Source organism: Anaerolineae bacterium, from assembly GCA_025062375.1.
Taxonomy (GTDB): domain Bacteria; phylum Chloroflexota; class Anaerolineae; order SpSt-600; family SpSt-600; genus SpSt-600.
The window spans coordinates 113,868-171,538 of the sequence record JANXAG010000001.1; the positions used below are offsets into that span (position 1 = coordinate 113,868).

Annotated in this window: 48 protein-coding genes and 1 pseudogene (2 of these 49 cut by a window edge); 26 read left to right on the forward strand and 23 right to left on the reverse strand. The window is 54.8% G+C overall.

All coding sequences use genetic code 11. The features are described 5' to 3' along the window. The 23 genes and pseudogenes from atpF to NZ653_00690 form a co-directional block, all read left to right on the forward strand. Positions 1 to 302, forward strand: partial view of a F0F1 ATP synthase subunit B gene (gene atpF / locus NZ653_00580; protein MCS7285625.1) — the 3' portion only. It extends 193 nt beyond the left edge of the window; only the last 302 of its 495 coding nucleotides appear in the window; the start codon falls outside the window, past its left edge; it ends in the stop codon at positions 300 to 302. A gap of 17 nt (positions 303 to 319) precedes the next feature. Further along, positions 320 to 856, forward strand: a complete 537-nt coding sequence (atpH, locus tag NZ653_00585) for an ATP synthase F1 subunit delta (protein MCS7285626.1) — start codon at positions 320 to 322, stop codon at positions 854 to 856. Positions 857 to 869: 13 nt separating this feature from the next. Then, positions 870 to 2,378: a F0F1 ATP synthase subunit alpha gene (gene atpA, locus NZ653_00590; protein MCS7285627.1), complete on the forward strand. Its 1,509-nt coding sequence runs from the start codon at positions 870 to 872 to the stop codon at positions 2,376 to 2,378. After that, positions 2,378 to 3,271 carry an ATP synthase F1 subunit gamma gene (gene atpG / locus NZ653_00595; GenBank protein MCS7285628.1) on the forward strand — a complete coding sequence of 298 codons (894 nt, stop codon included), beginning with the start codon at positions 2,378 to 2,380 and terminating at the stop codon, positions 3,269 to 3,271. Before atpA ends, atpG begins: the two co-directional genes overlap by 1 nt. Before the next feature lie 22 nt (positions 3,272 to 3,293). After that, the gene (gene atpD, locus NZ653_00600) at positions 3,294 to 4,694 is read left to right on the forward strand and encodes a F0F1 ATP synthase subunit beta (GenBank protein ID MCS7285629.1); all 1,401 of its coding nucleotides are present in this window, start codon (positions 3,294 to 3,296) and stop codon (positions 4,692 to 4,694) included. A 9-nt stretch (positions 4,695 to 4,703) separates the two neighbouring features. Continuing rightward, complete coding sequence (locus NZ653_00605) at positions 4,704 to 5,153, forward strand: F0F1 ATP synthase subunit epsilon (protein MCS7285630.1); 450 nt, start codon at positions 4,704 to 4,706, stop codon at positions 5,151 to 5,153. Continuing rightward, on the forward strand, positions 5,146 to 6,150 hold the full coding sequence (locus NZ653_00610) for a rod shape-determining protein (protein MCS7285631.1): 1,005 nt from the start codon (positions 5,146 to 5,148) through the stop codon (positions 6,148 to 6,150). Before NZ653_00605 ends, NZ653_00610 begins: the two co-directional genes overlap by 8 nt. A 21-nt stretch (positions 6,151 to 6,171) precedes the next feature. Continuing rightward, positions 6,172 to 6,591, forward strand: coding sequence for a hydrogenase iron-sulfur subunit (locus NZ653_00615; protein MCS7285632.1), 420 nt, complete (start codon positions 6,172 to 6,174; stop codon positions 6,589 to 6,591). A gap of 26 nt (positions 6,592 to 6,617) precedes the next feature. Further along, positions 6,618 to 11,084: an FAD-dependent oxidoreductase gene (locus NZ653_00620; protein MCS7285633.1), complete on the forward strand. Its 4,467-nt coding sequence runs from the start codon at positions 6,618 to 6,620 to the stop codon at positions 11,082 to 11,084. Between the two features lie 9 nt (positions 11,085 to 11,093). Next, the gene (locus tag NZ653_00625) at positions 11,094 to 11,516 is read left to right on the forward strand and encodes a hydrogenase iron-sulfur subunit (protein MCS7285634.1); all 423 of its coding nucleotides are present in this window, start codon (positions 11,094 to 11,096) and stop codon (positions 11,514 to 11,516) included. After that, positions 11,513 to 12,196 (forward strand): methylenetetrahydrofolate reductase C-terminal domain-containing protein, encoded by a 684-nt coding sequence (locus NZ653_00630; GenBank protein MCS7285635.1) that lies wholly within the window; start codon positions 11,513 to 11,515, stop codon positions 12,194 to 12,196. The genes NZ653_00625 and NZ653_00630 overlap by 4 nt, the downstream gene beginning before the upstream one ends. A gap of 206 nt (positions 12,197 to 12,402) precedes the next feature. Beyond that, positions 12,403 to 13,338, forward strand: a complete 936-nt coding sequence (locus NZ653_00635; protein ID MCS7285636.1) for a methylenetetrahydrofolate reductase — start codon at positions 12,403 to 12,405, stop codon at positions 13,336 to 13,338. A gap of 32 nt (positions 13,339 to 13,370) precedes the next feature. Next, the gene (locus tag NZ653_00640; protein ID MCS7285637.1) at positions 13,371 to 14,753 is read left to right on the forward strand and encodes a heterodisulfide reductase-related iron-sulfur binding cluster; all 1,383 of its coding nucleotides are present in this window, start codon (positions 13,371 to 13,373) and stop codon (positions 14,751 to 14,753) included. Further along, a complete protein-coding gene (locus NZ653_00645) occupies positions 14,753 to 15,148 on the forward strand; it encodes a HEPN domain-containing protein (GenBank protein ID MCS7285638.1) in 396 nt (131 codons plus the stop codon). Before NZ653_00640 ends, NZ653_00645 begins: the two co-directional genes overlap by 1 nt. Next, positions 15,096 to 15,374: pseudogene (locus tag NZ653_00650) on the forward strand (nucleotidyltransferase domain-containing protein). Before NZ653_00645 ends, NZ653_00650 begins: the two are co-directional and overlap by 53 nt. Before the next feature lie 78 nt (positions 15,375 to 15,452). Beyond that, a complete protein-coding gene (locus tag NZ653_00655; GenBank protein MCS7285639.1) occupies positions 15,453 to 16,076 on the forward strand; it encodes a cyclodeaminase/cyclohydrolase family protein in 624 nt (207 codons plus the stop codon). A gap of 11 nt (positions 16,077 to 16,087) precedes the next feature. Then, positions 16,088 to 16,966 (forward strand): bifunctional 5,10-methylenetetrahydrofolate dehydrogenase/5,10-methenyltetrahydrofolate cyclohydrolase, encoded by an 879-nt coding sequence (locus NZ653_00660; protein ID MCS7285640.1) that lies wholly within the window; start codon positions 16,088 to 16,090, stop codon positions 16,964 to 16,966. A gap of 11 nt (positions 16,967 to 16,977) precedes the next feature. Further along, positions 16,978 to 17,562: a biotin transporter BioY gene (locus tag NZ653_00665; protein ID MCS7285641.1), complete on the forward strand. Its 585-nt coding sequence runs from the start codon at positions 16,978 to 16,980 to the stop codon at positions 17,560 to 17,562. 331 nt (positions 17,563 to 17,893) lie between these two features. Beyond that, positions 17,894 to 19,675 carry a formate--tetrahydrofolate ligase gene (locus tag NZ653_00670; GenBank protein MCS7285642.1) on the forward strand — a complete coding sequence of 594 codons (1,782 nt, stop codon included), beginning with the start codon at positions 17,894 to 17,896 and terminating at the stop codon, positions 19,673 to 19,675. A gap of 98 nt (positions 19,676 to 19,773) precedes the next feature. Then, entirely contained in the window at positions 19,774 to 20,106 is a 333-nt protein-coding gene (locus NZ653_00675) for a heavy-metal-associated domain-containing protein (GenBank protein MCS7285643.1), read from the forward strand. A 24-nt stretch (positions 20,107 to 20,130) separates the two neighbouring features. After that, complete coding sequence (cooS, locus tag NZ653_00680) at positions 20,131 to 22,119, forward strand: anaerobic carbon-monoxide dehydrogenase catalytic subunit (GenBank protein ID MCS7285644.1); 1,989 nt, start codon at positions 20,131 to 20,133, stop codon at positions 22,117 to 22,119. A 110-nt stretch (positions 22,120 to 22,229) separates the two neighbouring features. Continuing rightward, positions 22,230 to 24,515, forward strand: coding sequence for an acetyl-CoA decarbonylase/synthase complex subunit alpha/beta (acsB, locus tag NZ653_00685; GenBank protein ID MCS7285645.1), 2,286 nt, complete (start codon positions 22,230 to 22,232; stop codon positions 24,513 to 24,515). Positions 24,516 to 24,613: 98 nt separating this feature from the next. After that, complete coding sequence (locus NZ653_00690; protein ID MCS7285646.1) at positions 24,614 to 25,021, forward strand: CBS domain-containing protein; 408 nt, start codon at positions 24,614 to 24,616, stop codon at positions 25,019 to 25,021. A gap of 80 nt (positions 25,022 to 25,101) precedes the next feature. Here NZ653_00690 and NZ653_00695 read toward each other — a convergent pair whose 3' ends face one another. Genes NZ653_00695 through NZ653_00710 form a run of 4 tightly spaced genes read right to left on the reverse strand, consistent with a single transcriptional unit; the run spans position 25,102 to position 30,667 of the window. After that, the gene (locus NZ653_00695) at positions 25,102 to 26,433 is read right to left on the reverse strand and encodes a hypothetical protein (protein MCS7285647.1); all 1,332 of its coding nucleotides are present in this window, start codon (positions 26,431 to 26,433) and stop codon (positions 25,102 to 25,104) included. 11 nt (positions 26,434 to 26,444) lie between these two features. Then, a complete protein-coding gene (locus tag NZ653_00700) occupies positions 26,445 to 27,848 on the reverse strand; it encodes a C69 family dipeptidase (GenBank protein ID MCS7285648.1) in 1,404 nt (467 codons plus the stop codon). A 19-nt stretch (positions 27,849 to 27,867) separates the two neighbouring features. Then, positions 27,868 to 29,295, reverse strand: a complete 1,428-nt coding sequence (locus NZ653_00705) for an aspartate aminotransferase family protein (protein MCS7285649.1) — start codon at positions 29,293 to 29,295, stop codon at positions 27,868 to 27,870. A 16-nt stretch (positions 29,296 to 29,311) separates the two neighbouring features. Then, complete coding sequence (locus NZ653_00710) at positions 29,312 to 30,667, reverse strand: MFS transporter (protein MCS7285650.1); 1,356 nt, start codon at positions 30,665 to 30,667, stop codon at positions 29,312 to 29,314. A gap of 566 nt (positions 30,668 to 31,233) precedes the next feature. On the opposite strand from NZ653_00710, the gene NZ653_00715 reads away from it, so the two are divergent. Continuing rightward, entirely contained in the window at positions 31,234 to 32,700 is a 1,467-nt protein-coding gene (locus tag NZ653_00715) for a DUF4388 domain-containing protein (protein MCS7285651.1), read from the forward strand. A gap of 2 nt (positions 32,701 to 32,702) precedes the next feature. Here the strand turns inward: NZ653_00715 and NZ653_00720 are convergent, their stop codons facing one another. The 19 genes from NZ653_00720 to NZ653_00810 all read right to left on the reverse strand — a co-directional run bounded on the left by NZ653_00720 (position 32,703) and on the right by NZ653_00810 (position 55,902). Continuing rightward, entirely contained in the window at positions 32,703 to 33,479 is a 777-nt protein-coding gene (locus tag NZ653_00720) for a 3-oxoacid CoA-transferase (GenBank protein MCS7285652.1), read from the reverse strand. Positions 33,480 to 33,482: 3 nt separating this feature from the next. Beyond that, entirely contained in the window at positions 33,483 to 34,466 is a 984-nt protein-coding gene (locus NZ653_00725; GenBank protein MCS7285653.1) for a CoA transferase subunit A, read from the reverse strand. Next, the gene (locus tag NZ653_00730) at positions 34,453 to 34,947 is read right to left on the reverse strand and encodes a Zn-ribbon domain-containing OB-fold protein (GenBank protein ID MCS7285654.1); all 495 of its coding nucleotides are present in this window, start codon (positions 34,945 to 34,947) and stop codon (positions 34,453 to 34,455) included. Before NZ653_00730 ends, NZ653_00725 begins: the two co-directional genes overlap by 14 nt. Positions 34,948 to 34,962: 15 nt before the next feature. Then, positions 34,963 to 35,475 carry a Zn-ribbon domain-containing OB-fold protein gene (locus NZ653_00735; protein ID MCS7285655.1) on the reverse strand — a complete coding sequence of 171 codons (513 nt, stop codon included), beginning with the start codon at positions 35,473 to 35,475 and terminating at the stop codon, positions 34,963 to 34,965. Further along, positions 35,472 to 35,945, reverse strand: coding sequence for a phosphate-starvation-inducible PsiE family protein (locus tag NZ653_00740; protein ID MCS7285656.1), 474 nt, complete (start codon positions 35,943 to 35,945; stop codon positions 35,472 to 35,474). Before NZ653_00740 ends, NZ653_00735 begins: the two co-directional genes overlap by 4 nt. Beyond that, the gene (locus NZ653_00745; protein ID MCS7285657.1) at positions 35,942 to 36,793 is read right to left on the reverse strand and encodes an isoaspartyl peptidase/L-asparaginase; all 852 of its coding nucleotides are present in this window, start codon (positions 36,791 to 36,793) and stop codon (positions 35,942 to 35,944) included. The genes NZ653_00740 and NZ653_00745 overlap by 4 nt, the downstream gene beginning before the upstream one ends. Next, positions 36,790 to 37,965 (reverse strand): thiolase domain-containing protein, encoded by a 1,176-nt coding sequence (locus tag NZ653_00750; GenBank protein MCS7285658.1) that lies wholly within the window; start codon positions 37,963 to 37,965, stop codon positions 36,790 to 36,792. The genes NZ653_00745 and NZ653_00750 overlap by 4 nt, the downstream gene beginning before the upstream one ends. Positions 37,966 to 37,979: 14 nt before the next feature. Further along, entirely contained in the window at positions 37,980 to 39,131 is a 1,152-nt protein-coding gene (locus tag NZ653_00755; GenBank protein MCS7285659.1) for an acetyl-CoA acetyltransferase, read from the reverse strand. 124 nt (positions 39,132 to 39,255) lie between these two features. Next, a complete protein-coding gene (locus NZ653_00760; protein ID MCS7285660.1) occupies positions 39,256 to 39,948 on the reverse strand; it encodes an ABC transporter ATP-binding protein in 693 nt (230 codons plus the stop codon). 29 nt (positions 39,949 to 39,977) lie between these two features. Continuing rightward, positions 39,978 to 41,084: an efflux RND transporter periplasmic adaptor subunit gene (locus NZ653_00765; GenBank protein ID MCS7285661.1), complete on the reverse strand. Its 1,107-nt coding sequence runs from the start codon at positions 41,082 to 41,084 to the stop codon at positions 39,978 to 39,980. 27 nt (positions 41,085 to 41,111) lie between these two features. Continuing rightward, positions 41,112 to 43,346: an ABC transporter permease gene (locus NZ653_00770; protein ID MCS7285662.1), complete on the reverse strand. Its 2,235-nt coding sequence runs from the start codon at positions 43,344 to 43,346 to the stop codon at positions 41,112 to 41,114. A 90-nt stretch (positions 43,347 to 43,436) separates the two neighbouring features. Further along, complete coding sequence (locus tag NZ653_00775) at positions 43,437 to 47,210, reverse strand: FGGY family carbohydrate kinase (protein ID MCS7285663.1); 3,774 nt, start codon at positions 47,208 to 47,210, stop codon at positions 43,437 to 43,439. An 11-nt stretch (positions 47,211 to 47,221) separates the two neighbouring features. Further along, positions 47,222 to 48,211, reverse strand: a complete 990-nt coding sequence (locus NZ653_00780; GenBank protein MCS7285664.1) for an NAD-dependent epimerase/dehydratase family protein — start codon at positions 48,209 to 48,211, stop codon at positions 47,222 to 47,224. Then, positions 48,208 to 49,443, reverse strand: coding sequence for a M28 family metallopeptidase (locus NZ653_00785; protein ID MCS7285665.1), 1,236 nt, complete (start codon positions 49,441 to 49,443; stop codon positions 48,208 to 48,210). Before NZ653_00785 ends, NZ653_00780 begins: the two co-directional genes overlap by 4 nt. Beyond that, the gene (locus tag NZ653_00790; GenBank protein ID MCS7285666.1) at positions 49,398 to 50,777 is read right to left on the reverse strand and encodes an aspartate aminotransferase family protein; all 1,380 of its coding nucleotides are present in this window, start codon (positions 50,775 to 50,777) and stop codon (positions 49,398 to 49,400) included. The genes NZ653_00785 and NZ653_00790 overlap by 46 nt, the downstream gene beginning before the upstream one ends. A 2-nt stretch (positions 50,778 to 50,779) precedes the next feature. Next, positions 50,780 to 52,738: an aldehyde ferredoxin oxidoreductase family protein gene (locus tag NZ653_00795; protein ID MCS7285667.1), complete on the reverse strand. Its 1,959-nt coding sequence runs from the start codon at positions 52,736 to 52,738 to the stop codon at positions 50,780 to 50,782. 15 nt (positions 52,739 to 52,753) lie between these two features. Continuing rightward, the gene (locus tag NZ653_00800) at positions 52,754 to 53,515 is read right to left on the reverse strand and encodes a GntR family transcriptional regulator (GenBank protein ID MCS7285668.1); all 762 of its coding nucleotides are present in this window, start codon (positions 53,513 to 53,515) and stop codon (positions 52,754 to 52,756) included. A 176-nt stretch (positions 53,516 to 53,691) separates the two neighbouring features. After that, positions 53,692 to 54,912 carry a bifunctional phosphopantothenoylcysteine decarboxylase/phosphopantothenate--cysteine ligase CoaBC gene (coaBC, locus tag NZ653_00805; GenBank protein MCS7285669.1) on the reverse strand — a complete coding sequence of 407 codons (1,221 nt, stop codon included), beginning with the start codon at positions 54,910 to 54,912 and terminating at the stop codon, positions 53,692 to 53,694. A 15-nt stretch (positions 54,913 to 54,927) separates the two neighbouring features. Further along, a complete protein-coding gene (locus NZ653_00810; GenBank protein MCS7285670.1) occupies positions 54,928 to 55,902 on the reverse strand; it encodes a P1 family peptidase in 975 nt (324 codons plus the stop codon). Between the two features lie 349 nt (positions 55,903 to 56,251). Between NZ653_00810 and NZ653_00815 the strand changes: the two genes are divergently transcribed. Beyond that, entirely contained in the window at positions 56,252 to 57,559 is a 1,308-nt protein-coding gene (locus tag NZ653_00815) for a B12-binding domain-containing radical SAM protein (protein ID MCS7285671.1), read from the forward strand. Between the two features lie 12 nt (positions 57,560 to 57,571). Next, positions 57,572 to 57,671 carry the 5' end (the start) of a hypothetical protein gene (locus tag NZ653_00820; protein MCS7285672.1) on the forward strand. It continues 506 nt past the right edge of the window, so only the first 100 of its 606 coding nucleotides appear in the window; the start codon lies at positions 57,572 to 57,574; its stop codon lies off the right edge, out of view.

The following is a 57,671-nucleotide window of genomic DNA, read 5'->3' on the forward strand; positions in this document are numbered from 1 at the left end:
CTGAGCGTATCCTGGCGGAGGCAAGGGCTAAAGCTCAGGAAATTCTTGCCCAGGCTTCTTACGAGGGAAACAGGCTAAAGGAAGAGATAGTGGCCCAGGCCAGAGCAGAGGCCAGTCGTATACTGGAAAGGGCCAGACTGGAAGCAGAAAGAGAAAAGGCCATTGCTATGGCTGAAATTCGCCACCAGGCTATAGATCTGGCTATTCTCACCGCTCGCAAGATTGTGGGTCAGGCTCTGGATGAAAAGGCCCAGCATCGGATCATAAGCGATTTCCTTTCCACCCTTGAGCAGGCTGATTAGCTTCGGGAGGAGGAAAGTTGGAGAAAATCTTTCAGAGAAGGGAGAAAGCCGACCTCTACGCTAAGGCTTTCTACGAGGCAGCTCTGGAAGGATGGATTAAGAAGCTGGCCCGAGTGTGGGGAGATATTGCCCAGAACGGCCTTTTGGAAAAGCTGGATGCCCCCCACATTCCCTTTCAGGAGAAGCAGGAGCTTATAAACAAGCTGGTGGGGGATGAAACACCGCCCGAAATCCGCAACTTTATCTCACTCCTAGCCTCTAAAGGCCATCTCCATTACCTTCCGGATATTCTGGACGAACTGGGTAGATTGTCCAGAGGAGGCGCCGCCCGCCGGGTGGTTAATATCACTACGGCAGTGCCCCTTACTGAGGATGAAAAAATGGCTCTCCAGGCTCGCTTGATGGCTCGCTTCGGTTCCGACCTGGATTTCCGCTATAATGTTGACCCTGAAATTCTGGGGGGAGTTATCGTAAAAATTGGGGATACGGTTATAGATGGAAGCATTGCCGGAAGGCTTGAAAGTTTGAGGGAAAGGTTGAAGCGGGAAATATAAGGGGAGGAGGGACATGGCCCTAAGGGTTGTGGATGTAGCTCAGGAGATTAAGAAGCAGATAGAGGCCTTTGAAGCCCCTATAGAAGCCGTTGAAGTCGGAACAGTCATAGAAGTAGGGGACGGTGTGGCGCGGGTCAGGGGATTGAGCGGAGTGATGGCCTCGGAACTGGTGGAGTTCCCCCGAGGATTGTATGGTATGGCTTTGAATCTGGAAAGGGATAACGTGGGAGTTATCCTCCTTGGGGATTACAGTTACCTTCAAGAGGGGGATATAGCCCGCTCCACTGGAAGGATTATTTCCGTCCCGGTAGGAGAGGAGCTTCTGGGCAGGGTGGTGAACGCCCTCGGCCAGCCCATTGATGGCAAAGGGCCCATAAGGGCCACGAAATACCGCCCCATAGAGCGCATCGCCCCCAATGTGGTGACTCGTCTCCCCGTTAACACCCCGGTGCAGACGGGGATAAAAGCCATTGACTCCATGATCCCGATAGGAAGAGGGCAGCGAGAGCTAATAATTGGCGACAGGCAAACAGGGAAAACAGCTATCGCTATTGATACTATCATAAACCAGAAAGGGAAAGACCTCTACTGCATCTATGTAGCCATTGGCCAGAAGATGTCGCAGGTGGCGAGGGTGGTGGCTACTTTGGAGAAATACGGGGCCATGGAGCACACCATCGTAGTGGTGGCCTCAGCGGCGGAGCCAGCAGCAATGCAATACATTGCCCCTTATGCTGGATGTGCTATGGGTGAAGAATTTATGGAATCCGGTAAAGATGCCCTTATTGTCTACGATGATCTCACCAAGCACGCTTGGGCTTACCGCCAGATTTCCCTGGTCCTCAGGCGACCGCCCGGCCGCGAGGCTTATCCTGGCGACATTTTTTACCTTCACTCGCGCCTTCTGGAGAGGGCTGCTCGTCTCGCTCCCGAGTATGGAGGCGGTTCCCTCACCGCTCTCCCGATAATTGAAACCCAGCTTGGCGATATTACCACCTACATACCCACCAATGTTATTTCCATAACCGATGGGCAGATATACCTGGAGCCTGAGCTTTTCAACGCCGGAATCCGTCCGGCCATCAACGTGGGCCTCTCGGTTTCCAGAGTAGGTGGGAATGCCCAGATAAGGGCTATGCGGAAAGTGGCTGGGAAGCTGCGCCTGGAATTGGCCCAGTTCCGGGAACTGGCGGCTTTCGTCCAGTTTGCTTCAGAACTTGACCCTGCTACCCGCAAGGTTATAGAGAGGGGGCAGAGGCTTCAGGAAATTCTCAAGCAACCCCAGTATGAGCCCATGCCAGTGGAGCATCAGGTTATGATCATTTTTGCCGGAACCCAGGGCTACCTGGACGATGTCCCTGTCCACAAAATCCAGAGATGGGAGAGGGAGTTCCACCGCTGGATGGACATTCACCACCCTGAAATAGGCAATCGCATTGCTGAAACCAAGGATCTGGATGAGGAGACCGAAAGGGCTCTCAGGGCAGCCATTGAAGAATTCAAGAGGACTGTGGTGATTTAATGGAGACCCTCAGGGAAATCCGCCGACATATCCGAAGTGTCCGCAACATATCCCAGATTACCAGAGCCATGGAGATGGTTGCTGCGTCCAAGATGCTCAGGGCACAGCAGCAGGCTATGGCCTCCAGAGCTTATGCTCAGAAGGCCTGGGAGGTCCTGACCTACCTTGCCGGACAGCCCGAGAAAATCGACCATCCCCTTTACGAAGTCCGGCCTGTGAAAGCCGTTGGGATAATCCTCATTACCAGCGACCGGGGCCTGTGTGGCCCTTACAACCACAACATTCTCCGGCTGACTACCCAGTTTATGCTTGAATGTATGGACAGGGGGGTTGAGCTCCGATTGATAACGGTGGGGAGGAAAGGGCGGGATTTCATGCTCCGTTACGGCCATAACATTATAGCCGAATTTACCAGGGTGCGAGACCGCCCCACCCTTATGGAGATAGCTCCGATAGCCCGGGTAGCCATGGATGAGTTTATAGCAGGCCAGGTGGATGAAGTTTACATAGCTTACACCCGTTTCATTTCCACCATAACCCAGACTCCGACGATAAAAAAGCTTCTGCCTATAGAGAGGCCTAAACCTGAAGAGAGGCTTGCCGCCCTTTACATTTTTGAGCCTGACCCCCAGACGGTTCTGGGAGAAGTTCTCCCCCGTTTCACTGAGCTTCAAGTTTACCAGGCTATTCTGGAAGCTCAGGCCAGCGAACATTCCGCCAGGATGGTGGCAATGCGTAATGCCACCGAAAACGCTCAGGAGCTCATAAACGAGCTCACCATTCGCTTTAACAAAGTAAGGCAGTGGAACATAACCCGCGAGATGATGGACATAGCTGGAGGAGCTGAGGCCCTTCGTAAAGCTAAAGCTATGAAAGCAGGAATTGTATGGTAAGATTACAAAGGGGGTGGAAGAGATGGCAAAGGGGAGCAAAGGCCGAGTGGTCCAGATAATGGGGCCAGTAGTAGATGTGGAATTTCCGGAAGGGGTTGAGTTGCCAGAAATCTACAACGCCATTGAGATACCCCTTGGGGATGGGAGGCGCCTTGTAGTGGAGGTGGAGCAGCACCTGGGTAACAACTGGGTCCGCTGCGTTGCCATGGACACCACCGACGGTTTGCGCCGGGGTATGGATGCTTACGATACCGGTGCCCCAATCATGGTGCCAGTAGGAAGAGGAACCCTGGGCAGAATCTTCAACGTCCTTGGGGAGCCAATAGACGGCCTTGGCCCTGTCCAGGCCGATGAATACCGTCCCATCCACCAGCCTCCCCCGCCCTTTGAGGAACAGGTCACAGAAGTAGAGGTGTTTGAGACCGGCCTCAAGATCATAGACCTGGTGGCTCCCTTCACTAAAGGAGGGAAAACAGGAGTTTTCGGCGGGGCTGGAGTCGGCAAAACCTTCATCATAATGGAACTGATCCGCAACATTGCCATTGAGCACGGAGGAGTCTCGGTTTTCGCCGGAGTTGGAGAGAGAAGCCGCGAGGGGAACGAGCTCTGGCTGGAGATGAAAAGGGCTGGAGTTCTGGATAAAACCGTCATGGTCTTCGGCCAGATGAATGAGCCGCCCGGGGTAAGGTTGAGGGTAGGGCTCACGGCTCTTACTATGGCGGAATGGTTCAGAGACCAGGGCATGGATGTCTTGGTCTTCATAGACAATATCTTCCGGTTCGTGATGTCGGGTTCGGAAGTTTCGGCCCTGCTGGGGAGGATGCCCAGCGCTGTGGGTTACCAGCCGACCCTCGCCACCGAAATGGGCGAGCTCCAGGAGCGCATCACTTCCACCCGCAAGGGTTCCATCACCAGCTTCCAGGCCATTTACGTCCCCGCTGATGACTACTCTGACCCCGCGCCCGTTTCGGTTTTCGCCCACCTGGATGCCACCATTGCTCTGGAACGTTCCCTGGCCGAGCAGGGCCTCTATCCGGCCGTTGACCCCCTGGCTTCCACTTCCAGGATTCTGGACCCCAGAATCGTAGGAGAAGAGCATTATTATGTGGCCAGGGAGGTACAGCGAGTCCTCCAGCGTTACAAGGATTTGCAGGATATAATCGCCATCCTGGGGATTGAGGAGCTTTCGGAAGAGGACAAACTTATCGTGGCCAGGGCCCGCAAGCTCCAGCGCTTCCTGACCCAGCCCATGTTCGTGGCCGAGGCTTTCACAGGAAGGCCCGGGGTATACGTTCCGATAAAGGAAACGGTTAGAGGGTGCAAGGAGATCCTGGAAGGTAAGCACGATGACCTTCCGGAGCAGGCCTTTTACATGATCGGAACCATAGACGAGGCGGTAGAAAAGGCCAAAACTTTGAGGTAAGGAGGGGTTATGCCCCTGCGTCTGGAGATAGTGACTGGAGAGAGGATGGTTTTTTCCGATGAGGTGGATATGGTCATAGCGCCGGGGGTTGACGGGCAAATTGGGATTTTGCCGAAGCATGCTCCCCTTCTCACAGCCCTCAGCATTGGAGAGCTCAGAGCTCGGAAAGGAGAGGAGGAGTTTTCCTTCGCTATAGGCGGTGGTTTTATGGAGGTATACAGGGACAGGGTTATAGTCCTGGCCGATACTGCTGAAAGAGCGGAGGAGATTGATATCGCCCGGGCCGAGGAAGCTCGTCGCAGGGCTATGGAGCTCCTCAAGGAAAGAGGCCGGTTGAGTCGGGAGGAGTTCGCTCAAGCGGAGGCGAGGCTCCGCAAGGCCATGACCAGGATAAAGATCGCGCAGCGCTACCGCTGCCTCCAGATACCCAGGATTGAAGAGGAAAGGGAAAATGTTTGAGAAGCTGATAGGTATAGACTTGGGCACCTATAACGTCATAATCTACGTAAAAGGGAAAGGCATCGTGATCCAAGAACCCTCCATCGTGGCTATATCCAAGAAGGAAAAAAGGATTGTGGCTATAGGCAAAGAGGCCATGACGATGCAGGGGCGGACTCCGGAAAGCATCGATGTGATGCGCCCCCTTAAGGATGGAGTTATTGCCGATTACCTGGTGACGGAGGCCATGCTCCGGTATTTTCTGGAAAAAGTATGTGGTCGCTTTAACCTTTTCAAACCCAGGGTTATGATAAGTGCTCCGGTGGGCATAACCAGCGTGGAGACCAGGGCTGTCCACGATGCGGGAATTCAAGCTGGTGGAAAGGAAGTTTACCTCATTCCCGAACCCCTGGCCGCTGCCCTGGGCGCGGGGATGCCCATCCACACTCCCACTGGGAACATGGTGGTAGACATAGGAGGAGGAATTAGTGAAGCGGCTATAATCTCCATGAACGAAATCGTGGTAGCGGATGCTGTCAGGGTTGGAGGGCTGAAAATTGACGAGGCCATTGCCTCTTACATTCGTAAGAAATACAATCTCCAGATAGGCGAGGGGACTGCTGAGTCTGTCAAGATAGAGATAGGCAGTGCTCTTCCCCTTCCAGAGAAGCTTAAGACGGAAGTCAAGGGCAGGGATTTGGTGACGGGTTTGCCTAAAACCGTCGTGGTCAATTCCGATGAGGTAACCGAGGCTATAACTGAGCCCCTTAAAGCCATCGTTAATATGGTGAAGAGGGTGCTGGAGAAGGCGCCGCCGGAGCTGGCTTCGGATATAATTGACCGGGGGATGCTCCTTACAGGTGGGGGAGCACTTCTCAGAAACATGGATCGGCTTCTCACCAAAGAGACGGGCGTCCCTTGCTACGTGGCCGACAATCCTATGGCTTGCGTGGCTATAGGAGCAGGGAAAGCGTTGGAGGACTTTGACAGATTAAAGAGGAGTCTTATAACATTTTAAAGGGATGAGCGGAGGTGAAAGGTGGAATTTCAGCCGGAAATCACCCTTTTTACCTGTATTTATTGCGGATACATGGCTGCTGACACGGCGGGAGCTCTGCGGATTCAATACCCTCCCTGTACGAAATTAATTCGCTTCCCGTGCACCGGGAAACTGGATGTGCGTTACATCCTTGAAGCCTTTGAAAAAGGAGCTGATGGAGTAATAGTGGTAGCCTGTCCCATAGGTAACTGCCACCATTTCCACGGCAACATTCAGGCCGCAAGGCGGGTTGGATATGCTAAAAAACTCCTGGGCGAGATCGGCCTCGGAAGCGAGCGCCTGGAGATTTTCTACATGTCTGGAGGGCAGGGAGGGACTTTTGCCAATGCTGTTAATACCATGGTGGAAAGGCTCAGGAAATTGGGGCCCAACCCTCTAAAGAACGGCCATAAGGGATAGGCTGCCTTTAACAGGAGGAGGCAACGATGCCTGAGGTGAAGGGTTCTGTTCTGGTGGTAGGAGGGGGTGTAGCTGGCATTCGGGCAGCTTCAGACCTGACCGCTGCTGGATTTAAAGTTTACCTTCTGGACAAAGACAGCGCTATCGGCGGGAAGATGGCCCAGCTTGATAAGACTTTCCCCACCAATGACTGCGCTATGTGCATACTCTCCCCTTGGCTAGTAGATATAGGACGAAACCTCAACATAGAAATAATCACTAACGCTGATCTTTTGAGTTTGGAAGGAAAGCCAGGCCGCTTTATAGCGACGATTCGCCGTAGACCTCGCTACGTGGACGAGGCAAAGTGCACAGCCTGTGGCGATTGCACCAAAGTATGTCCTATTACTGTGCCCGATGAATACAATGCTGGGTTCGCTCAACGCCGGGCCATCTATAAACTCTATCCTCAGGCTGTTCCCAATGCTTTTGCTGTATCCAAGCTTGGAATTTCCCCCTGCAAGAACGCCTGTCCTGCTGAGACGAGCGCTCAGGGCTATATAGCTCTAATTACTCAGCGCCGCTACAAAGAAGCTCTGGAAGTGATCAAGCAGTATAATCCGTTTCCTGCCACTGTGGGGCGAGTGTGCACTCATCCGTGTGAGGATGCCTGCAACCGCGGCAAAGTGGATGAACCCATAGCTATTTGTGCTCTCAAACGTTTTGTTGCTGACTACGTTTATGAGCATTTCGGTGATGAACCTGTTTCTAAGATTGAAATTCCTCCTGATGCTCCCAAAGTGGCAGTGGTCGGATCGGGCCCTGCAGGGCTTTCATGCGCTCACCAATTAGTGAGGATGGGGTATCGGGTGACGGTTTTTGAGGCTCTACCTGTGCCTGGCGGGATGATGCGGGTAGGTATACCCCCTTTCCGTCTGCCCAGGGAAATACTGGAGAGAGAAATCAACAACATTATCGCTCAAGGTGTGGAGCTTAAGCTAAACCATCCTGTCCGTGACATCAATTCCCTTTTTGAGCAGGGCTACAAAGCAGTTTTCCTGGCAATTGGTGCTCACGAGCCTCAGGAGTTAGGGATTCCCGGCGAAGACGCTGCGGGCGTTTACCATGGTGTTCCGCTTCTCCGGGCCATAAACCTTGATGAAAAAATTGAGCTGGGGCACCGTGCCGTGGTGATTGGAGGCGGAAATACCGCCTTAGACGTGTCTCGGACTCTTCGTCGTCTGGGTGTGGAAGAAGTTATCGTCGTCTATCGCCGTTCCCGTGAGGAGATGCCCGCTAACCCTGAAGAGGTACGCCAGGCTGAAGAAGAAGGAGTTAAATTCCTGTTTTTAGCTTCACCGCTGGAAGTAATCACCAATGCCGGCCGAGTTAAAGGGGTGAGGTTTATCCGTAACCGATTGGGCAAACCGGATGCTTCTGGCAGGCGGCAGCCTGAACCCATACCAGGCTCGGAGTTCGTCATAGACTGCGATATGATGGTGGCAGCGGTAGCTCTCGCTCCAGAAATATCTTTCCTGAGCCCTGATCACGGTCTGGTTATAACTCCCAGGGGCACTATCATGGTTGACCCCGATACACTGGCAACAAACCGCCCGGGCATATTTGCTGGTGGTGATGCCGTCTGGGGGCCCAGAGCTGTTATCCACGCTATCGCTGACGGTCGCCGGGCTGCCATTTCTATTGACCGTTATCTTCGCGGCTTACCGCTTAAGACCCCACGACAGGAAGCTCCCCCTCCAGTGGTAGAGCTCCCCGAGGAAGAATTGCGGGAACGGGTCTTGCGTAAAGAGATAAAACCTGCCAAGCGAGTTACCATACCCACCCTCAGCTTTGAAAAGCGCCTTAAAAGCTTTGAAGAGGTAGAGCTTACTCTTGACGAGGAAGCAGCGGTAGCTGAAGCTCTGCGCTGTCTGGCCTGTGCTATCTGTTCCGAGTGCTACCAGTGCGTGGAGGCCTGTCAGGCAAAAGCGGTAACACTGGAAACCCATCAAGCAGTAGACCGGATAGAAAAACTGGAAGTAGGAGCTGTGGTCCTGGCCCCTGGTTACAAACCCTTTGACCCCTCCGTTCTGGAAGAATACGGCTTTGGCCGTTTCCCCAACGTGGTAACTTCCATCCAGTTTGAGAGGCTTCTTTCTGCCTCCGGCCCCACTGAAGGCCACGTGGTTCGCCCTTCCGACGGCAGGAAAGCTAAGCGCATCGCCTGGCTCCAGTGCATCGGCTCCAGGGACCAGGAGCATGACTACTGTTCCTCAGCCTGCTGCATGTATGCCACTAAGCAGGCTATAATGGCCAAGGAACATGAGCCCGATACTTTCTGCCAGATTTTCCTGATGGATATGCGGGCCTTCGGTAAGGGTTACATGGCCTATTTCAACAGGGCCAAAAGCGAATACGGCATCGTTTACACCCGCAGCCGTATCTCAGCTCTGTTTGAGGATCCTCACACCAGGGATATCCTGATCCGCTATCAAGAAAACGGTAACTTCAGGGAAGAGCGCTTTGACCTTGTAGTGCTTTCGGTAGGGATGGAGATACCGGAAGATGTTAAGGAGCTGGCTCAAAGGCTCGGGATAAAGGTTAATGAATACGGCTTTGTGGAGAATTCCCTCTTTGATCCCCTCGGGACCGGAAGGGAAGGGATTTTCGCTTCGGGGGTCTTCTCCGGCCCTAAAGATATACCTTCATCGGTTGTAGATGGAAGCGCTGCGGCTGGGGCCATAGGTGAACTTCTGGCTTCGGCCAGGGGCACAGAGGTAGCTGTTCCTGTTTATCCTCCTGAGATTGATGTAAGTGGCCAGGAGCCCCGCATTGGAGTTTTTGTGTGCCACTGTGGCTCCAACATCGCCGGCTTCCTGGATGTGGAAGCGGTTACCGAATACGCTCGCACCCTTCCGGGGGTGGTATATGCCACCCACAACCTCTACACCTGTTCCCAGGATACCCAGGAGCTCATTAAGCAGGCCATCAAAGAGCACAACCTGAATCGGGTGGTGGTGGCTTCGTGCACCCCTCGCACTCACGAACCCCTATTCCAGGATACCATCCGCCAGGCGGGCCTTAACCCCTTCCTCTTTGAGATGGCCAACATCCGCGACCAGTGCTCGTGGGTTCACTCCCACCAATGGGAAGACGCCACTGAGAAGGCCAAGGACCTGGTAAGGATGTCTGTGGCAAGGGCTGCCAGGCTCGAGCCCCTCCACACTATAGACGTCCCGGTCCGCAAATCAGCTTTGGTCATAGGTGGCGGGGTGGCCGGTATGACGGCAGCTCTCTCCCTTGCGCGGCAGGGCTTCCCGGTTCACCTGGTGGAGAGGGAGAAAGAGCTGGGTGGCAACCTCCGCCGCATCCACTACATCCTTGAAGGTGAAGACCCCCAGGCTTTCCTGGAAAAACTTGTGGCTGAAGTAACTTCCAATCCCCTCATAACGGTACACCTCAACACCAGAGTGGTAGAACATTCGGGGTTTGTCGGAAACTTCTTTGCTGTGCTGGAGGGCCCGGATGGGCAACGCTTCCACCTTGAGCATGGAGTCACAATTGTGGCCACGGGTGGTGTGGAGAACAAGCCCCAATCTTATTTTTACGGGCAGCATCCATCTGTCCTTACCCAGCAGGAACTGGAGGAGAAGCTCGCCCGGGGAGAAATCCCTTATGGGCCTGTGGTGATGGTTCAGTGCGCTGATGACCTGGCCGAGAAATATTGCTCGGGCATATGCTGCACTCAGGCCCTTAAGAATGCCCTCAAGCTCAAAGAACTTCAGTTTGATATCCCCATCTACATCCTCCACAGGGATATAAGGGTCTATGGCTTGAGGGAGCGCTATTACACCCTGGCCCGCAGGAAAGGGGTTCTCTTTATCCGTTACGATGAAGCTTTGAAGCCTCAGGTGGAGCCCGATGGAGATGGAACTCTGAGAGTTCGCGTGAGGGATGCAGAAATTGGGGAAGAAATGGAGCTCAGGGCAAACCCGCTGGTCCTGAGCACCGGGGTTGTGCCTTCGGAGGGAGTGGAAGAGCTGGGCAAAATCCTTAAAGTTCCCCTCATGCCCGAGGGTTTCTTCTGGGAGGCTCACATAAAGCTTCGCCCTGTGGATTTTGCCTCGGATGGGATTTTCATGGCCGGGGTTGCCCACTGGCCCAAGCATCTGGATGAAACCATAGTTCAGGCCAAAGCTGCAGCGGCTCGCGCTGCCACCATCCTGGCTCAGGATACGCTAAAGGTGGGTGGCATCGTAGCGGTGGTGAGCCCTGAGAAATGCACGGCTTGCCTCACCTGTGTCCGGGTTTGCCCATACAATGTCCCGCGGATTGAGCCCGCGCTTGTGGGGGCTGGTGGTATAAAGGGTGCGGCTTACATTGAGCCAGCCCAGTGCCATGGCTGTGGCATCTGTGTCGCTGAATGCCCGGCCAAAGCAATACAGCTTATGCATTACAGGGATGACCAGATTGAGGCCAAAGTGGAGGCCCTATTTGAAGTCACATTGCAGTGAGGTAAAGCTATGCCCGATTTTGAGCCCATAATTGTGACTTTTGCCTGCCACTATTGCGCCTACGGTGCTGCTGACCTGGCAGGGGTGATGCGGCTTCAATACCCTGCTTCCATCCGCATCGTGAAAGTCCCCTGCACCGGCAGAGTGGATGTCCACCACATCCTCACGGCCTTTGAGAAAGGGGCCGATGGGGTGATAGTGGCGGGATGCAGGATAGGGGACTGCCACTTCCAGGATGGGAATGTAAAGGCCACGAGAAGAGTTCAATACGCCAAAAAGCTCTTGAAAGAAATAGGCCTTGACGAAGAGCGCCTTGATATGTATTATATGTCTTCGGCCGAAGGGGCCCGTTTTGCGGAAGTAGCGGCCGAGATGACGGAGAAGATAAAGAACCTCGGGCCCAATCCATTGCGCAAGGAGGCCAGGAAATGATAATTGCTGACCGCAAGCCTTTTGAGGAAATAAAAGCAATGGTAGCCCCCTTTAACCGCATTTTGGTCCTGGGCTGTGGGACATGCGTAACGGTGGATTTTTCGGGAGGAGAGAAGCAGGTGGGCATCCTGGCTGCCGAACTGAGGATGGCCCGCCAGTTGGAAGGGAAACCGCTGGAAACAGTGGAATATACTGTTCAGCGCCAATGCGAATGGGAATTCATAGACCCTATTGCTGAGATGGTGCGCGGGGTGGATGCGGTGCTCTCCATGGCCTGTGGGGTTGGCGTCCAGGCCATGGCCGAGCGCTACCCCGATAAGATAATCCTGCCGGCCCTCAATACCGTGATGATGGGAATGCCCATAGAGGCCGGGGTTTTCGTGGAGCGGTGTGCCGGATGCGGCAATTGCGTCCTGGCTATCACCGGAGGCATATGCCCCATCGCCCGCTGCTCCAAAAACCTCCTCAACGGCCCGTGTGGTGGTTCCCAGAACGGCAAATGCGAAGTCAACCCTGAGATAGAATGCGCCTGGCAGTTGATTTATGAAAAGCTCAAATCTATGGGCCGACTGGATGTTCTGCTGGAGATTGTGGAGCCAAAGGACTGGCGCCCTGCCGGCGGTGGTGGTCCAAGGAAAATCCTTAGGGAAGAGGTTATGATTGAAAAGGTAGAGGTGTGAGAGGAAAGGGGGTCTGGTGAAGCCTGAATTCGCGCAGGGTATGATAGACCACCTGAGGGAGAATGTGAGTAAGCTTGGGGCTTACATTGACCTCTTAGGATGAGTTTCTGATGTTAAGGCTGTGAAACAGAGTCTCAGAAGAACGCGGAAGATTTTGAGCGCTTTGCGGGCTACATCTTTAGAGCCTTTAAGGAGGAGCTGACAAAATGAGCGAACGTGCTCCCGTTAGCCGGCTTGAGAAAATTCTGACCAAAGGAATTTTTGCGGTTACAGGCGAATTGGGGCCACCTAAAGGTGCTGATCGCTCCGTTATTGAACACAAAGCCCAGTACCTCAAAGGCGTGGTGGACGCTGTCAACATAACCGACTGCCAGACGGCAGTAGTGCGGATGTGTTCTATGGCTGTGGCCAAGATCCTCCTGGAGCTCGGCATAGAGCCCACCATGCAGATGACCTGCCGTGACCGCAACCGTATTGCTATCCAGAGCGACCTTCTCGGAGCCTATGCTCTGGGCATCCGGAACATCCTGGCCCTTACCGGTGACCACCAGAGCTTCGGCAACCACCCCGAAGCCAAAGGGGTATTTGACCTGGATTCTATCCAGCTCCTTCAGGTCATCCACAAGATGGGGGAAGAAGGCGTTTTTGCCAATGGGGAGGAAATAGAAGGGGGGCCGGTTCGTTTCTTCCTGGGGGCGGCCGAGAACCCCTTTGCCGATCCCTTTGATTTCCGCCCTTACCGGCTGGCCAAAAAGGTCAAAGCCGGAGCTCGCTTCATCCAGACCCAGATGATCTACAATGTCCCCAAGTTCGCCCAGTTCATGCAAAGGGTTAGAAATCTCGGCCTTGACGATAAAGTTTACATCCTGGCTGGTGTTGGGCCGATAAAAAGCTACGGTGCAGCCAAATACATGGCCACTAAAGTGCCAGGGATGGATGTCCCGGAGGAAATTCTGGAAAGATTGCGCAAAACCCCGAAAGATCAGCAGAAAGAAGAGGGGATAAAAATCTGCGTGGAAATAATCCAGCAGGTGAAAGAAATTCCGGGTGTGGCTGGGGTGCACATAATGGCTATAGAGTGGGAAGAAGCTGTGCCGCAAATAGCGGAGATGGCTGGCCTCCTTCCCAGGCCAGAAGTTTGAGATAAGGACCACATTCCCGAGGAGGCTCTGCAATGGGAGAACTCGCACGGTTGATCAACAAAGAGCTTGGAACCAACGTTTTCCTCTGCTATCAATGCAAGAAATGCACCAATGGCTGTCCGCTGGCTGATAAATTTGACCTCACCCCTCATCAGCTCATGCGTTACCTTCAGCTGGGGCGCGATGATGTGGTTCTTCGCTCCCGCACCGCCTGGCTTTGTGCTACGTGCTACACCTGTAGCACCCGCTGTCCCCAGGATCTGGATATCGCCCGGATAATGGACGTGGTCAAGGTGGAAGCGCAGAAGCGGGGCATCCCATCACCATTGCCACAAATCTATGCTTTTGCCAAGGCTGGTGTGAACAACATCCGCCTCTTTGGCCGGATGTATGAGCTGGGGATGATGGCCGAAATGTACCTGCGTATGCTTCTCAGCAGAAGCCTGGACTTTAAAGGTGTCCTCCAGCGGGATGTCCCGATGGGTATAAAGATGTTTCTCAAAGGCAAGTTGAGGCTCTTGCCGGCGCGCCCTGGTAGACCGGAAGGAAAGGCTCCCGAAGGCGTTCTGGGATATTATCCCGGCTGTTCCCTCCACTCCACCTCGGCCGAATACGATATGTCTGTTAGGGCAGTATTCCAGCACCTGGATGTGCCTCTTTATGAACCTGAGGGCTGGATATGCTGTGGCACTTCTCCTGCTCACTCTACCGATCATGTTCTGGCTGCGGCCCTGCCCATGCAAAACATGGCCATCTTTGAAAAGGCCGGCCTGAACAGAGTGATGATGCCCTGTTCTGCCTGTTACTCTCGCTTTAAAGCGGCCGTTTACGATATCCAGCGCAATGAAAAACTGGCGGAAGCTGTGAAAGAACAGACAGGCTACGAATACAGAGGAGGCATCCAGGTCCTTCACCTTCTGGAAGCTCTTGAGGATGTGGGGTTCGGTAAAATTTCAGAAAAAGTAACCCATCCTCTCAGCGGCCTCAAAGTTGTCAGCTATTACGGTTGCCTTATCACGCGGCCGCCTAAGATTGTGCAGGCTCCTCATTACGAATACCCAGTGATAATGGACAGGCTTGTAGAAGCCACCGGAGCCCGAAGCTTGGACTGGTCGTACAAGACTTATTGCTGCGGTGGGTCTGTAACCCTGAGCAAGACTGACGCTGTGCTGGACATGATCCGCCGCATCATTGAAGATGCCCACAACGTCGGAGCCGATGCCATCGTGGTGGCCTGCCCCCTCTGCCAGATAAACCTGGATACCCGTCAGGACCTATTGGGGCTGGATTACCGCATGCCTGTGATTTACATAACCCAGCTTCTGGGCCTGGCTTTCGGCTTGAAACCTGCGGAGCTGGGCTTCCAGAAGCACTTTATAGACGTAAGCCCGGTTCTGAAAGTGGTAACAGCTTAATGGAACGGAGCAAAGATTGGATGGAACAGGCCGAATGGGATCTTGAGCACGCCCTGCACGACCTGGAGCATGGTTTTTACGACTGGGCATGCTTTTCTGCCCAGCAGGCGGCTGAAAAAGCCACCAAGGCGGTTTTCCAGAAACAGGGCGCTGTTGCGTGGGGGCATTCGGTGGCGGAGCTTCTCCGCGAATTGCAGAGGCATTTTGATATACCTCAAAGCCTGATAGAAGCGGCTATGGAGCTTGACCAGGCTTATGTGCCAAGTCTTTACCCTAATGTTTTGCCTGCTGGAGCCCCGAAAGGGGCCTTCACAGAAGGACAAGCCAAGCGGTTGATAAATTATGCAGGCGAAATCCTCAGGGTCTGTAAGGATATTCTATCCGGAATGGACTAAGGAAGAACTGGTGCAAAAGTTAAGGGAGGGCGCGGCGAGGCTGAGCCTGTTCCTTCCTGTCAAGGAGGTTATACTCTTTGGTTCGTGGGCGCGTGGCACTTACACTGTCGCCAGTGATGTGGATTTGCTGGTGATCTATGAGGGAGCAAAGAGGGAAGATGCTTTCTCCCTTGTGAAGAAGACAGTTAACGTCCCCCGTTTAGAACCGCATGTTTATACGGAAGAGGAGTTTGACGCGCTGGGGCCTGGCTTTAAAGCCGCAGCGCGCCAGGGGTTGCTAATCTATAAAAAAATGGAGGTCCCTATGCTTGCCGAAAAACCCCTAAACCAATTTATGGATGAACTTGCCAGCTCAGCTCCTGCTCCCGGAGGCGGAAGCGTGGCTGCTTTGGCCGGAGCCATGGGCGCTGCCCTGGTGAGCATGGTCTGCAACCTCACTATCGGCAAGAAGAAGTATGCTGATGTGGAGGAAGAGATAAAGGCCATCCTGGAACAATCGGAAGCTCTGCGCCGGGAGTTTCTGAACCTCCTGGAAGCCGATGTGGCGGCTTATACCAGGGTATCGGAAGCTATGAAAATGCCCAGGGAAACCGAAGAACAGAAAGCCATCCGGGAGGAAGCTCTTGATAAGGCCCTCAAGGAGGCTACGGAGGTCCCTCTGCGGGTGGCAGAGGCCTGTGTCAGAGTTATAGACCTCTGCCGTCCTGTGGCTGAGAAAGGCAATGTAAACGCTGTAAGCGATGCCGGAGTAGCTGTGGTGATGGCAGAGGCGGGATTGCGCAGCGCTGCCCTCAACGTGCTCATTAACCTGGGCTGGCTTAAGGATGAGGACTTCAAAAAAGAAGCCCAGACCCGCCTGGACAAACTGTTGGAGGGCAAATCACAGCTTAAAGAAGAGATTTACGAATTTGTAAAGAGCAAACTTTAAGGAGGTGACAGATGCCCGCTCAAATCCTGGATGGCCGTTCGGTAGCGAAAGATATTCAGGCAGAAGTAGCAGCAGAAGTGGCCTCTTTCAAAGAGAAGTATGGCGTGATCCCCACCATAGCAGTGGTAAGAGCGGGGGAAGACCCCGCTTCCGTTAGTTATGCCAACACGATAAAGAAAACCTTTGAAGGCAACGGTCTGGGCTTCAGGCTTCATGTGCTTCCAGAAACGGCCCCTCAGGAAGAGATGGTAAAGCTGGTAAAGGAGTTGAGCGCTGACCCCACTGTCCACGGCATAATAATTCAAGAGCCCTTCCCCAAGGGCTGGGATGAAGCCCTCATCAAAGAAAGCCTTGACCCTGCCAAAGATGTTGATGGGGTTCACCCGGTGAACGCTGGGAGGTTGGCCCAGGTTGCCCCGGTGGGCCGACCTCCGGGAGTGATGGATTACTTCGTACCGGCCACTCCTCTCGGCGGGCTTGAACTCCTCAAGCGCTATGGCATAACGATAAGCGGGAAGAGGGCCGTAGTGGTAGGCCGGTCCAATATCGTGGGGAAGCCTATGGCTTTGCTCCTCCTGCGGGAGGATGCCACGGTGACCATATGCCACTCGCGAACCCCGGACCTGGGGGCTGTCTGCCGGGAAGCTGACATCCTCTGCGTGGCGGTTGGGCGGGCTAAGCTTATCACCGCTGATATGGTTAAACCCGGGGCAGTGGTGGTGGATTTTGGCGTTAACGTGATTGATGGTAAAATAATAGGAGATGTGGACTTTGAGTCAGTGAAGGAGGTGGCCGGAGCTATAACCCCTGTCCCTGGGGGCACTGGCCCGATGACGAACGCAATGCTCCTCAAGAATGTTCTTGAAGCAGCTAAAAGACAGGTAGGATAAAGGGTAATCTCATGACCATAGCCGAAGCTCTGCGGCCTTATATCGCTAAAAGGCATCTTGCTATCTTCTACGATTTAGCTCTCGTTATTGGAGGCAGTATCTTTGTAGCTCTGGCGGCTCGCATTGCTATACCCCTTCCCTTCACACCAGTCCCCATTACAGGACAAACCTTAGCCGTGCTTCTGGTGGGGGCTGTCCTGGGCAGCAAACGAGGGGCTTTAAGTATGCTCCTATACCTGCTGGAAGGCGCTGCTGGACTTCCGGTCTTTGCTGGAGGGACAGGCAGCCTTCACCGTCTTTTAGGGCCCACCGGAGGTTATCTCTTTGGGTTTGTAGCCGCCGCTTTCGTAACCGGTTGGTTAGCGGAGCGTCAGTGGGATAGGCGGTTTTGGAGCAATTTCCTGGCAATGCTGATTGGAAACATCGTCATCTACCTTTTCGGTTTACCCTGGCTGGCCCGATTCGTAGGGGTGGAAAGGGTGTTGCCTTTAGGGCTTTATCCCTTTATCCCCGGCGATCTGGTCAAGCTCGTTATAGCAACCTTAAGCTTGCCTTCGGTCTGGAAATTGATAGGAGGTGATAGGAGCTTTGCTTAATTGGTTCAAACAGGCTGGCCGAAGCATCCCAGCACGCTGGACAGCAGAGTGGGCCTGCTTCGCCTTTAACCAGGCAGCTGGGAAAGCGGCGAAAGCACTGCTGCCCGTGGGATTGGGATATAGTATGCCCTTTACAAGAAGAGCGCTGGATTAGGATACCAAATCTATACCAGGGCTGAAATGAAAGAAGAGGTCATGCGGGAGGCCATCTGGGTTTACGAAGGGGAAGAAAGGAAAGCCTGGGACTGCACAAGGTCAACTTCTCAGCGCAATCTGACCGGGCGAAATAAGCCACGGTTAAATTCCAAAATACTCCAAAGGAGGAGTAGAAATGGCAAGGGAACTCTTGGTCAAACGTGTTGAACCCGTTCCTCCCGATATCGTGATTTCCCAATCCGCCAAACTTCGTCCGATCATAGAAGTGGCTGAAGAGGTGGGGCTCACTGAGGATGACCTGGAGCTCTATGGAAAGTACAAGGCCAAAGTTCACCTGGAAGTTTTGGAGCGCTTCAAGGACAAGCCCAATGGCAAATACATAGATGTGACGGCTATAAACCCCACACCCCTGGGCGAGGGCAAGACCGTAACCACCATAGGGCTCAGCCAGGCTCTTTACTACCTGGGCAAGAAAGTCTTCACCTGCATCCGCCAGCCTTCCATGGGGCCCACTTTCAGCATCAAAGGAGGGGCGGCAGGTGGCGGCTACTCCCAGGTTGTTCCGATGGAAGATTTTAACCTTCACCTCACGGGCGATATCCATGCCGTGGGCGCAGCTCATAACCTCCTGGCAGCTGCCATAGATGCCCGTATAATGCATGAAGACCGCCTCACCGATGAGCAGCTGGCCAAGATAGGCCTCAGGCGCCTGAACATTGACCCTTACTCCATTACCTGGCCGCGGGTAGTTGACATCAACGACCGTGCCCTGCGGAAGATTATCATCGGATTGGGGACCGAAGAGGATGGGCGGCCCAGGGAGACGGGTTTTGATATAACCGTGGCTTCGGAGATAATGGCTATACTGGCCCTGGCCACAAGCCTCAAGGACCTGCGGGAGCGCCTGGGCAGAATTGTCATTGGAACTGATAAGAAGGGTAACCCCATCACAGCTGAGGACCTGGGTGTAGCCGGGGCAATGACTGTGCTCCTGAAGGATGCCCTGATGCCCAACTTAATGCAGACTCTCCAGGGCAACCCGGCTTTCGTCCACACAGGGCCTTTCGCTAACATTGCCCACGGTAACTCCTCCATAGTGGCCGACTACATCGCCCTGAAGCTGGTAGGAGAAGATGGCTACGTGGTTACCGAATCGGGCTTTGGCGCTGACTGCGGCATGGAGAAGTTCTTCAACATCAAATGCCGGTTCTCGGGTCTCATCCCCAACTGTGTGGTGGTAGTAGCCAGCGTCAGGGCTCTAAAGATGCACGGTGGCGGCCCCAGGGTTGTGCCCGGAAGACCCCTCGACCCCGCTTACACCGAAGAAAACCTGGAGCTTGTGGAGAAGGGCCTCAGCAACCTGGAAGCCATCCTTGATATCGTTAAACTCTTCGGGGTTCCCGCAGTGGTGGCCATTAACCGTTTCCCCACCGATACCAAAGCGGAGCTGGAGCTCATAAAGAAAGCAGCCCTGGAATTTGGTGCTGAGGCCGCTTGCATCTCCGAGGTCTGGGCCAAAGGTGGGGAGGGCGGAGTAGAGCTCGCCGAGGCTGTAATTGCCGCTGCCAATAAGCCTTCTCAGTTCCGCTTCCTCTACCCACTGGACATCCCCATCAAGGAAAAGATTGAAATAATCGCTACCAAAGTCTACGGGGCTGATGGGGTGGATTACAGCCAGGAAGCCGAACGGAAGATCGCCCTCTATACCAAGCTTGGCTACGATAAATTCCCCATCTGCATAGCCAAGACCCAGTATTCCCTGAGCCACGACCCCAACCTGAAAGGCCGTCCCAAGGGGTTCCGGCTTCCCGTCCGCGACATAAGGGCCTCGGTGGGGGCTGGTTTCCTCTACCCGCTCTGCGGCGAGATACGCACGATGCCCGGTCTCCCCAGCCGGCCAGCCTTTATGGACGTGGACATTGATCTGGAGACCGGAAAGATAAAGGGCCTGTTCTAAGGGAAAAAGGGGGCGGGCTTCACCCGCCCCCCTTAAATAAAAAAACATGGCTTGCGCAAATCTGATAAAATTGGTATAATTTTACGGGAGGAGGAAACATGGAAAAGGTGGTCATTGACCTTCCTTCAATGTATGGTGACCATCACGTCAAAAGGGTTAGAGAGGTGCTCCTGGGTCTGGAGGGGGTTCAGGACGTTTACGCCAGCTCCATGCTAAGGAAAGTGGTTGTTTCCTACGACAGCTCCAAACTCAGCCCCTCGGTTCTGGAATCAAAGCTTAAGGAAGCTGGGTACGAACCCGGAAAAGAACCTGAAATCCCTCGTCCACCGCGCCACACCGAAGACCAATCCCCCTGGTTCAAAGTGATAAAACGCGTCACTCAAACCGACCGGCGTGATATTGAGATGGCCGGTGACTTCAGGAGGTATTAAATTAAACTCTGGGAGGAATAAACCATGGGAGGGAACGGATATAAAAGCATAGATCCAGCTGCTCAGGAAATGCTCAGGATTGCTGAGGAAGAGGGCTATGAAACGGTATTTTCCAGGGCGGAAGAAATTAAGCCCTGCCCTATAGGGCGGGATGGAGCTTGTTGCAAGCACTGCTTCATGGGCCCATGCCGCCTGGTGGGCAAAACCCTCGTCGGGGTTTGCGGTGCTACCCTTGACACAGTGGTGGCGCGCAACCTGGCAAGGGCTATCGCCGCTGGTTCGGCCTCCCACGGAGACCACGGGCGCGATATGGCCCTGACCCTTCTGGCGGCGGCCGAAGGCGAAGCCCCCGATTACCGCATAAGAGACCTCCAGAAACTCCTGGAAGTGGCTGATATCCTGGGTGTGCCTTACAAAGACCGGGATGAAAAGGATATAGCCAGGGATGTAGCTCTCAGGGTTCTGGCTGAGTTCGGCCAGCAGAAGGGAGAACTTACTTACCTGAAGCGTGCTCCTCTGCGCCGTCAGGAAATATGGCGAAAGTATGGGATCGCCCCCCGGGGCATTGACCGCGAGGTGGTGGACCTGCTGCACCGAACCCATATGGGGAATGATCAGGACGCTGAGCACTTGCTCCTGGGGGCTATGCGGTGTGCTCTGGCCGATGGGTGGGGCGGTTCAATGTTCTCCACTGATATCACTGACATCCTCTTTGGTTCCCCCGCTCCCCTGAGGACAAAAGCCAACCTTGGGGCCCTGAAAGAGGACGAGGTTAACATCGTAGTGCACGGCCATGAGCCCCTTTTCTCCGAAATGGTGGTCCTGGCGATAAACGACCCCGAACTCATTGAGTATGCCAAATCTAAAGGAGCCAAGGGCATCAACCTGGTTGGAATTTGCTGCACTGCCAATGAAACCCTTATGCGCCAGGGGATTCCCACTGTGGGCAACTTCCTCCATCAGGAGCTGGCTCTCCTTACTGGCGCCGTTGACCTGATGGCTGTGGATGTTCAGTGCATAATGCAAGCCCTTGCCCCGTTGGCAGATCAATTCCATACCAAGTTCGTCACCGTCTCGCCTAAGGTAAAGGTTAAGGGCGCTATTCACGTGGAGTTTGATGAAAGCCGGGCCCTGGAAATCGCCAAGCAGATAGTCAGAATGGCTATTGACAACTTCCCCAACAGGGGCAAGGTCCGCATACCCAAGCATGTATCCGAGGTGGTGGCAGGCTTTTCCCACGAATACATAACTTACGCTCTTGGCGGCTTTTTCCGTGGCTCTTTCCGCCCCCTCAATGATGCCATCATCCAGGGACGCATCCGGGGAGTAGCCGGGGTGGTCGGGTGCAACAACCCGCGCTCCACTCAGGACGCCGCCCACGAATACATCGTCAAAGAATTCATCAAGAACGACGTCCTGGTGGTGCAGACAGGGTGCGGAGCCATTGCGGCGGCGAAGTATGGGCTTATGCTTCCCGAAATGATGGAGGAGGTTGGCCCCGGACTGAGGGAAATCTGCGAGGCCGTGGGCATCCCACCTGTCCTGCACATGGGTGCGTGTGTTGATAACACCCGCATCCTCACCGTAGCCAGCCAGATGGCCACCGAGGGCGGCCTGGGAGAAGACATCTCTGATCTTCCGGCAGTGGGGATTGCTCCTGAATGGATGAGCGAGAAAGCCCTGGCCATCGGGACTTACTTCGCTGCCTCGGGCGTGTATGTTATGTTCGGAGTTGGCTCGCCCATTAAGGCCAGCGAAGAAGTCCAGCGCATAATGAGCGAGGGCTGGGAGAAAACGGTGGGTGGTAAGCTGGAGTTCGTGGAGGATCCCCAGGAAATTGTCCGCCGGGCCCTTGAACACATTGATCGGAAGCGGGCAGCCCTTGGTCTTGAGGAATACAACCCCGCCAGGTTCGGAAAGAGCGGCGACCGCCTCATGCTTCAGTTCCTGAAGGCTTTAGAAGAGGGCAAAGAAGTGAGTCTCTACAGTGCCAGGAGCCTGGTGGAAGCATAAAAGAGATGATTGCGAAGGGTCAGGGTGGGGCAGAAGCCCTGCCCTGACCTATAAAAAGTTCATGCTCAGCTGGCATACGATTGAAGAAACTCCTGAAGGAGGTGTAGGTCATGTCCCGGTATATTGCCACCCGTGCAATAAGAGGTGCCAACTACATCGTCAATGAAGCGGAGAAAATGCTTCAGAAAGCTCTCCAGGAGCTTGGCCCGGAGACCAAAGTGGCCTTCCCCAACACTGCTTACTACCTTCCAGTGATCTACGGCCTCACCGGTATTCAGGTCACCAAACTGAAAGACCTGGAGAAAGTTCTGGAGATAGCCAGAAGCCTTTTGCATCCTATCCCTGAAGAGAAGCATTGGCTTCCTTACCTGGGGGAAACGCTGGACTGTGGAGCAGCTACCCTCCTGGCTGAGGAAGCCATTGAAGGTATCCGCTTCGCTTACGGCCTTGAGCCCGAAAAGATAACCTGGGGTGGGTATTACATCCCTTCCGCCAGCTTCACCGCCCCCGACTTTATGAAAGGCGAGGAGGGAACTCGCCTCAATGGCCCCATTGATGACTCTCAGATGCGAGCCTGGGGCATCCAGCTGGTGGACGGGCGAATGCCGGGCTTTGCGGCTATCGTGGGCTGTGCCAAATCCAATGAAGTGGCTGTCCAGATTGTCCGGGAGCTCCAGCAGCGCAACATCCTTATCTTCCTTTGCGGCAACGTCAACGGTCGCTCTATCATCCACCAGCTCATGGAAGAAGGGGTGGAGATGGGCTATGATACTTACATTATCCCCTTTGGCACCGATACCATTTCAGCCATTTATGCCCTGGGATTTGCCACCCGCTCCGCCCTGAGCTTCGGTGGTCTCAAGCCGGGTCAGGCTAAAGAGATCTTGCTCTACAACAAATACAGGGTCTTCGCCTTTGTCCTGGCCCTTGGGGAAGTGGATGACCTCAAGTATGCCACCGCTGCCGGTGCCATAAACTACGGCTTCCCGGTCATCGCCGACACAATTATCCCCCAGATTCTCCCCACCGGTATAACCCAATACGAACACGTCATCTCCATGCCTTTTGATGACATTGAGGCCAAGGACGACCTGGAGAGGGCCAGGAGGCTTGTAGAAAAATGCATTGAGGTCCGGGGAGTCAAAGTCAAGATAACCCGCATAGATATTCCTGTCCCTTACGGCTCCGCCTTTGAAGGCGAGAGAGTGCGCCGCCAGGACATGAGGGTGGAGTTTGGTGGGAAAGATTCCCGCTGTTTTGAATACCTCTACATGAAGCCTCTGGAAGAGGTGGAGGACGGCAAGATTGAGGTCATAGGGCCCGATTTTGACGAGGTGCCGGAAGGCGGGGCCATGGACATGGGCATAGTTGTAGAGGTAGCCGGGCGCAAGATGCAGAAAGACTTTGAACCTGTCCTTGAACGCCAGATCCACTACTTCATCAACGGTGCCTCGGGCATCCAGCACATAGGCCAGAGGGATATCGCCTGGATCCGGGTTTCCAAGAAAGCTGCCCAGGCCGGCTTCAGGCTGGAACACTTCGGCAAAATCCTCCATGCCCGGTTCCACTCCGATTTTGGCGCCATCGTGGACAAAGTTCAGGTCAAGATAATCACCGATAAAGACCTTCTCCAGGAGTGGCTCCAGAAAGCCCGCGAAGCCTACAGTATCCGCAACCGCCGTCTGGAGGAGATGACGGATGAAGCCGTGGAGGAATTTTACTCCTGCACCCTCTGCCAGAGCTTCGCCCCCAACCACGTTTGTATAATAAGCCCGGAGCGCCTGGGGCTGTGCGGGGCCTACAACTGGCTGGACTGCAAGGCTTCCCACCAGATTAATCCCACAGGGCCCAACCAGCCTATTCCCAAAGGCAAAGTTCTGGATGAGTGGAAGGGCTACTTTGAAGGCATTAACCGCTTCGTAAAGCAGGCTTCCCACGGGCACGTTGAGCAGGTAGCCATGTATTCCATCATGGAGAACCCGATGACCGCCTGCGGGTGCTTCGAGTGTTTGATGATGGTGATCCCAGAGGCCAACGGCTTCATGGTGGTCAGCCGCGAGGATCCATCCATGACCCCAGCTGGGATGACTTTCTCCACTCTGGCAGGAATGGCTGGCGGTGGTCTCCAGACTCCGGGCGTAATGGGTGTGGGCAAATACTTCCTCCTCTCCAAGAAGTTTATCAGGGCCGATGGTGGTTTCAAGCGCATCGTGTGGATGTCCAGCTTCCTCAAGGAAACCATGAAGGAAGAACTCCAGAAGGTTTGCGAGCGAGAGGGTGACCCTGACCTTCTGGACAAGATAGCTGACGAAAGGGTTGCTACCACCGTGGAAGAGCTTCTGGCTTACCTTGAGGAGAAAGGCCATCCGGCCCTTACGATGCCGCCGTTGTTCTAACGGCACCGCCATGCTGGGGCGGGAACTCGGCGAGGCCGCTACTCTCAGTTCGGGGGGTCGGCCTCGCCGATGTTTTAATCTAAACGTAAGGAGGCAAGATGAAGAAGCTCGTTAGAGACATAATGCACAAAGGCGTTATTTCCTGCGGCCCGGAAACTCCCCTTCAGGAGGTAATAAGAGTCATAGCTGATACTGATGTCCACGCCATAGTGGTTACGGGCCCCGAAGGCTACATAAAGGGCATAATTTCCCACATGGATATTCTCCCCCTTTACGGCCAGGACATCTCCAGCTATAAAGCCAAAGATATCATGAAATCGCCCGTCATCTCCGTGCACCCCGATACCCCGGTGGAAGAGGCTACCAGGATAATGCTGGAAAACAAAATCCATCGGGTAATCGTTACCATTGAATCCGAAAAAGGCAGTGAACCCATCGGAGTCCTTTCCACCACGGATATCATCAGAGACATGCGTGGCCCCAAATGGGTCTGGTATATGGGATAGTTCCCCCAGGGTGTTCGGGAAATCCGGGCCGGTGAAGAGTTTGAGCTGCCCCCCTTATGCCTGAGGGTGGGCAGCCTGGTTTATTTACTGGAAGGCGCTTTTTCCCAAACCAGTGGAGCGATGGCGACCTCTCCTCTGGTCAATGTCGCCACCCAGGGCCACCCTGCAGTGGTTATGTAACAAGAGTTCTCAGAAATGCAGATGATCTCGGGAGCGTGAGCCCTGAGAGTTGTCAGTAAAGTTGGAGAATTGCGGCGCCCCCTGTATACTCCGAAGTCGTAAGGATTGTCGGAGTGAAAGACGAGGGTTTCGTTGTAGCTTTCGCGGTTCAACCAGATTTTGAACAGCATCAAGATCCCGTGGAGGAAAAAGGATTCATTGTTATACGTGAAGAGAAGGTAGTAGCGTCCCCGGTAATTAATCACAAAAGGCGACTCCATAGAAGCAAAGGGCGAATTCCTCTCGCTGCCGAAGGAACTGCGCAGAGCTGTCCTTATGTATTGCCACCGGACCAGATCAAAGGACTGGTACAGGTCAATTTGCGAAAAATATAGGCCGCGGGCAGTCGCATAGAGCAACCACTGGCCAGGTGCAACCTGAAGGACCATCGGGTCGCGGAAAAATTTGTGCATCGGCTTTGCCATGGTTACGATGTGATTTTCCCAATGAATGCCATCTGCTGACTCCATCTGATGCAGTTTGTGAGGGGACCAGAACATCCGGTATCGGGTTCCGTCGTGGATCACATGAGGGGCCCAGGCTAATTCCCCAAAATCTGCCACTGGTTCTGCTTCCACCATCCCGTCTGGAGGTGGAAATTCAGTGCTGACCCCTACGGCAAAGTATTTTTCCGAGTTAGGGTCGCCATCGGTTTTAGAGGTAATTCCAATTAGCCTCCAGTTTCCTTCGGCATCGCGGAAGATGGTATGGTCATTGATGTAATAACCCCATTTACGCGGCAAAAACAGGAGCCGCCACTCTCCGGCGATGCGCGGCACAAACAGGGGTGGGGGCTCGGTCGTTTCAATGTTAACGGTTACATTTCCCAAGGTGCGGCGGGTTTTTTCGCGTGAAGAAACCGCCACAACCCTGAATTCGCCGCTTTCACGCACCAGGAAGGAGCCGTACCTGGCTTTTCCAACCAGAATCCAGGTATCTCCTACCCGCTTTTCCACTTCGTAATGCTCCTTTTCCGGGTCCGCGATCCAGCCCAGGTGCGCCCACCCCGGCCCCGTTGCTACCTTAACCTTGATTTTTTCCTGATAGTCGCGCACTTCCTGCCGTGAGATTGAGCCATAGAAGTCGGTCTTCAGGGGTGCTTCAAGATATATTCGCTCCCCAATTTCCAAAACCAGAAAAAGCGCTATCAGGACTCCGAATATAATCCCGGCTGTTCTGATAACCCGTTTCATGGTCACCTTCCTTATGCTTTATAAGCCTCTTCAGAAGGGAATCGGGCTTCCCGGTTAAATCGTTCCCAGGCCAGGGAGAAGAGACGAGGTGGACGATGCTTTATGGGAGTTGCCAGGACGCGCTGTATCCAGCGAGCGGTGGCCTCCGCCGCTCGCTCAAAGCAGGAAGTTGTAAACTCCAGTAGATGCTTTTTTCGTATTTCAGGGTCTGCATCCCGATAGTGGGCCTGTAATTCTGTGGCCTCTTTGATGAATTCCCTCTCCAAAGCGTCCCGTTCCTCCCGGTAAAGGGCCATCCGGGTCGGAAAGTCTCTGATAACAGCCCGGTGTAACCGTTCGTGAGTCCACCAGAGGGTACGCGGATCGTAGGTGCCGGAAGGGGGAATGGAGAGGCCGAGTTTATCGGCTACGGCGCCCCCGGGAAGACCTGCCCCCAAGAAAATCGGCTTGAATATGCTCGTGCATATACCCGAAGTACCCGTAACCCAGACGACAGGCATGCCGGGGGTTAAGTGGGCCACCATGGCTCCAACGGATTGGCTGGGGCGGGTTGGGCCAAAGCCAGCATGAACGCATATAGTGTCCATAAGCCAGCCCCGGCCCGGATTCCAAAGAGGATCCTTTTCGGCTTTGGGACCGTGATCCCGCAGCGCTGCCATCATTGTTTCTACCGTGATGGCCCCCTTTTGTTTTTCCAGTAGTTCCATGGAGCGGCTATAGCGGGCCTGACACCCATCCAGGCGGGTGTAAAGGAAGTCAGAATAGCATCGGGCGAAATGGAAATCTTCCCGCGATTTAGCCCAGCCCTTTTCCAGGGCGTGCTCTACCAGATTGGAGGAGGCTCTGTCCCACCGGGAGCCGATGGTCAATCCATTGGAGATGGAACGGACATCCCGCACCTGTTCCGCAGCCCACTGTTTTCCGGAAGTTTCCAGTACCCAGGCCTCCTGTGGATCGGCAATTATAAAGGAATTGTGGTAATATGTTTTGTGGCGGAATCCGCAATTACCTCCTTGTCCGTAAGTCTCCAGAAGCTGGATGATGATCTCTAAAGCCTGCTGGGCAGTCTCCGCCCGCTCCAGTGCTAACCGGATGAAATCCATCCCAATTAGACCAGGGCCTTTGTGGTAAGGGTCACGGGTGAAGACTGCTTCGTTGCCAATAGCGACCCCATGTTCATTTACGCCCATCTCGCAGCCCCAGATCCAGAAGGGCTTACAGAGAAGGACCTCATAAGTTTCCGGAACCTGAGGGATTTCTACGTAGGTGCATTTTACCGTGCTTCCAGGTTCATGGTAGGCTCGCGGAAGATGGACTAACATGTGGGCTTCGTTGGGCTCTCGGTCGCTGTTTTTCGCCAGGATAACTGTTCCATCAGCTGTTGCTGAACCGACGGCGACCAGTGTATCGCACAAGGTTGCCTCCTTTTATTTTTCACGCATAAAGGTCGTTAAAATAGAAAATCAGCAGGTGATTAACTACCTCGTCGGGCAGCGTATCCAAAACCTCATTAATGAAGGCGGTGTCCCCGGGCAATTCAGTGGTTTTAATACCCAATCCGGATAGCACCCGGGCGATGGCCTCCGGTGATGGGTTTTCCATCAGCGCTGTGGCCACTGCCTGAACCAATTGTGGATCCGGCTGAGGTATCTTTCGGACTGTTTCCACCGCTTCTTTTAAATCAGCCAGCAGTGCCTCCACAGCATGGATAGAACCGTAAGTCACTGAGACGTGAAGGCTGCGAGGAGATAAGGGAGTGGAGAGTTGGGGTTGGAGATACCATCCCCGCCGCCGCATTTCATCGGCTAACTGAAAGACGTTGATCGTGTCAGAGGTGAAGGAAAACATGCACATATCTGGCTTACCCAGGACCCGCAGGCCCTCTATAGCGTTGATTCCATCCATGAGCCTCCGGGTGGCTTCCTGCACAGCTCGCACAATATGGCAGTATCCTTCTTCCCCGAGATAATTCAGAATCGCCCATGCTCCGGCGATCGGCGCACCGGTGCGGCTGCTCAGTACAGTTGGGTTGATCAGGGCATAACCCGTCGTTTCTGAGCAGGCAAAAATCTGGTGGCGTCTCAGTTCTTTGTCACGGTATAAGATGACGGAGCATCCCTTTGCCGCATATCCGTATTTGTGCATATCCACGGATATGGACGTGACCCCAGGCACTGCGAAGTCAAAGTCAGGCACAGGGTAACCCATCTTTCTCATAAAGGAGAGATGGATGCCTCCCACGCAGGCGTCTACGTGGAAGAGCAGCCCTTCCTCCCGGGCCAGAGCTCCGATTTCCTCTATAGGGTCTACAACCCCGTGGGAATAGCAGGGAGCAGAAGCGACCAGGAGAATGGTGTTTTCGGTGATAGCTTTCCGCATTGCTTCTACGTCGGCACGGTATGTTTCAGGATTGAACGGGACAAGCACAGGTTTAATTCCAAAATAATGAGCCGCTTTGTGGAAGGCAGCATGGGCGGTCATTGGGAGCACCATTTCCGGGGCGGTGATTTCAGGCCGTTCGGCGCGGGCCCAATCCCGCGCTGCCTTTACTGCCAGCAGGATGCTCTCCGTTCCCCCAGAAGTTACGTTCCCCACAACCTTTTCATCCCCTCGCAGCAAATCCGCCAGCATTCTGACAACTTCTACCTCCAGCCGCAACAGGCTGGGAAAGACTGTTGGATCCAGAGCGTTTTCGGTGAGAAACATTGTATAGGCTTGGTCGACCAATTCGCGGATTTCATCTCCTGGATTGTAAACGTAAGCCCATACTTTCCCTGCTTTCCAGTCCAGGTCATGGGCTTTGAAGCGCGCCAATTCAGCAAAAATTTCCTCTTTAGGACGACCTTTCCGCGGGATAGGCATGGTCCCTCCTTAAGGGTCAGGGCAGCCCGGTGGGTTCTTGAACGAGCGCTCCCTTGACCACGCGAGCTCGCCCCAAGGGATATTTGTACATGCAATAGGCGATGATAAGGCAAGCGATGATTGGCGTGATTCCGATAAGGAAGCGAATCCCCATAATCGCGCTGGCAGGCTGGATATCACTTCCGGCAACGTATCCGGCGGCGGACATTATTCCCGCAAACAGTAGGCCTTGAGCGGAGAAAGCCAGTTTGATGATCCCGGCATTCATTCCGAAGAAAATCCCTTCCCGGCGGTAACCGTGTCGGGCTGCGTCGTGGTCCACAATTTCCGAGAGGACCGGAAATGGCATAATCATGGAGCCCGCCAGTCCAGGGGCAGCCAGAATAGTCCCCAATAGACCCATGTAAAAATCGTGGGCAAAGGCCATTAGCAGGAGCCCGGGGATGAAGACAAAGCTGGCCACGATCCAGGCCTTACGATAGCCCAAACGAGGGACAATGGGTCGCCAGAGCAAAACGGAGGGAGCTGTGAGCAAAATAGGCAAACCCAGCAGAATAGCTTCCGCATCCCCAGGACTCATCACAATTCCAAAGATTTCCGTTTTGCCTGTGATGCCCAGAGCATACTTGCGCCAGAAGGGAAGCGTTGCCCCCAGAACTAACCAGATGTATTCCTTCGCTATGTTTGCGCCCAGGAACCACCGGAAAGGACGGCTGGAGAGCACAATTTTTAAGGCCCGGAGCAGGCTTACTGCGTCTTCCTCTCCCTTAAAGGGGCGTTCCCGGATGCCTAATATTGATATCAAGTATCCGATGGCGATAATTGTTCCCATGATGGCGCCCATCCATATGTATCCCACATTTTCAGCCAGGATGGGGGCCAAAATGTAGGACAGCAGAAGGGCGATAACTGCCAGGACTTCCCGCGCCGCCGATAAATTTACCCTCTCTCGCACGGTTATGGCGATTTCCGGGAAGAGGGAAGTGTAAGCGATCCAGGTAAGGCTGTAAAGGCTATCAAAGATGAAGAGGATGAGGAAAAAGTACACAGCCAGCACAGCAGGACTATGGCCCGGTGGTGTCCATAGAAAGAAAAAGGAGAGGCCTAAAGGGATAGCACCAAAGAGGACATACGGGACGCGTCTACCCATTGGAGTGCGGGTTCGATCGGAAACCTGGCCCATCAGTGGGTCATTGAGGGCATTCCAGATACCGTAGATGCTCCAGATTATCCCGGCAACTGCTGCGTTTAAGCCCAGGATGTCCACATAGTAAAACTGGATGCGGTTGCCGAAAACTTGATAGGCAATAGTGTTAGCGAAGTTGCCCAAGGAGTAGCGGATATAAAATAGGGTTTTCCCAAGCTCTTTCAAGGCCTTTTCTCCTTGGTGATAATTTCCAGTGTTTGCGGGCTTTCAAGGAGCGGAAGCTCCTACCAGACCCCCGATACTGCAGGAATCCTTACTCCTTCCTTCCGGAGAGCCCGGACTATTGGCTTAGCGGGCTTTTGAGTTTGCCTAAAACATAAACTCCGGCAGAGGCCCGACTATTTAGCCCCTTTTCATGGAACCAGCAAAAGGAGCAGAGTTATTATAGCACAACTCCTGATAATGACAACATTCGCCAAAAAAGCCCACTGATTCTCCCTTCTCCTCTGTCATCAAACGAAGAAAACAGGCCCTGGGGCTTATCTGTTTTGCCTGGATCCGGTTCACTCGGCGCATGCTTAAGCTTCAGCTGGTTGGCCGTCTTCAGTCAATGGGGGCTAAAGCCGCTGAACCAGCGCTTCCGCCCTCTCCTGCGCCAGCCCCCTCACTGCCACCGGCTCTTCCGCCTCCAGATTCAGTCCCGGACCCATCTCCGGGGCGATCGCAAAGAATGCAGCGCTTTGGAGTTCAGGCAGAATTTCGGTATAATACCTTTATGAGGAGGAATTTTCATGAATAAAGAGCTGATTCTTACCCACAATGATCTGCTGGTTCTGGGTCTTCTTATAGACCGGCCCATGCATGGTTACGAAATCCTTCAGCACATTCAGGCTGTGGGTATAGACCTCTGGTGGAGTGTGAGCCCAGCAGCTATCTATTATTCCTTGACCAAACTCCACCGCCAGGGGCTGGTGGTGGAAGTCCGTACTCACGGTGAAGGGCCAGAGCGCAGTGTTTACCACATAACCGATAAAGGGCTTGATGCTTTCTTCGTCAGGATGGAAGAAGCGCTCGCTTCGCAGGAGCCAACACGCTCCGATTACGACCTGGGTATATTTTTCCTCAACAAATTTCCTCAGGAAAGGGCCATTAAATTTTTAGAGCGCAGGCTGGAATTCCTGCGTCACCGGGAACAGGAACTCAATGAAGCCCAGCGCCAGGCCCAGGGAGATCCTCTCCACTATGCTATTCTTGCCCGCAATGCTACTTGTACGCGAGTGGAAAGAGAATGGCTGGAAGGGATTATCCGCCACTTGCGCGGCGAAGAGGTTTTCTACGGGGGGCTGCTCATCCTCAAAGGAGAATTGCGAAACTTCCATCTCCCTGACCTTATAAAGCTAATTGCTTCCGGTCACCACAGCGGTACCCTATACGTAACGGATGGAGAGTCAATTCGTTCTATTTCTTTCCACGAGGGGCGGCCGGTGTGTGCCACTTCCCAGAGGCCTGAGGGACCAATTAGGGATCCTGAGCAAATTTTAAACGATATATACGACCTTTTCCGTTGGCAGGAGGGAACTTTTACCTTTGATCAGCGGGTTGGCCCTCCGGAAGGCTGTCTCATCCTTAGAATGAGTGCAGAGAACCTCCTTCTCAACGGTGCACGCTGGGTAGATAACTGGACCATAATCCAGCGTGTGGTACCTTCTTCAGAGGCTATCTTTGAGCGGGTAGATGGCAAAGGGCAACAGGAAGATCTGGTCTTAACTGAAGAAGAACGAAGGGTGTGGGAATTTCTTGATGGCACCCGCACTGTGGCCGAAGTGGCGCAGATTTGCAATCTAACGGAATTTGAAACCAGTAAAATCATCTACACCCTCTATGTGGCTGGCCTGTCGCTCCCGGGAAGCCTGGACAAAGTTCGCCTGCGGAGGGCGTTCCGGGAGTTTGCGGAACTTCTGTGTCAGGCTACCAAACCTTTCCGTGCTGGCCCGGAAGATTTCACATGTGAAGAAGAGGTGAACAAACGTGCCGCTGCGCTCCCGATCCGTTTCCATCGCAGCCGCATTGAAGATCACACCGACCCATCATTGCGCATAGAAGAGCTGGCCAGAATGTATCGCCTTTTCCTTCAGATCCAGCAGGAAGTAATTCGGGAGCGGTTCGGTAAGGCAATACTGGAAGGACTGATTCAGCAGGCTACGAAGCAGATCAATCCCCCCTTGAAGGAAGTGCTCCAGCGCTACAAGGTGCTTTAAGTTTAACCCTTAGAGATGTAAAGGCCGGTAGGGTCTATTTCCTCCCGCAAAACCTTGAGCTCTTCCTCAGTGGGTGGTTCGGTCTGCTCCACCTTTTCAGGGATTATCAGTTCAAAACCTGTGTTTTCTATTACTTCCTGGACAGTAATGCCGGGGTGTGTGGCTAAGAGCTTCATCCTCTTGGTTTCTTCATCAAACCCCAGGAGGGCTAAATTTGAGACCACACGGTAGGGGCCTGAGCCTCTGGGCAGGCCCACTGCTTCCCTTGCGCCTGGTCCCCAGAGGTAGCCTGGCGTTGTTATGAAATCCACTTTTTCCACAAAACGGCGTCGGTCGTGGCGCATTATTATTATGATACGCCAGCAGAGGGAACCCACATCATTGGCTCCACCGCTTCCTGGAAGTCTTACCTTCGGTCTGTGGTAATCGCCAATGACTGTGGAATTAACGTTCCCGTAAGGGTCAATTTGAGCCCCCCCTATGAAGCCATACTCTATAAACCCTCTGGCAGCTGTTTCCATAATATCGCATATACCTGAAGCAGCGAGGGCCTTGCGGAAGGTGTTATATTCGCCTACAGCGAGAGGAAGCTCTTCCAAGGTGGCTCCAATCCCTCCAAATTCAAAGATGGGGATCAGATTGGGAGCATGAAGCTTCTGGGCCAGGGCTGCTGCCAGCATCGGGATGCCGGTGCCTATAAAGACTGTGGTGGAATCGGGCATGAGGCGCGAGGCCACGCAAATCATCAGTTCTGTAAGGTTATAATTCCTGGCTACCATACATTACCTCCTTTTCTCAGCTCTCTCCCTGAGTTTCTCCAGCCTCTCCCATCCAATTTTTTCCAGATACTCCTGGTGATTTCGGACGCTGTATACGTATTTGTCAAGGTAAGCCCTGGCTCCTTCTTCGGTCTGAGAAGCCTCAGCCCATTCTTTTATGAGCTCTTCATCTCGGGCATAGAGGTAACACATCTCTCCAGGATGGGAGCCAAAAGGAGCATGGACTACTGCGTCCACCAGAAAGTAGGGAATTATGGTGCGGTCCGGATAGCGCCGGATTTCTTCAGTGGGGATTATTTCTTCAGCGCTTATTATAAGGCGCTTGGCAGCGCGGGCCAGCTCAAAAGCAAACCCGCTTATTCCTTCAATTTGAGCATTGCCGTAGCGGTCTGCTTTGTGGACATGGATTATGGCTACGTCTACTATTAAGGCTGGAAGCAGCGCTACTTTCTGGCCCGTAAAGGGACATTTCACCACTTTGGTCGCACTGGATTTAAGGGTATCACTTCCGAGCATAGAGCGGACGGGAATGAAGGGGACACCCATAGCAGCAGCTTTAAAGCGCCAGGCTATGGCTGCATTGGACCAATCGGAGACCACCTCAACCTGGCCACTTTCTACTGCCCGCCGTAAGGCACTGGAAACCCCATACACTTCCAGGCCTATGTAGGTTATTTCCACCTGTTTGACCAGGCCCGCCGCCAGGAGCAAATCCAGCTCCAGCACCCCCTGCCCCGCTATCCGGAGGTCCTTCTTGCCTTGGCGGATAATCTCGCGGGTTAGAGACATGGGACAGCGCACAGTGCCGTAAAGCTCGGTGGCCAGATAGTCGCCGTCGTGGATGAAGCGGCTTACAGCTTCCTGCTCTGTCATGAGCTTATCAACAAGGGCTTTGGGCTTTTGACGGTTCCACTCCCGGAAAGCTTCCAGATCTGGAGGTTGTATGAGCTTGCCCTGTCCCTCTTCCACTATCTCAAATTCCAGCATATTTTCCTCCCGTGGGCCTGAAATACTTTATATCTGTTATTCCCCCTTCTCGCTCCTCAGCAGGCTTGAAGACGGCCTCCACTTTCATTCCTATGTATACTTCCCCAGGATCCACTTCACCGAGGTAATGCACAAGGCCGCCGTCGGCTCCTTCAAGTTTTACGAAGGCTAAAATCAGGGGTTTTTCCAGGGGCTCTTCCTCCAGATCTTGGTGGAGGACAGTAAAGGTATGAACTTCTCCCCGGGGCGGAACCTCCACCCATTCTTCCAGCCCGGAAAAGCAGCGTTCGCAATAAAGGCGTGCCGGGACGTAGAGGATATTACAGCGGAGACACTTTGTCCCCATTATTCTGGCATTGTCTTTTATCTCCCGGAAGAAGCGCTCCCCGGCTAAACCAACAGTATACCGGGCGTAAAGGGGTATTTCGCCTTCCCAGGTTCTTATATCGGAAATGCGTTTAACCTTCTCCGTCGTAGCCATGGTGGGCCTCCTGAGTTATTCTTTCAGGGGTTTAAAATAAAGTATGTCCGTTATAGCTCCGATTCGCTCCTCCGGCGGCTTCCAGACAGCTTTGACCCGCATCCCCACTTTCACTTCATCTGGCTCCACTTCTCCAAGAAGGTGCATTATTCCCATCCCCTTAGAGGCGCCATCAATCTGGATAACAGCGGGAATCTGGGGCTCTTTTATCCGAACCATATCCCAGGTTACGTAGCAGATGGAGAAAGTCAGGACGGTGCCTGTGTCTCTAAGGTAAACCCATTCGTCGGTGGGGCGGAAACAGTGCTCACAGAACATCCGCGGGGGCACCACGACCCTGCGGCATTTCCGGCATTTCCGCCCCACAATGCGTCCCTCCTTAAGCTCTTTAAGGTAACGTCCTATGGCTACTCCTGCATCCCAGGCATAGCACAGTTTGGGATACCAGGTGGTATACAGGACTTTGCCCTCTTCAAAGTCTTCTTCTTTGACGTATGTCCCCGGGAATTCTTTTATATGCATCGTCATGGGCAGCCTCCTTTCTCAGGATTAGAGGAACTCCCACGGCGCCTCAGTAAATAAAGGGAACCCACGATTATGAAGATCATGAAGGACAGAACGGCAAGCTCAAGCAGGATGGCCCGGAACATCTCAAAGTTGCCCTCTAAGATGAGGCGAGATTGTTCAGCTGTGATGATGAGGATGCGCCGTATCGCCGCAATGAGCCCGATTATCAGAAAGGGCTCACAGGATAGTTCATGCTGGCGGACCGATATGCCCACCGTGTGAAGGATTTCCACCAGCATAAGGACTACCAGCAGAGAATCCAGTATGTGGAGCACCTCTTTGAATAGAGCCCCTTCTTCTAAAGCCTTGATGAAGTGCTGCACCGCTGAGAGGATGACTGCTACAGCTGTTGCTGCCAGTAAAAGGCCTACAGCAATATAAATTAAATTTTCGGTAAGTTTCCACGCATCATCCAGAGTTGGCTTTTTCACCGATCGCCCTCCTTAAAGGCGATAGGCATGTGTTCGGTATTGAAAGCCCAGCCCAGCTGGCCCTCCCCGTTCACCAGGATAATTCCACCCTGGCCTCCCGTTCTTTCCTCAAGGATCTGGATAGCTATCCGGGCAGCCTCGCGGGGATTTAACCCCTGCCTCATGAGGTCGCAGGCTGTTTTAGCCAGAACAACCATTATTATTGCCTCACCGGTGCCGGTGGCTGAAGCAGCACCAGCCAGATTATCGGCGTAGGTGCCACAGCCTATGAGGGGAGTATCTCCGAGGCGGCCAGGGAGTTTCCCTGCAAGGCCCCCGGTGGATGTAGCCGCAGCAACATTGCCATTTCTGTCAATGGCCACAGCACCAACAGTATCGCCTTCATACGGGAAAAAGCCAGCATTTTTCCACTGAAGCCTCTGCCTTTCTGTGGAGAGGCTCTCCAGAGGATATTCTTCCAGACCATACAGCCTGGCCAGTCTGAGAGCTCCATCGCCCACGATCAGGATGTGCGGGGTCTTCTCCATTACCAGGCGGGCCAGGCGTATCGGATGCAGGATGTTCTTCACGGCCCCGACGGCCCCCGCCCTAAGGGTTGAGCCATCCATTATGGCTGCATCCATTTCTATTTGTCCTTCCATGGTTAGGGCAGAACCTCTTCCCGCATTGAAGACGGGGTCTTCTTCCATGACCATCACCGCCGCTTCAACGGCATCCAGAGCCGATCCACCCCTCTCAAGGATTTTCCAGCCCGCCTGAACTGCCCTGCGACACCCTTCTTCCCGGGCGGTCAGTATTTCGCTGGGGACTTTGGCTGCACCCCCGTGGACTAGGATCGCTGGCTTCATATTCCCAGGATTACCACTGTGGATACCTGCATAAGATCGCCCCAGGCCTGGGCGAGGCCGCGTTTGGGGTTGCCTGGAACTTGGCGCTTGCCAGCTTCTCCTCTGAGCTGCCAGAAAATTTCGGCCACTTTCATGAGACCAGCAGCAGCTATCGGATTGCCTACACCCAGAAGCCCACCTGAAGGGGAGCTGGGAAGCCAGTCGGGCTCGCTTTCTTTATCCCGATCAAAGCGCCCCCTGGCAGCATCTTCGGGAGCTTTCCCTTTCTCAGCCAGGAGAAGCCCTTCCAGATGATGGAGTTCTTTGTAGTCAAAGGGGTCGTAAGGTTCCACTATGTGGATTTCCTTCCGGGGCTCCTTTATCCCGGCCATTTTGTAGGCCATCCTGGCCGCTTCTTCCACGTAAACGGGGTAAGAAAGATCGCGGTTCGTCCAGTAAGTAGTATCCAGGCACCAGCCCACTCCTTCGATCCACACCGGCTTATTGGTCACCCGGCGGGCCACATGTTCAGCGGCGAGGACAACGGCCACTGCCCCATCGGAAATAGGGCTTACATCCAGACGCTGGACTGGCCAGGCTAATACTTCGGACTCAAGGACATCCTTAACGGTTATGTTGGGATCACCCAAAAGGGCGCAGGGGTGATCAACGGCGTTGCGTCGGTTTTTGACGGTTATATAGGCAATGTCTTCTTTCCTGAGGCCATAACGGGTCATGTAGGCATTCATCTCCAGGGCGAAGATCCAGAGCAGGTTGGGGCCGAGAGGCCTTTCGGTGGTGTGGTCAAAGATGGTGATGAAAGCTCCTTGAGGGTGAGGCATGCAGGATGACATCTTCTCTTCGCACACTACAAGGCAGGTATCAAAGACACCGGAAGCCACGTGGTACCAGCCCTGAATTACGGCGAAGACCCCGGTGCTTCCGCCCACAAAGCAGCGGAAGTAAGGTTTGCCCCAGGCTCCTGCTCCGTCCGAAAGGTATTCAGCTTTCATGTGGACGGCATCAAAAGCGTCGGGAGCGGAGCCCAATACCACGCAGTCAATGTCGTCCAGGGTCATTTCACAGGATTCCAGGGCCATGGAGGCGGCTTCCCAGGCCAGCTCTTTGGACGTTTCCTGGGCTCTACGGACGAATTTGGTCATGCCTGCGCCAACGATAGCTACCCTTGGCATTTTTTCCTCCCCTTTTATATGCTGAGAATTACAACCGCCCCACTGGTGGTGGGGATGCCACGCCATCCGAAAGCGAGGCCCACTTGAGCGTTGGGCACCTGGCGCTTCCCAGCTTCTCCTCGGAGCTGGAAGACCACTTCCATGACTCTTACTAGGCCTGAGGCCTCCAGCATGCGACCCATCCCCAGGTTACCTCCGGAGGGGTTTACGGGGAATTCCCCTTCCAGGCAGGTGTAGCCTTCTTCCGTGAGGATTCCTGCTTCTCCTGGGGCGCAGAGCCCTAAAGCTTCCATGTGCTGAAGTTCCTTGTAGGCGAAGGTGTCGTCAATTTCCGCAAAATCTATCTCATGCCGGGGGTTGCGGATCCCAGCCATTTCGTAGGCCATCTTTGCTGCTTTTGTGGCGTAATCGGCTCTTGCCCATGAACGGGATTCAAGCCAGAAGGTGTCGTTGGCCCAGCCTATGCCCCGAATCCATACCGGCTTGTCGGAGAGGGCCCGGGCCACATCTCCAGAAGCCAGAACCATTACGATAGCTCCATCGGCATGGCGGCTTATTTCCAGAGAGGTAAGCGGTTCAGCGACCGGTTCGGAGGCGAGGACGTCCTCAGGGGTAAGCTTGGCGGGATAGGAGGCTAAAGGGTTAAGGAGAGCATTCCGACGGTTTTTAGCTACTACCATAGCGCATTGCCTGTGAGTTGTGCCAGTTTCGGCAAGGTAGCGGCGCATCTCCATCCCTGCAATGGCATAGGGGTGGAAGGCCAGAGGCCTGTTAAATACAGGATCCAGAGCAAAAGCCAGGACGTGGGAATAGCAGAGGATATTGGAAGCTTTGCTGTGGGATTCCACCACTACCACATCAAATTGTCCAGTTTTTATCTGGAGAAAAGCAGCTGCAAGGCCGTGGATTCCTTCGCCGCAAACGGTTTGAACGGGCCTGAGAACTCCTCCCAGTTGGTCCGGGACATATTCGTTGGATATGCTGGTGCCTTCGTGGAAATCTTCGGCAACGGACACAAAGCTCTGGACGTCTTTGCGGGGGTTTATACCGGCTTCTTCGTAGGCCTTTGTGGCGGCTTCAAACATGAGTTCCTTAAAGGAGAGCTCGGGGGTCAAAGGGCGGAAACCTGCGTAACCTACTCCTATTATGGCCACTTCTCTGCTCATGGCAATTCTCCTCATTGAGAAGTTTAAAGTTATTTTACTCAATTTGCGGAAGGAGGCAAATTTTTTCGGTTCTCGCGGCAGAAATTGCGGCTGCTCTCAAAGCTGGTGACAAACTTTTATGCTTTCAGAAGGTGTTCAGAATTATCTCTTCCGGACGACGTTCCCCGACGATGCGTCCGTCTCGCAGCAGCAGGATTCGGTCTGCGCAGCGAGCCACCCATGGATTGTGAGTGACGAGGATGATGGTCATTCCCAGGTCGCGGTTCAACTCCCGCATGAGAGCGACAATTTCAGCTCCACTTTGAGAGTCCAGGTTGCCCGTTGGCTCATCAGCCAGGAGGATGACCGGGCGATTTGCCAGAGCACGCGCTATAGCCACCCGCTGTCGTTCTCCACCCGACATCTGGCTGGGCAGGTGGTTCATCCGATCGCGCAGGCCCACCCGTTCCAGCAATTCTTCCGCTCGCCTTCGGCGCTCCCGGCGGCTGATGGGCTGGCCTATCATGGGCACTTCCACGTTTTCCCGCGCCGTCAATGTGGGAATAAGGTTGTGCAGCTGGAAGACAAAACCCACCGTCCGAGCCCGGAAGGTGTCCAGGTCCCGAATCCGGGCCAGATCCTGCCCGTTCACCCAAACTTCCCCGCTTGTGGGCCTGTCCAGTGCACCGAGGATGTGGAGCAGCGTGGATTTTCCGGAGCCGGAAGGCCCCATGATGGCGACGAATTCCCCACGGCCCACGGTCATCGTCAGCCCATTTAGCGCCCGGACTTCCACACCCTCTCTGTAAACTTTCACCAAGTCCCGCACGACGACAATGGGTTCTCTTTCCACAGCCATCGCTCCCTTTATTCTTCAATGTCCACAAACGCTGTCATTCCCCAGCGCAGGGCTGGGTCCATCTCTTCCAAGGCGATGATGGCGGTGTAGCGCACCCCGCCAGCCCCTGGCTCCGCCATCGGGTAGATGCGGATAATCCGACCTTTAAACACCCGGCCCGGCACTGCATCAAAAGTAACGGTTACTTTCTGGCCCACTTGCGCTCGCACTACGTCCACTTCGTCCAGATCGGTAGTTTCCACCTGTAGCGTGTTCAGGTCTCCCAGTGTCACCAGCGGTTGGCCAGGCACGACCAGTTCTCCAGCCCGGACATGAACCCGGCCAATAGTTCCAGCAAAGGGCGCGCGGATTTCACAGCGGCTCAGGGTCAGCCGCGCTGCCTCCAGGGCAGCACGGGCACGGATTACCTCAGCTTCGGCTACGGCGATTTCTTCCGGCCTTGGCCCTGCTTCCAGCCGTGCCAGCCGGACTCTGGCTTGCTGCAGTTGAGCCCGGGCCGCCGCTATATCAGCAGCTGGCGGGTTCAGGAGCACATCCAGCCGGGCTCTGGCGATGTTGTAAGCTCCGGTAGCCTGCTCCAGCTGCAGCGCCTCTGGCCGGAGCCCAATGGCAGGATCCCACTTCACCCGGTCGTAGGCTTCCTGGGCCCGCCGCAGGTTGACCTCTGCCTGGGCGAGTTCCGCCCGTGCCACCGCTACCTGCACCGGATCGGGTTGGAGCAATTTCTGGAGTGCAGCCTGGGCCGCTGCCACTGCCGCTCTCGCCTCTTCCAACTCTTCCGGACGCGGACCAGCTTTCAGGGCGTCCAAGCGGGCCTGTGCGGCGGCTAAAGCTGCCTCCGCCTGCTGCACCGCCAGCTGAGCATCGGCGGGGTCCAGCTGGATCAGCACATCTCCAGCTTTAACCTGGTCGCCCGGCACCACACGGACTTCCAGCACCACTCCACCTGTTTGGGCGCTCAGGGTAGCCCACACTGCCGGAACTACTTTGCCGCTGACGGAAATGACCGACCGGGCTTCCTCCACCGTTTCCGGGGGTGGCGTTGGCGCAGCCTGACCACAAGCCGAAAGGGGTAAAACAGCAAGGACCATAGCGATTACAAGCACCCTACGCATTATCAGCCTCCTCAGGAGAGCTCAGGTTCATTCGTACCTAAGGGCTTCCACCGGATGCATTCGGGTGGCCCGCCAGGCCGGGTAAAGGCCACCAAGCACGCCCGCCACCAGCGAGACCACCGCTGCCTGCCCGAAGAGTCCCGGCCTGAAAACTGGAGCGAAAGCCTGAGCGATCCCCGGCATCCGGGTTGCTCCCACCGCCAGAAGGACGCCCAGCAGGGTTCCCCACAGGCCTCCCAGAATTCCCAGCAGGAGCGATTCCTGCAAAATCACTCTCAGTACCTGACGGGGCCGCCAGCCCAGCGCCCGCAGAACGCCTATTTCCCGCGTTCGCTCCAACACGCTCATCAGCATCGTGTTGAGCATCCCCACAGCGCCGATGAAGACCGCCAGGAAAGAAATCTGGTTCACCGCCTGCCGCATTATCCGCAGGTCGCTAACCACCCGCTCGGCCTCGGTGGTGAGGGCGAAATCAACCCCTGGAAACGCAGCCTTCAACCGGTCTCGCACCAGTGCTGCCTCTTGAGGTCGCTTCAGCTTGATGTAGTACATCTGGACCTGTCGCGGTTTGCCTGCAAGCATCTGGGCCTCCCGCAAGCTGACAACTGCACCTATGTCCTCATAGGCGACGCCCGTTTCGTAAATGCCGACGACGCGAAAGGTGGTCTCCTGGAGGCGGAGCGTGTCTCCCACCTTAAGGCCCATGTGCTCCGCCGCGCGCCGCCCAACCAGTATCTGGCGCGGTGCTGTGAGGGGACTACCTTCCACAATACGGAAGTGGCCCATAACAAAACTACGCGGGTGGTAGCCGGAGAGGATGAACATGGGCATCTTTTCTATGCTGAGCACGACAAAAATACCTCCCGCTACTGCCTCCACTTCGGGCATTGCAGCGATGCGTGACCCTACCCGCTCGTCTATTGCGCTGAAATCGGCATCTACATTGGCTTGCATGGCGATCAGGTCCACCTGACTATCCCGCCAAATCTGGGAGAACATCACGTAAGTGCCATCGGCTATGCTGCCCAGAGCTACCATAGCAGCGATACCGATGGCGATGCCCAGCGCAGTCAGTGAGGTACGGGTCCGGCGCCGGAGGAGGTTGCGGAATGGCATCCCGCCAGGCAGTGGGCGGGAGATACGGCCGCTGACTCCGCCTTCGTAGCGGAGTGCCTCCACGGGCAGGAGCCGGCTGGCCCACCACGCCGGATACGCTCCACCTACCAATCCCAGCACTCCTACCGTGACCAGTGCCCGGAGGAAAAGATCCGGTGAGAATTGAGTGCCCCAGGAGCCAATCCAGCCTCCAGTCCGGCGGACCAGAAGGGCCGCTGCCACTCCCAGGAGGATGCCCACGATTCCTCCCAGCAAGGAAAGTGCAAGCGATTCCTGCAGCACCATCGTTACCACTTGACGACGTCGCCAGCCAAGTGCTCGCAGGACTCCGATCTCCGTGGTCCGCTCAAAGACGGACATAAAGAGGGTGTTGGTCATCCCCACTCCGCCAATGAGGATTGCCAGCCCGGCTACCGCCATCGCCATTGCATCTATCACGCGCACTATGTATTCCTGGTCAATGAACCCTACTGTGGGGATCACCGAGAGGTCCGGAAATTGACGGGCCATCCGGGCGCGGAACGAATCGGCCACTCCAGGATCACGGAGTTTGACGTAGAGGAGGGTCACCCGGCGCGGTTGAACGGTCAGAGTCTGAGCATCTTCCAGAGAGATAACAGCTGCTGTGTCTTCAAAGCTGCTACCTGTCTCATAAAGACCGGTAACGCGGAACGGAACCTGGCCCACGTAAAGGAGATCGCCCACCTTTCGGCGGAGCCTTTCGGCTGCCTGGCGGCCCAGCAGGAGAGGTCTCCCCCGCCGCACCGAGGTTTGGTCCAGCCGTTCTCCCTCCAGGATGCGGAACCGGCGGATGGCGAACCCTTGAGGGTCTAACCCAAGGCAGAAAAGATACGAGCCATCATCCAGAATGGCGCTGGCGAAGACCATGCCATCCACTGCGGCGACCTCAGGCATAGCCCGCACTTCATCGGCGATGGCCTGGTCTATGCTGCCCATGATGGCCGTGAAAGCCCCTGCCTGCGTAACGACGAAGTCGGCCTCAGAGCCACGCACTATGGAGGCGAGGCCCTCCCGAAAGGCACTTGCCACCGCCCCCAAGGCGACGATGGCCGCCACTCCGATGGCGATCCCGAAAAGGGTGAGAATTGTCCGCCCTTTGCGGCGAAACAGGTTCCTCAGCACCATGGTAAAATCTCTGCGACCCCAGAGGTTAAGATGGACATTTCGCCCAGAATATGGTTTCCGCCCGGGAAGGGCAGCCAGGATAAGTTTACATCAGGCCATCATCTTCCCCAAATTCTGCAGAGTCCGGACGACATCCCGGGGCAATGTGACGGGTTTTCGGCCCAGCATGTAGCAACTAACGATTAGGTGAGCTGCGCGTTCCACTATCTCCACCAGGTTGCAGGCCTGACGCAGGCTGCTGGCTGCCACCACAACCCCGTGGTTCTGGAGGAGGCAAACTGGACTGCGTTCCATTGCTTTCACCACTGCCTGAGCCAGCTCTTTGGTCCCTGGCATGATAAAGGGAACCACTGGCACTTCCTTCAGGAAGGCGGCTTCGGTGGTGACGGGCAGGAAAGGAAGCCTGCTTAGAGCCAGGATAGTTGCATAAGGCGCATGGGCATGGACAATGGCCTGGGCCTCCGGCTGCGCCCGATAAATGGCGGTGTGCATCGGCCACTCCGAGGAAGGAGCCAGAGCGCCAGGCTCCAAAGCCTGACCCTCAAATGTAATCCGCACGATGTGTTCGGGCCGCAAGGTGCCCTTGTGAAGCTGGGATGGGGTTATCCAGCATTCTTCCCGCCCCTCTATCCGGACGCTCACGTTTCCTCCGGTGGCGGTGATCAATCCCAGCTGGTAAAGTTCACTGACTGCCTGAACGATTTCCTCGCGCAGGTCTTCCCGCACCGGTGCCGGAGCAGGAACCACCGGGGTCGGAGCGGCACCAGCAAAATCTACTCCGCCCATCTCCTCCCGTGCCTGATTGTAAAGCCGAACCAGGTCTCCCTGGAGGCGCTGCATCCCCATGGCCAGCCGCACATCCCCGCTGAAGGCGAGTTTGCCGCTCATCGCTGCTTTCGTGCCGCTGAGCCGGCCGCTGAAGATTCCGTCCAGCGTTTCTGCTGAAGCCTTCATGCGCACCTCAGCAGGCTCAGGTGGTGCCCCGAGCCCGGCAATAACCCGTCCTTCCCGAAAACCGATGTGGAATTCCAGTCCCAGATCGGTCACAACGTAATGGCTCATGACCCGTTGCCTGGCGGCAAAGTGGTTTACCTTAGGATCTTCTTTCACCAGTTCACAGAAACGATGGAGGATTCGCTCCATCCGGGCACGTATATCCTGAGGGCCAGTTGCCTCTTTCATGAGGGATTCCTCCTCCCGTAAAATTTGCTGTTCCTGCTGGAGGTCGCTGACAGCTGGGCCAGGGCGCTCTGCTCGCTCCCTCAAAAGCTTTTCATCAATCGGCCTGCGAGGGCCTGTCCAGGAAAAACTTTCCAGTGTTTGAGGGTTCAGGATGTGCAGTGGCCGTTCCCCACGGAGTAGGCGATCCAGGTCTTCCACCACCATGCGCCCCTGGTGAATGGCTACCTCTTCTGTGTTTCCACCAATGTGAGGTGTAGCGATGACGTTGGGCATAAGGAGCAGCGGGTCATCGGAGGCCGGGGGTTCTACGGAGAAGACATCCACTGCAGCACCAGCCAGGTGGCCGCTCTGAAGGGCTTCAACGAGGGCCTTTTCATCCACCAGAGCCGCGCGGGCGGTGTTGATCAGAAAGGCCCCCCGCTTCATGCGAGCCAGTTCCTCCCGACCGATCATCCCGCGCGTTTCAGGGGTAACTGCTGCATGCAGGCTGATAATATCGCTCTCGGCCAGGAGGCGTTCCAGAGAGACCAGCTCGGCATCGTATAGGGCAGCGTCCTCAGGCCCGATGTATGGGTCATAAACCAGCAGGCGAACGCCGAAAGGTACCAGCCTGCGGGCCACTTCCCGCCCAATCGCTCCGAAACCCACCAGACCAACAGTCTTACCCCAAAGTTCACGTCCCAGGAACAGTTCATGGGCCTGGCCCATCCTTGCCATGTCTCCAGCTTCTCCTCCCGGCTGCCGCAGAAAACGATCAGCCAGTATTAGGCGGCGCAGGAGAGCTATCATGAAAGCCACGGTCAAATCGGCAACGGCATGGGCATTACGGCCAGGGGCATAGAGCACCGGTATGCCCAGGGCTGTGCATGCATCCAAATCCACGTTTACAGCTCGCCCCCGGCATGAAACTATCACACGCAGTTCAGGCAGACGCTGCAACGCATCCAGATCCACCACATCCACTTCTGTGATAAAAACATGCACGCCCTGGAGGGCTTCCACCAGCTCATCGCCAGTGAGCACTCTAAGGGAATCGCGATAACAAGCATATTCAACATCTCCCAGGAGGCGCAATTGATTCAGGCTTTCCTCGTCCATCTGGGCGGTAACCAGTATCTTTGGTCGGAATTGAGCCCGACGGGGCCGTGACGGGGGTTCCATCCCCATGATTGTTTGCACTATGCGGTTAGCAGCGTGATCGCGGAATTCGCACTGTAATTCGCAGAGCTTCTGCCACTCCGAATAAAGGGAAGAATAGAATTCTGCAGTCCCCTTGTTCGGCCGCACCAGAGCGGTATGCACCAGCCGGGATATGCCATCGATCAGGCTGGAGAAAACCCCCGCACCAGCTCCAGCACAGATGGCTGCACCAAGCGCAGCACTTTCGGGAGTTTCAGAACGGTATACCGGGACCCCTAAAACATCGGCAACGAGCTGGGTCCAGAAGGAACTGCGGGTCATCCCGCCGCTCATACTCACTGAGGAAGGCGCTCCCATAACCCTGGATATTTGTTCCAGATTGGCACGCAGGGCAAAAGCCATTCCTTCCAGAACGGCACGGCATACCAGGGGGCGGACGGATTTTCCCTCACCCGTGAAGTGGCAGAGGGTCAGGCTTCCTGCAGGAAAGGCCATAGCCCGGGCATTGAAAACGTGAGCCCCGAAGGTGGAACACAACCCACCGGCGCCAGGTGATGCCCGAGACGCTTCGGCCAGCAGGCGCACGTGGGCGAAAGGTGAATCGGGGAACAGCACCCGTGCAAACCATTCCAATGCCCTTCCAAGCTGTCCGGCATTGCTTTCCAGCACCCAGCGCCCCGGCAACACGTGTAAACCGGTCCAGAGGCGACCGTCAGGGTCCAGGAGCGGGCGGTCAATAATCCCCTGGATTGGGGCGGTGGTCCCTGCTACAATTCCGATCTCGCCTGGGGTAATAGTTCCCATCCCCAGCAGAGCACACTGAGTATCCGCTCCACCCACGGCTACGGGGATGCCGGGAACCAGCCCCAGCTCCCCTGCAACTGAAGCTGTCAATTTGCCGAGGAAAGTTCCAGAGGGGACAACTGGAGGGAGCACTGAAAGCGGCAGGCCAAGTTCTTCCAGCAGGTCCGCAGCCCACTCCCTTCGGTGGAGGTCGAAAAGCATGGATTCTCCTGCGTTTGAGAAGTCAGTAGCTATCTCCCCGCAGAGGCGATAGGCCACCCAGTCGCTGATCGTCAGGGCCACAGAGCCCTGGAGCCAGTCGGGGTGGTGGCGAGCCAGCCACTGGAGGCGGGAAGCCAGGAAAATCGGGAGAGGCCAGCGGCCGGTGCGGGAATAGAAATTTTCGCCCTTTTCCGCAGCCAGATCCGTGCTCTCAGCGGCGGCGCGAGCATCCAGATTAGGGACAGCTAACAGAACCCGGCCGTTTCGCACGAGCACAAGGGTGTGGCGCATGGAGGTAACAGCGATCCCCAGGACATCGGTCGGGGAAATATCTGCTTTCTGGATAACCTCTGCCACAGTTCTGGCAAGGAGAGCCCAGTTCTCATCGGCTTCAAAATCCCAGGCCCATCCCCCTTCAGGAGAGGGAGGATGCTGCCACAGCCGGTGGGAAGAAAAAATTTTGCCCGTCTCCACATCCACCAGAAGGGCACGCACAGAACCTGTTCCCGCATCAATCCCCAGCAAGTAACCGCCCATCTTCCTCCTCCTTATGGTGCATAGCCATTTGCTCTGTACCATTCAACAGCTTTACGCACCGCCTCCCGAGCAGGGCCGTAGGTGTAGCCTAATTCGCGCATAGCTTTGCTACAATCAAACCATTCATAGCGGCGAGAGAGGCGCACCTTTTCCGGTGTGGCAGTGGGAACGGAGCGCAGGCCCAGCTTGGTAAGAGCGACATCTATATAAGCCCAGAGCATTGCAACCCAGTGGGGAATGCGCCACCGTACCGGGGGTCGGCCAGAAACTTCGGCCAGTAAGTCTAAGAACTGCTTCAAGGTCATATTCTCGCCTCCCAAGATGTAACACTCCCCTACCCGTCCCCGTTCAGCTGCCAGAATATGCCCCTTTGCCACATCTTCTACATCCACAATGTTCAGCCCGGTGTCTACATAACCGAACATCCGACCGTTCAAAAAATCCACGATGATTTGCCCGGTAGGAGTAGGCTTGTGATCACCAGGGCCAACCGGAGCAGTGGGGTTCACAATGACCACTGGGACTCCCTCTCGGGCGAGCTCCAAAGCTACTTGCTGCCCCAGAAATTTTGAGCGCTGGTAGTAAGTGACTTTATCTTCCAGGGTGCTGGGGGTATTTTCGTTTGCAGGGGTGCGATCTGGGTTAGTTCCCAGAGCTGCTATAGAGCTGGTGTGCACGATACGTTGGACACCCATTTCGCGGGCAACTTCCAGGACCAGACGAGTGCCTTCCACATTGACACGGTAGAAATCTTCCCAGCGATAACCCCAGAATGAATACAGCGCAGCCAGATGAAAAACCCAATCGCAACCTTCTATCCCTCGCCGCAAGCTATTTATATCTTCCAAGCTTCCTTCCACCTTCTCTACTGGCAGGCCATCAAGCTGACGAGTATTGGCTCCAGGGCGAACAAGAGCTTTCACCTGATGCCCTGATTCTATAAGTTTTCGAACGACTGCTCCCCCGATAAAGCCTGTCCCACCAGTTACAAAGGCCTTCATGGTTCCTCCTTCCCCAATAAATGGGCGTCGCACTTGCTATCCAGTGTGTTTAGGATTTCCATGACGAACTCTACCGCTTGAGCCATAACCTTCCCGGAAACAGTATCCACTGTATCATCCGCCCGATGCCAGTAAGGTAAAGAGCTCGTTGCTGGGTCGTAACCGGCAAGGCAAATGGCTCGGTAGCCTCCATTACGCAGTATGCGCACTTCGTCCTCAATGATCATCGCAGCTGGCCGAACTTTAAGCGCAGGCCGAACGGCCGCCACTTGCTCCACCAGCGCCAGCAATGCGGGGTCAGGCCGATAAGGCCAGCACAAGCCCTGACGGGTGAGATAAACAAGTTCGCCACTCCCCACCCCCTCCAGGTCTATAAAAATAGCCTCACGCATCAGAGGCCTGTACCGACGGAGAAAGGTTTTCAACCCCCGATGATCAGTCTCTTCAGCTCCAGTAAAAACAAGCCAGACCTCCGTCCAGCGGAGAGGCTGGAGGGCAAAGCGCGCAGCAATCTCCAGCGCTACTGCTACACCGCTGGCATTGTCGTGAGCACCAGGCGAGAAAGGAGCACGCCAGTCCCACCACAAGGTAGCGATGCTGCCCATGATGTATCCAGCCGGTAGCAATGAAAGCCACCAAGCCCACACCGCACCGCCGAATAACACCCCCAGCAAGTACAAAAAGCCCACAGAAAGCAGCATGAAGAACGTCAGCCAAGTTAATGGTTCAAGAAAGCGCACCTTCGCTGAAGACCAAGCAAGACGGCAGCGGTTAGTATCCAGGTGGGCCAGAATTACAGCGCGCTGACGAAGGCTATCTGCTGGTGCGATACGTGAGATCACGTTCTGGCTGGTAACATGAGGCAATAGTGGCCGGAGCAAGCTATCAGAATGGCAGATGACCTGCCAGAACATAAAAGGAGTGCTAAGGCTCAGCACTACAGCCAACCACTGCATGGCCAGGCTGCCTAACGGATAAATACTAACAGCCACCAAAGTCACCAGGCCCACCGCCATCGGAAACGCATTCTGATCAGCAACAGCCCGGAATGCCATACGCTCCACGGGTAACCCCATATCAGCCAGACACCGAGCTACATAACTGGCTGCAGCAGATTCACCCTCTGTACCTGTTCCGCGCGGGCCAATTTCAGCCGCCAAGACCCGCACGTGCTTAAGCAATCGTTCTATGGAGCTATTGCATGGCGTATCAGTTCCGCACCCATGCTCCATACACGCCCACCAACACGCTCGGCTTCAGCCATCACCGCCTCAAAAGCGGAAAGGATCATTTGGATTTCATCCTCGCCGATGATGAGAGGCGGTAACAGTTTGATAATATTGACACCTGGCCCACCAACCTGCACCAATATGCGGTGATCACGCATTAATGCCATCACTATTAACTGGGCAAACAAACCCTTTTCTGCTTTCTCCATTGCTGTCCAGGCGGTCCGCAAAGCTAAAGAGCGCGGGGGACAGAATTCAATACCGATCATCAACCCTTTGCCGCGCACATCAGCGATCATCTCAAAACGTTCCTGGAGGCCTTTTAGCCCTTTAAGCAACTTTTCGCCCATCACCGCCGCCCGTTCCACCAGCCGTTCTTGATCCATCACGTAAAGAGTAACAAGACCAGCCGCCATCGCCAGCTCATTCTGTCCAAAGGTTGTTGAATGCACCTGACAGCGTTTCAAATCGCTGAAAATTTTTTCATGAATACTCCGGCGCATGATGGTGGCACTGACCGGGATATAACCTCCGCCAAGCGATTTGCCCAGAGTGACGATGTCCGGTTCCAGCGACCAATGTTCGCAAGCCAGGAAACGGCCAGTGCGCCCCATTCCTACCTGAACTTCGTCACAAATGAAAAGTGTTCCGTATTTCCGACAAAGACGTTGAGCTTCCGGCAAGTAGTCATCCTGAGGGATATACACTCCCTTACCCTGGATTGGCTCAACGATAAAGCCAGCCACGTTACCCTTCCGGAGTTCTCTCTCAAGGGCTTCCAGATCGTTCATCGGCACCATATCAAAGCCAGGCATCAGCGGCTCAAAGCCTCTGCGGAAAGCTTCATTGCCATTGATGGAAAGAGCTCCCAGGGTTAAGCCATGGAAAGCATGGTCCAGATAGAGGATACGGGGGCGCCCCGTGGCGGCCCTGGCGAACTTGATGGCTGTCTCCACTGCTTCGGCCCCGGAATTAGCAAAGAAAACAGCATCCAGGCCCGGTGGCATCCGCTGCACGAGTGCTTCGGCCAGAAGCCCAGCCAGTAGCGGGCAATCCATCTTCACCAGATTAGGCCGGTCCAGATCTAGAATTTCGTAAAGGGCCTGCTTAACCAGAGGATGATTGCGACCAAGGTTATACACACTGTAGCCAGAAAGAAGATCCAGGTAACGCTCCCCCCGATCGTTCCAGAGATAGGCCCCCTCTCCACGCACCCACGTTTGATTAAAGCCAATGATTTCCAAAGCGCGAACCAGCTTAGGATTTATATACCGCTGATGGAGGATAGTCCGATCACGTTGACGCTCCTTAATCAATTGAGCCAGTGAAAAAGCCATGACTACCTCCTCTCTAAAGCAAAAGACTCAAGACCCAGCTCCGCTATAGTCTCCGGGAGAGGCATTCCGGTCTCGGGGTCAATGCCGAGGGTGGAGAAATAACCTGAAGCCATCGCTTCAATGTCTATGGTGACCCCGGCTACAGGCCCCACCTCCTGAGGGGGATCCCCAAGCTCACGCCCGGGCAGAGGGAACCGCGCTGGCAGGCCCTCCCGCGCATTGAAACTATGACGGAGCACCTGGATTCGCCACCCAATCCGCAAGAACTCAGCTTCATCCAGGTCCCAACCCGTGGCAGCTCTCACCCAGTCCAGAACGGGCGGATTGCCCATCTGCAAGGCAAAATGACACAGACCAAGGGAGTCGTAGGCCCTCAGAAAAGAGATGATGACCGCAAAAGCAGGCCCTTTGGCAGAATAATCGTATCGCCCTCCCAGTCGCACGCCTTTAAGCGCAAAGTATGGAGCATAAGCTTTGATATCGGTGATACCGGATTGGGTGGAAGTGTGTCGCCCTGGGGCCGGATCCACATAGTAGCCCAGCGCTACGCCCGGCTCGTATATACCCCGGTGCATGGGCAATTCCTGACCACCAGCGTGCATGGCTGCTTCTTGAGCTTCTGGCCCCAGTTTCTGAGCAGCTCGCCAGACCCCATCAGCCAGCCAGTTTCCCAGACCCGGCTCTCGCCTGGCAATCCGCTTTACTAGCTCTACAATGACCTCCCCATCGCCCCAGCGGAGTGGAAGCTCCTCTGCCAATTCCGGAGGCAACCAACCCCGTTCCCGTGCTTCTATAGCGAAGGCCACGACTACCCCCGTAGAGATGGTATCCAGTCCGGCGCGGTTGCATATATCCGTGCACCGCATCACTGCCTCCAAGTCGTCGTTCAAAAGCAGTGGGCCAAAAGCAGCCAGAGTCTCATATTCCGGCCTGTGACCTATCTGACCATCAGGGAAACGGGCGAGAGCCCCACACGCAACCGGACAGGAATGGCACCCGTAAGCCCGGATGTTATAGCGAATTGCCGCTTCATCGCTCAGCTTACTGGACTTAGACAGAGGGAAATCCCGGAAGCCAATCCCGAGCCAGTTGCGCACCGGGGTATCTCCCAGTTCAACCAGAGGTGCAAGCCCAACAGTAGTTCCATAGCGCCGATACGAATCAACGATGAACTGGGTTGGCCCCCCGCTTGCACGGATGCGCAGACGACGCATAACTGGCAGTGAACGCAAGAGAAAAGCAGGGATCAGGGAAACCCAGCGGGAAGGACGGCGACGGAAAATCCGAAGGTAAGAAGAGCTGGCTGCTCTGAAAGCCCCCGGATCAGCCAGGGGTGGGCGCTCCTTCCCCCGAACCGCAATAGCTTTCAGGCGCTTGGCCCCCATGACAGCACCCAATCCGCACCGGGCAGCAAGGCGCCCTCCATCGTTGACAATGCCCGAAATTAGGGAAAGAAGTTCCCCCGCCGGGCCTATACAGGCTACCCTGGCATCCTGAGCAAAAGCCCGGCGAATGGCTTCCTCAGTCTGGACTGAATCCAGACCCCACAAATCAGAAGCATCACGCAGCTCCGCACGCCTGCCGTCTATGACCAGGTAAACTGGGCGCGGAGATGTTCCGGTTATAAACAAACCATCGTATCCGGCACCCCGAAGGGCTGGGCCAAAATTTCCCCCGCAATTGGCCTCTCCCCATCCTCCCGTCAAGGGCGAGCGGGCCACCACCATGAAGCGCCCGCTGAAAGGTGCACCGCTGCCGGTGAGCAGCCCCGGGATAAAGCCCAAAATATTTCCTGACCCCAGAGGCTCAGCATTTGGAGGCATCCGTTCGTAAAGCACAGCAACGCCCAATCCATATCCGCCCAGGAAACGGCGATAAATGGATTCGGGCAGTTCCTCCTCCCAAATTTTGCCTTCGCTCAAATCCACCCAGAGAATTCTGCCCCAGAATCCATAGCTCATGCTGGACACCTTTCTTCAAAAACTGCAGAGTTGTTCCCGGGTGCAGCGAAGCGTGGCTCTGAAACGATCTCCACGGTGAACAGTCCGCCCGAAAACGAGGGGGACATCCCGGCTGGAGAAAGCAATCCGAACGCTCAGAACCACCGGTGTGCCCACGCGGATTTTAAGCTCAGCGGCCTCGTAAGGGCCGGCGGTGGAAAGCTCTATGGTATCAATTGCATAAGCTGGGGCCATAGAGAATTCCTCCTCCAGAACCTGATACAGGCTGCGGCCTGTCAGATCCATATCAACGAGCCCGGGGAAAAGGCGATAGGGGAGGAAAGAGGTTTCCAGAGCCATGGGTTGCTCGTTGGCCAGCCGGAGGCGGATAATGCGGATAACTTTTTCGCCTTCCGCCAGGCGCAAAGCTTCTCTGACTTCAGAAGGGGCGGGGATTACCTCTTTGCTGCGAATCTGGGCTCCCGCACTCAAACCGAGGGAACGCATCAGATTCGTGTAGCTTATGATGCTGAGAAAAGGGCTATCTTGAAAGGTAACTTTGGGAGGAGCGACAAAAGTGCCTTTACCTTTTCGGCGCACCACCAGGCCTTCGTTAGCCAACTGAGCCAAAGCCATCCGGGCAGTCATGCGCGATACGCCGCACTGCTCACAAATTTGAGTCTCTGAGGGCAAAAGCTCCCCAGGCCTTATGTTCCCATTCAGGATCTCGCGACGAAGCTGCTCGTAAATCTGGTAGTAAAGCGGAATAGGGGAATTGTGGTTCACATAGAGGTCCATGCCTGCTCCTCCTCCAAACTTGTATATACATTATACCAAGCTCAAAGAAAAGCAGCAAACTTATACACCTTAAAAGCCTCTGAGCGCACGGTGGCTATGAGAGGAGAACTTCACCAGCCAGTCGCACCCCAGAAGTGCCCTTTACCGGTGTATGGGCCGGTGGAACAAAATCGCTCTTAATCAGGCCTGAGCAATCTCTCTACCCGGTCCAACACTTCCTCAGCTACCTCTGTTTTGGGCAGAAGAGGCAACCTTTCTGCTCTCCCCTCCCGGTCCAGTATTACCACTCTGTTGGTATCCACGCCAAAACCGCTGTCGGGAGAACTCACATCGTTAGCCACTATAAGGTCCAACTTTTTCTCTTCCAGCTTCCTGCGGGCATTTTCCAGAAGGGACTCCGTTTCGGCAGCAAAGCCCACTACTACCCTGGGTTTGCCATACTTTTCTCTCACAGCAGCCACTTCTGAAAGGATATCGGGGTTCCTGACCAGCCGCAGGAGGAGCTCTTCCGCCGCTTCTTTCTTAAGCTTATGTTCAGCATAGAATTCGGGCCGATAGTCAGCCACGGCCGCCGCCATAATAACGCAATCAAATTGAGGTGCCTCCCTCAAAACGGCCTCTTCCATCTCCCTGGCGCTGACAACCTTTATAAGCCGGACTCCTAACGGTTCTGGCAGGAAAGTGGGAGCTGATATAAGAGTCACCTGAGCTCCTCGATCCCGCGCTGCTTCGGCTAAAGCATAGCCCATCTTGCCTGAGGAAGGATTGCCCAGAAAACGCACCGGATCCATGTGCTCCCTTGTGCCACCGGCGGTAACCAGAATCTGAAAACCCTTTAAAGGACCTCCTCTTCCCAGAACCATCCGGATAGTTCCTAAAAGCTCTTCAACCTCTACCATTCGTCCCCACCCTTCCTTGCCCGAAGCAAGCCTCCCCCAGGCCGGCCCCACTATTTCAACACCCCGGCTCCTGAGGATTTCCAGATTCTCCCGGGTGGCAGGGTTCTCATACATCCCTTCATCCATAGCTGGAGCAATAACTATGGGCGCAGAAGTGGCCAGCGCCACAGCTGTTAGCAGGTTATCGGCCAGACCGTGAGCAAGCTTGGCGATGGTGTTGGCCGTAGCGGGAGCTATAACCAGGACATCCGCCTGACTGGCAAGAGCTATATGGGGAAGAGGCATGGTTTCTGAAAGCAGAAACATATCGGTCAGGACAGGGCGATGGGTTATTGCCTGAAAAGTAAGGGGAGTTACGAACCTAGTAGCAGCTTCGGTCATTATAACGTGGACAATAGCACCCGCTTTTACGAGTCTGCTGGCCAATTCCACCACTTTGTAGGCAGCTATACCTCCTGTAATTCCGAGGACGATATTCTTACCTCGGAGAACCCTCATTTTAACCTCCTGGCTTTAAGCCTGAACTACTTCCTTAGCTGCAGGAACTCCGCCCAGACTTTCAGCCTTCATCACGGCCCGGATAATGGCCTGGGCTAAAAGCTCAGCCGCTATCGTCCCGATGATGAAGGGGCTCAAGGGGTAGTAACTTTCCTTCTCCCCTGTCGCCAGGGCAAAGACCACATCGCCATCAAAAATAGTATGAGCCGGGCGTATAACCCTTGCCAGGCCTGCCTGCGCCATCCGGGCGACAACTATAGCCCCTTCCCTGGAAAGCCCAGCATTGGTAGCCACCACAGCCAGAGTGGAGTTAGAGCGAGGGGGAAATGCTGGAATCCCATAGCGTATAAGCTCCACCGTATCCAGGAACCCCTTCCCTTCAGGATCCCGCACACCGGCCACAATCCTACCAGAGGATGGATCAACCACATTGCCCAGTGCATTAACCACCACCAGCACCCCTACGACTATCTCATCACCGATAGTCGTGGAAGCGGTCCCTACTCCTCCCTTGGTGGCATGCTCCATGCCCAGGAGTTTTCCTACTGTAGCGCCCGTTCCGGCACCCACAGACCCCTCCTCTACGGGGCCATCGGAAGCAGCAAGGCACGCCTTATAACCAGCTTCGGCGTCAGGCCTTACGTTTTTGGAACCAATAGCCAGGTCGTATATAACTGCTGTGGGCACGATAGGCACCTTCATCGCCCTGGTCTGATGGCCTTTGCCCCTCTCTTCCAGATAACGGGCCACACCGGCAGCTGCATCCAGGCCAAAAGCGCTTCCACCTGTCAAAAGCACGGCGTTAACCTTTTCCACCACGTGGCCAGGCCTCATGGGATCTATCTCTCTGGTCCCGGCTGAACCACCTCTTACATCCACCCCTCCCACTGCTCCGTCTTCACAGAGGACAACAGTGCAGCCGGTGATCCCTTCTCTATCGGTGTAGTGGCCAACCTTTATACCTTTCACATCCGTTATAGCATCATGCATAGCTTATGGACTCCTGAAGGCCCTGCTTTTATCCGTTGCGGTCCCATGAACCCATGAAATAACCCCTGAAACCATTATAGCCCAAAGCTGTTAAAAGGCAACTTTATCGGCACATCTTGCCCCTGGGGGCTGGCATCTCCAGGAGAGCGGGGTAGTTTTTGCCGAGCCAGGTGGCTTGCCATCTGCATAGCCTGGGCGATAATGGTTCGGATGCTGGGGCCGCGTTTATAGGCTGTGTCCTGCCCTCTGGTAAAGTGCGGTAACAAATTCCGCGATGGAAAACATGGATTTTCCAAATACCCCTGCTTGGTGATATAATTTTCCAGAGAACCTGGAAAGGGGTTAAAGCATGAAAGTTTTGCTCATAAGACCTTCTTACTATCTACCCAACGGCCGAGTTCACAAACTCAAGAGGCCTTATCTAATAAGTGCCACTTTGCCTCATCTGGCAGCCCTCACCCCTGAAGATGTGGAAGTGGAGCTGGTGGAAGAAAACGTGCAGGATATCTACTTCGACACTGAAGCCGATCTAATCGGCATCACGGCTACGATTAACACCGCCCCCAGGGCCTATGATATAGCCGACGAGTTTCGTCGCCGGGGCAAGAAAGTGGTATTGGGAGGAGTGCATTTTTCATCGGTCCCGGAAGAAGCTATTCGTCACGCCGATGCTGTAGTCATAGGCGAAGCTGAAGATCTCTGGCCTCAGGTTCTGAGGGATTTCCAGAAGGGGGAACTGCGCCCCTTTTACAGGCGTAAAAGCCTGGCAGACCTATCCAACCTTCCGATTCCAAGGTATGACCTTCTGCCTTACAAGCGCTTCCCCTTAACTTTTTATCCGGTCCAGACCAGCAGGGGATGCCCTCACAACTGTTATTTCTGCTCTGTTACTAAATTCTTCGGCCACACCTACCGGCTCCGCCCTGTAGAGCATGTGATAAGGGATGTAAAGGCTACTGGTAGTCGCTATATTTTCTTTGTGGACGATAACTTCGCAGTGAGCAAAAAGCGAACAATGGAATTGTGCGAGGCTTTAAAGCCGCTCAAAGTAACTTGGATAACCCAAGTAGAAATCACCGCTGGGATTGACCCCGAAACCTGCCAGGCTATGGCTGAGAGCGGGTGCAAAGCTGTAGTCATAGGAATTGAATCACTAAGCCCCAAAAGCCTGGACTCGGTGGGTAAAAGGCATAACCTTTCCCTTGTGAAGGATTACCCGAGGATAATTCGCAATTTCCAGGATTCTGGGATAGCTGTGGTGGCCAGCGTAATTTTTGGGATGAATGGCGATACTTTGCAGAGCTTGAGGCAAACGGTGCGATTCCTTATAGATAACCGGGTGGCTGGGGCAATGTTTTATACCCTCCTTCCCTACCCTGGCACACCTCTGGCCCAGCGTCTGGAGAAAGAAGGCCGTATTCTCACCAAGGATTGGAACCTTTACGATGCCCGCCATGCGGTAATAAAGCCTTTGAACATGGAGCCCAGGGAGCTGGAAGAGGCTCTTATGGAGGCCTACCGGCGATTTTACTCCCTTGTTTCCATAGCCAGAAGGCTCCTTTTTCCGATGAGGCCGTATTTTTTCCCGTTGATACTCTACAATCTGGAGTACAAATGGGCGGCCATGCGTGGCACTTTGGGCCTTTTGACTCAGTAGCGGGAGGAAATGATGGGTGGAAAATTAGGAAATGCCTTAATGCCCAGCACCGCTCCCCTGGAGCGCAAGATTTTCAACAACCTCCCAGGTCTATATCCCACGGAGGATTGGG

Coding starts and splice junctions, on each gene's coding strand:
- atpA (MCS7285627.1), top strand. CDS start 870: ATGGCCCTAAGGGTTGTGGATGTAGCTCAGGAGATTAAGAAGCAGATA.
- atpG (MCS7285628.1), top strand. CDS start 2,378: ATGGAGACCCTCAGGGAAATCCGCCGACATATCCGAAGTGTCCGCAAC.
- atpD (MCS7285629.1), top strand. CDS start 3,294: ATGGCAAAGGGGAGCAAAGGCCGAGTGGTCCAGATAATGGGGCCAGTA.
- NZ653_00605 (MCS7285630.1), top strand. CDS start 4,704: ATGCCCCTGCGTCTGGAGATAGTGACTGGAGAGAGGATGGTTTTTTCC.
- NZ653_00610 (MCS7285631.1), top strand. CDS start 5,146: ATGTTTGAGAAGCTGATAGGTATAGACTTGGGCACCTATAACGTCATA.
- NZ653_00620 (MCS7285633.1), top strand. CDS start 6,618: ATGCCTGAGGTGAAGGGTTCTGTTCTGGTGGTAGGAGGGGGTGTAGCT.
- NZ653_00625 (MCS7285634.1), top strand. CDS start 11,094: ATGCCCGATTTTGAGCCCATAATTGTGACTTTTGCCTGCCACTATTGC.
- NZ653_00630 (MCS7285635.1), top strand. CDS start 11,513: ATGATAATTGCTGACCGCAAGCCTTTTGAGGAAATAAAAGCAATGGTA.
- NZ653_00635 (MCS7285636.1), top strand. CDS start 12,403: ATGAGCGAACGTGCTCCCGTTAGCCGGCTTGAGAAAATTCTGACCAAA.
- NZ653_00640 (MCS7285637.1), top strand. CDS start 13,371: ATGGGAGAACTCGCACGGTTGATCAACAAAGAGCTTGGAACCAACGTT.
- NZ653_00645 (MCS7285638.1), top strand. CDS start 14,753: ATGGAACGGAGCAAAGATTGGATGGAACAGGCCGAATGGGATCTTGAG.
- NZ653_00655 (MCS7285639.1), top strand. CDS start 15,453: ATGCTTGCCGAAAAACCCCTAAACCAATTTATGGATGAACTTGCCAGC.
- NZ653_00660 (MCS7285640.1), top strand. CDS start 16,088: ATGCCCGCTCAAATCCTGGATGGCCGTTCGGTAGCGAAAGATATTCAG.
- NZ653_00665 (MCS7285641.1), top strand. CDS start 16,978: ATGACCATAGCCGAAGCTCTGCGGCCTTATATCGCTAAAAGGCATCTT.
- NZ653_00670 (MCS7285642.1), top strand. CDS start 17,894: ATGGCAAGGGAACTCTTGGTCAAACGTGTTGAACCCGTTCCTCCCGAT.
- NZ653_00675 (MCS7285643.1), top strand. CDS start 19,774: ATGGAAAAGGTGGTCATTGACCTTCCTTCAATGTATGGTGACCATCAC.
- cooS (MCS7285644.1), top strand. CDS start 20,131: ATGGGAGGGAACGGATATAAAAGCATAGATCCAGCTGCTCAGGAAATG.
- acsB (MCS7285645.1), top strand. CDS start 22,230: ATGTCCCGGTATATTGCCACCCGTGCAATAAGAGGTGCCAACTACATC.
- NZ653_00690 (MCS7285646.1), top strand. CDS start 24,614: ATGAAGAAGCTCGTTAGAGACATAATGCACAAAGGCGTTATTTCCTGC.
- NZ653_00695 (MCS7285647.1), bottom strand. CDS start 26,433: ATGAAACGGGTTATCAGAACAGCCGGGATTATATTCGGAGTCCTGATA.
- NZ653_00705 (MCS7285649.1), bottom strand. CDS start 29,295: ATGCCTATCCCGCGGAAAGGTCGTCCTAAAGAGGAAATTTTTGCTGAA.
- NZ653_00715 (MCS7285651.1), top strand. CDS start 31,234: ATGAATAAAGAGCTGATTCTTACCCACAATGATCTGCTGGTTCTGGGT.
- NZ653_00720 (MCS7285652.1), bottom strand. CDS start 33,479: ATGGTAGCCAGGAATTATAACCTTACAGAACTGATGATTTGCGTGGCC.
- NZ653_00725 (MCS7285653.1), bottom strand. CDS start 34,466: ATGCTGGAATTTGAGATAGTGGAAGAGGGACAGGGCAAGCTCATACAA.
- NZ653_00730 (MCS7285654.1), bottom strand. CDS start 34,947: ATGGCTACGACGGAGAAGGTTAAACGCATTTCCGATATAAGAACCTGG.
- NZ653_00735 (MCS7285655.1), bottom strand. CDS start 35,475: ATGACGATGCATATAAAAGAATTCCCGGGGACATACGTCAAAGAAGAA.
- NZ653_00745 (MCS7285657.1), bottom strand. CDS start 36,793: ATGAAGCCAGCGATCCTAGTCCACGGGGGTGCAGCCAAAGTCCCCAGC.
- NZ653_00750 (MCS7285658.1), bottom strand. CDS start 37,965: ATGCCAAGGGTAGCTATCGTTGGCGCAGGCATGACCAAATTCGTCCGT.
- NZ653_00755 (MCS7285659.1), bottom strand. CDS start 39,131: ATGAGCAGAGAAGTGGCCATAATAGGAGTAGGTTACGCAGGTTTCCGC.
- NZ653_00765 (MCS7285661.1), bottom strand. CDS start 41,084: ATGCGTAGGGTGCTTGTAATCGCTATGGTCCTTGCTGTTTTACCCCTT.
- NZ653_00770 (MCS7285662.1), bottom strand. CDS start 43,346: ATGGTGCTGAGGAACCTGTTTCGCCGCAAAGGGCGGACAATTCTCACC.
- NZ653_00775 (MCS7285663.1), bottom strand. CDS start 47,210: ATGGGCGGTTACTTGCTGGGGATTGATGCGGGAACAGGTTCTGTGCGT.
- NZ653_00780 (MCS7285664.1), bottom strand. CDS start 48,211: ATGAAGGCCTTTGTAACTGGTGGGACAGGCTTTATCGGGGGAGCAGTC.
- NZ653_00785 (MCS7285665.1), bottom strand. CDS start 49,443: ATGGAGCATGGGTGCGGAACTGATACGCCATGCAATAGCTCCATAGAA.
- NZ653_00790 (MCS7285666.1), bottom strand. CDS start 50,777: ATGGCTTTTTCACTGGCTCAATTGATTAAGGAGCGTCAACGTGATCGG.
- NZ653_00795 (MCS7285667.1), bottom strand. CDS start 52,738: ATGAGCTATGGATTCTGGGGCAGAATTCTCTGGGTGGATTTGAGCGAA.
- NZ653_00800 (MCS7285668.1), bottom strand. CDS start 53,515: ATGGACCTCTATGTGAACCACAATTCCCCTATTCCGCTTTACTACCAG.
- coaBC (MCS7285669.1), bottom strand. CDS start 54,912: ATGAGGGTTCTCCGAGGTAAGAATATCGTCCTCGGAATTACAGGAGGT.
- NZ653_00810 (MCS7285670.1), bottom strand. CDS start 55,902: ATGCATGATGCTATAACGGATGTGAAAGGTATAAAGGTTGGCCACTAC.
- NZ653_00815 (MCS7285671.1), top strand. CDS start 56,252: ATGAAAGTTTTGCTCATAAGACCTTCTTACTATCTACCCAACGGCCGA.